The sequence below is a fragment of the Mesorhizobium sp. M1406 genome, assembly GCF_040317555.1.
GTDB lineage: Bacteria > Pseudomonadota > Alphaproteobacteria > Rhizobiales > Rhizobiaceae > Mesorhizobium.
On the sequence record NZ_JAMYKW010000027.1, the window covers coordinates 1 to 55,125 of the forward strand.

General features: G+C 63.8%; 57 protein-coding genes and 1 tRNA gene (1 of these 58 only partly in view). 28 read left to right on the top strand and 30 right to left on the bottom strand.

The window, feature by feature from the left end:
* Window positions 1–136: 136 nt before the first annotated feature.
* Together NKH03_RS21040 and NKH03_RS21045 are read right to left on the bottom strand one after the other, a co-directional pair.
* Window positions 137–213 (bottom strand) — tRNA-Arg (locus tag NKH03_RS21040).
* A 285-nt stretch (window positions 214–498) separates the two neighbouring features.
* Entirely contained in the window at window positions 499–1,992 is a 1,494-nt protein-coding gene (locus tag NKH03_RS21045; protein ID WP_352878195.1) for an ATP-binding protein, read from the bottom strand.
* 279 nt (window positions 1,993–2,271) lie between these two features.
* Between NKH03_RS21045 and rpmH the strand changes: the two genes are divergently transcribed.
* From rpmH to yihA, 5 genes are all read left to right on the top strand, one after another.
* On the top strand, window positions 2,272–2,406 hold the full coding sequence (gene rpmH / locus NKH03_RS21050; RefSeq protein ID WP_008833937.1) for a 50S ribosomal protein L34: 135 nt from the start codon (window positions 2,272–2,274) through the stop codon (window positions 2,404–2,406).
* A 16-nt stretch (window positions 2,407–2,422) separates the two neighbouring features.
* Window positions 2,423–2,776 carry a ribonuclease P protein component gene (gene rnpA / locus NKH03_RS21055; RefSeq protein ID WP_352870129.1) on the top strand — a complete coding sequence of 118 codons (354 nt, stop codon included), beginning with the start codon at window positions 2,423–2,425 and terminating at the stop codon, window positions 2,774–2,776.
* 14 nt (window positions 2,777–2,790) lie between these two features.
* Window positions 2,791–4,605: a membrane protein insertase YidC gene (gene yidC / locus NKH03_RS21060; protein WP_352970275.1), complete on the top strand. Its 1,815-nt coding sequence runs from the start codon at window positions 2,791–2,793 to the stop codon at window positions 4,603–4,605.
* Window positions 4,606–4,977: 372 nt separating this feature from the next.
* On the top strand, window positions 4,978–5,616 hold the full coding sequence (locus NKH03_RS21065; RefSeq protein WP_352870127.1) for a CatB-related O-acetyltransferase: 639 nt from the start codon (window positions 4,978–4,980) through the stop codon (window positions 5,614–5,616).
* On the top strand, window positions 5,613–6,272 hold the full coding sequence (gene yihA / locus NKH03_RS21070) for a ribosome biogenesis GTP-binding protein YihA/YsxC (RefSeq protein ID WP_352970277.1): 660 nt from the start codon (window positions 5,613–5,615) through the stop codon (window positions 6,270–6,272). The genes NKH03_RS21065 and yihA overlap by 4 nt, the downstream gene beginning before the upstream one ends.
* Before the next feature lie 62 nt (window positions 6,273–6,334).
* Here yihA and NKH03_RS21075 read toward each other — a convergent pair whose 3' ends face one another.
* Window positions 6,335–7,069, bottom strand: a complete 735-nt coding sequence (locus NKH03_RS21075) for a TetR/AcrR family transcriptional regulator (RefSeq protein WP_352970279.1) — start codon at window positions 7,067–7,069, stop codon at window positions 6,335–6,337.
* 127 nt (window positions 7,070–7,196) lie between these two features.
* On the opposite strand from NKH03_RS21075, the gene NKH03_RS21080 reads away from it, so the two are divergent.
* Together NKH03_RS21080 and NKH03_RS21085 are read left to right on the top strand one after the other, a co-directional pair.
* Entirely contained in the window at window positions 7,197–8,399 is a 1,203-nt protein-coding gene (locus NKH03_RS21080; RefSeq protein WP_352970281.1) for an HlyD family secretion protein, read from the top strand.
* Window positions 8,400–8,421: 22 nt separating this feature from the next.
* Entirely contained in the window at window positions 8,422–10,011 is a 1,590-nt protein-coding gene (locus NKH03_RS21085) for a DHA2 family efflux MFS transporter permease subunit (RefSeq protein ID WP_352970283.1), read from the top strand.
* Between the two features lie 113 nt (window positions 10,012–10,124).
* Here NKH03_RS21085 and msrB read toward each other — a convergent pair whose 3' ends face one another.
* From msrB to NKH03_RS21105, 4 genes are all read right to left on the bottom strand, one after another.
* Window positions 10,125–10,628, bottom strand: a complete 504-nt coding sequence (msrB, locus tag NKH03_RS21090) for a peptide-methionine (R)-S-oxide reductase MsrB (RefSeq protein ID WP_352970285.1) — start codon at window positions 10,626–10,628, stop codon at window positions 10,125–10,127.
* Window positions 10,629–10,837: 209 nt separating this feature from the next.
* Window positions 10,838–11,395 (bottom strand): fasciclin domain-containing protein, encoded by a 558-nt coding sequence (locus NKH03_RS21095; protein ID WP_352970287.1) that lies wholly within the window; start codon window positions 11,393–11,395, stop codon window positions 10,838–10,840.
* Between the two features lie 221 nt (window positions 11,396–11,616).
* Window positions 11,617–12,333 (bottom strand): anti-sigma factor, encoded by a 717-nt coding sequence (locus NKH03_RS21100; RefSeq protein ID WP_352970289.1) that lies wholly within the window; start codon window positions 12,331–12,333, stop codon window positions 11,617–11,619.
* The gene (locus NKH03_RS21105) at window positions 12,330–12,869 is read right to left on the bottom strand and encodes a sigma-70 family RNA polymerase sigma factor (RefSeq protein ID WP_352970292.1); all 540 of its coding nucleotides are present in this window, start codon (window positions 12,867–12,869) and stop codon (window positions 12,330–12,332) included. The genes NKH03_RS21100 and NKH03_RS21105 overlap by 4 nt, the downstream gene beginning before the upstream one ends.
* Window positions 12,870–13,016: 147 nt before the next feature.
* Between NKH03_RS21105 and NKH03_RS21110 the strand changes: the two genes are divergently transcribed.
* Window positions 13,017–14,513 (top strand): amidase, encoded by a 1,497-nt coding sequence (locus NKH03_RS21110; protein WP_352970294.1) that lies wholly within the window; start codon window positions 13,017–13,019, stop codon window positions 14,511–14,513.
* Between the two features lie 106 nt (window positions 14,514–14,619).
* On the top strand, window positions 14,620–15,513 hold the full coding sequence (argB, locus tag NKH03_RS21115) for an acetylglutamate kinase (RefSeq protein ID WP_352878183.1): 894 nt from the start codon (window positions 14,620–14,622) through the stop codon (window positions 15,511–15,513).
* An 18-nt stretch (window positions 15,514–15,531) separates the two neighbouring features.
* Here the strand turns inward: argB and bchE are convergent, their stop codons facing one another.
* A complete protein-coding gene (bchE, locus tag NKH03_RS21120) occupies window positions 15,532–17,094 on the bottom strand; it encodes a magnesium-protoporphyrin IX monomethyl ester anaerobic oxidative cyclase (protein WP_352970297.1) in 1,563 nt (520 codons plus the stop codon).
* Between the two features lie 116 nt (window positions 17,095–17,210).
* Complete coding sequence (locus NKH03_RS21125; protein WP_023810775.1) at window positions 17,211–17,687, bottom strand: Lrp/AsnC family transcriptional regulator; 477 nt, start codon at window positions 17,685–17,687, stop codon at window positions 17,211–17,213.
* A 138-nt stretch (window positions 17,688–17,825) separates the two neighbouring features.
* Between NKH03_RS21125 and phhA the strand changes: the two genes are divergently transcribed.
* Window positions 17,826–18,662, top strand: coding sequence for a phenylalanine 4-monooxygenase (gene phhA, locus NKH03_RS21130; protein ID WP_352870117.1), 837 nt, complete (start codon window positions 17,826–17,828; stop codon window positions 18,660–18,662).
* Window positions 18,663–18,807: 145 nt separating this feature from the next.
* On the opposite strand, the gene NKH03_RS21135 is transcribed toward phhA, so the two are convergent.
* From NKH03_RS21135 to NKH03_RS21145, 3 genes are all read right to left on the bottom strand, one after another.
* A complete protein-coding gene (locus NKH03_RS21135; RefSeq protein ID WP_352970299.1) occupies window positions 18,808–20,247 on the bottom strand; it encodes a GMC oxidoreductase in 1,440 nt (479 codons plus the stop codon).
* On the bottom strand, window positions 20,244–20,444 hold the full coding sequence (locus tag NKH03_RS21140) for a hypothetical protein (protein ID WP_352970301.1): 201 nt from the start codon (window positions 20,442–20,444) through the stop codon (window positions 20,244–20,246). Before NKH03_RS21140 ends, NKH03_RS21135 begins: the two co-directional genes overlap by 4 nt.
* A gap of 215 nt (window positions 20,445–20,659) precedes the next feature.
* The gene (locus tag NKH03_RS21145) at window positions 20,660–21,421 is read right to left on the bottom strand and encodes a GGDEF domain-containing protein (protein ID WP_352970303.1); all 762 of its coding nucleotides are present in this window, start codon (window positions 21,419–21,421) and stop codon (window positions 20,660–20,662) included.
* Between the two features lie 160 nt (window positions 21,422–21,581).
* On the opposite strand from NKH03_RS21145, the gene NKH03_RS21150 reads away from it, so the two are divergent.
* Window positions 21,582–22,295 carry a pyrimidine 5'-nucleotidase gene (locus NKH03_RS21150; RefSeq protein ID WP_352870113.1) on the top strand — a complete coding sequence of 238 codons (714 nt, stop codon included), beginning with the start codon at window positions 21,582–21,584 and terminating at the stop codon, window positions 22,293–22,295.
* Window positions 22,296–22,395: 100 nt separating this feature from the next.
* Here NKH03_RS21150 and NKH03_RS21155 read toward each other — a convergent pair whose 3' ends face one another.
* Window positions 22,396–23,241 (bottom strand): LOG family protein, encoded by an 846-nt coding sequence (locus NKH03_RS21155; protein ID WP_352870112.1) that lies wholly within the window; start codon window positions 23,239–23,241, stop codon window positions 22,396–22,398.
* Between the two features lie 226 nt (window positions 23,242–23,467).
* Here NKH03_RS21155 and dapD point away from each other — a divergent pair, with 226 nt between their 5' ends.
* The 4 genes from dapD to NKH03_RS21175 all read left to right on the top strand — a co-directional run bounded on the left by dapD (window position 23,468) and on the right by NKH03_RS21175 (window position 25,914).
* Complete coding sequence (dapD, locus tag NKH03_RS21160; RefSeq protein ID WP_352970305.1) at window positions 23,468–24,322, top strand: 2,3,4,5-tetrahydropyridine-2,6-dicarboxylate N-succinyltransferase; 855 nt, start codon at window positions 23,468–23,470, stop codon at window positions 24,320–24,322.
* A gap of 72 nt (window positions 24,323–24,394) precedes the next feature.
* A complete protein-coding gene (locus tag NKH03_RS21165) occupies window positions 24,395–24,757 on the top strand; it encodes a DUF805 domain-containing protein (protein ID WP_352970307.1) in 363 nt (120 codons plus the stop codon).
* Window positions 24,750–25,124 (top strand): DUF805 domain-containing protein, encoded by a 375-nt coding sequence (locus NKH03_RS21170; protein ID WP_352870109.1) that lies wholly within the window; start codon window positions 24,750–24,752, stop codon window positions 25,122–25,124. The genes NKH03_RS21165 and NKH03_RS21170 overlap by 8 nt, the downstream gene beginning before the upstream one ends.
* A 13-nt stretch (window positions 25,125–25,137) precedes the next feature.
* Window positions 25,138–25,914, top strand: coding sequence for a hypothetical protein (locus NKH03_RS21175; protein ID WP_352870108.1), 777 nt, complete (start codon window positions 25,138–25,140; stop codon window positions 25,912–25,914).
* On the opposite strand, the gene NKH03_RS21180 is transcribed toward NKH03_RS21175, so the two are convergent.
* Window positions 25,814–26,857 (bottom strand): 2-dehydropantoate 2-reductase, encoded by a 1,044-nt coding sequence (locus NKH03_RS21180; protein ID WP_352970309.1) that lies wholly within the window; start codon window positions 26,855–26,857, stop codon window positions 25,814–25,816. The genes NKH03_RS21175 and NKH03_RS21180 overlap by 101 nt on opposite strands.
* Window positions 26,858–26,984: 127 nt before the next feature.
* On the opposite strand from NKH03_RS21180, the gene dapE reads away from it, so the two are divergent.
* Together dapE and NKH03_RS21190 are read left to right on the top strand one after the other, a co-directional pair.
* Window positions 26,985–28,178, top strand: a complete 1,194-nt coding sequence (gene dapE, locus NKH03_RS21185) for a succinyl-diaminopimelate desuccinylase (protein ID WP_352970311.1) — start codon at window positions 26,985–26,987, stop codon at window positions 28,176–28,178.
* 5 nt (window positions 28,179–28,183) lie between these two features.
* Window positions 28,184–28,816, top strand: a complete 633-nt coding sequence (locus tag NKH03_RS21190) for a transporter (protein ID WP_352970313.1) — start codon at window positions 28,184–28,186, stop codon at window positions 28,814–28,816.
* Here the strand turns inward: NKH03_RS21190 and truA are convergent.
* The 5 genes from truA to def all read right to left on the bottom strand — a co-directional run bounded on the left by truA (window position 28,786) and on the right by def (window position 32,009).
* Window positions 28,786–29,583 (bottom strand): tRNA pseudouridine(38-40) synthase TruA, encoded by a 798-nt coding sequence (gene truA / locus NKH03_RS21195; protein ID WP_352870104.1) that lies wholly within the window; start codon window positions 29,581–29,583, stop codon window positions 28,786–28,788. The genes NKH03_RS21190 and truA overlap by 31 nt on opposite strands.
* A gap of 11 nt (window positions 29,584–29,594) precedes the next feature.
* Window positions 29,595–30,104, bottom strand: coding sequence for a GNAT family N-acetyltransferase (locus NKH03_RS21200; RefSeq protein ID WP_352878174.1), 510 nt, complete (start codon window positions 30,102–30,104; stop codon window positions 29,595–29,597).
* Window positions 30,101–31,054, bottom strand: a complete 954-nt coding sequence (gene fmt, locus NKH03_RS21205) for a methionyl-tRNA formyltransferase (RefSeq protein ID WP_352970315.1) — start codon at window positions 31,052–31,054, stop codon at window positions 30,101–30,103. The genes NKH03_RS21200 and fmt overlap by 4 nt, the downstream gene beginning before the upstream one ends.
* 203 nt (window positions 31,055–31,257) lie before the next feature.
* Window positions 31,258–31,422 (bottom strand): hypothetical protein, encoded by a 165-nt coding sequence (locus tag NKH03_RS21210; protein WP_352970317.1) that lies wholly within the window; start codon window positions 31,420–31,422, stop codon window positions 31,258–31,260.
* 56 nt (window positions 31,423–31,478) lie between these two features.
* A complete protein-coding gene (gene def / locus NKH03_RS21215) occupies window positions 31,479–32,009 on the bottom strand; it encodes a peptide deformylase (RefSeq protein ID WP_352970319.1) in 531 nt (176 codons plus the stop codon).
* A 103-nt stretch (window positions 32,010–32,112) separates the two neighbouring features.
* On the opposite strand from def, the gene NKH03_RS21220 reads away from it, so the two are divergent.
* Window positions 32,113–33,384: a DNA recombination protein RmuC gene (locus tag NKH03_RS21220; RefSeq protein ID WP_352970321.1), complete on the top strand. Its 1,272-nt coding sequence runs from the start codon at window positions 32,113–32,115 to the stop codon at window positions 33,382–33,384.
* A gap of 21 nt (window positions 33,385–33,405) precedes the next feature.
* On the opposite strand, the gene NKH03_RS21225 is transcribed toward NKH03_RS21220, so the two are convergent.
* The 3 genes from NKH03_RS21225 to NKH03_RS21235 form a co-directional block, all read right to left on the bottom strand.
* Complete coding sequence (locus NKH03_RS21225) at window positions 33,406–33,810, bottom strand: GFA family protein (protein ID WP_352970323.1); 405 nt, start codon at window positions 33,808–33,810, stop codon at window positions 33,406–33,408.
* A 62-nt stretch (window positions 33,811–33,872) separates the two neighbouring features.
* Window positions 33,873–34,838, bottom strand: coding sequence for a cation diffusion facilitator family transporter (locus NKH03_RS21230; RefSeq protein ID WP_352970325.1), 966 nt, complete (start codon window positions 34,836–34,838; stop codon window positions 33,873–33,875).
* Between the two features lie 148 nt (window positions 34,839–34,986).
* Window positions 34,987–35,796: a transglutaminase-like domain-containing protein gene (locus NKH03_RS21235; protein WP_352878166.1), complete on the bottom strand. Its 810-nt coding sequence runs from the start codon at window positions 35,794–35,796 to the stop codon at window positions 34,987–34,989.
* Between the two features lie 336 nt (window positions 35,797–36,132).
* On the opposite strand from NKH03_RS21235, the gene NKH03_RS21240 reads away from it, so the two are divergent.
* Window positions 36,133–36,258, top strand: a complete 126-nt coding sequence (locus NKH03_RS21240) for a hypothetical protein (protein WP_013528464.1) — start codon at window positions 36,133–36,135, stop codon at window positions 36,256–36,258.
* 207 nt (window positions 36,259–36,465) lie between these two features.
* Window positions 36,466–36,780: a quaternary ammonium compound efflux SMR transporter SugE gene (sugE, locus tag NKH03_RS21245; protein ID WP_352970328.1), complete on the top strand. Its 315-nt coding sequence runs from the start codon at window positions 36,466–36,468 to the stop codon at window positions 36,778–36,780.
* A gap of 74 nt (window positions 36,781–36,854) precedes the next feature.
* Here sugE and NKH03_RS21250 read toward each other — a convergent pair whose 3' ends face one another.
* Window positions 36,855–37,283, bottom strand: coding sequence for a DUF6481 family protein (locus NKH03_RS21250; RefSeq protein ID WP_109667244.1), 429 nt, complete (start codon window positions 37,281–37,283; stop codon window positions 36,855–36,857).
* Between the two features lie 220 nt (window positions 37,284–37,503).
* Here NKH03_RS21250 and NKH03_RS21255 point away from each other — a divergent pair, with 220 nt between their 5' ends.
* The 3 genes from NKH03_RS21255 (at window position 37,504) to NKH03_RS21265 (ending at window position 40,925) form a co-directional block, all read left to right on the top strand.
* The gene (locus tag NKH03_RS21255) at window positions 37,504–38,565 is read left to right on the top strand and encodes an LLM class flavin-dependent oxidoreductase (protein ID WP_352878160.1); all 1,062 of its coding nucleotides are present in this window, start codon (window positions 37,504–37,506) and stop codon (window positions 38,563–38,565) included.
* A 121-nt stretch (window positions 38,566–38,686) separates the two neighbouring features.
* Window positions 38,687–39,856 carry an AI-2E family transporter gene (locus NKH03_RS21260; protein WP_352970330.1) on the top strand — a complete coding sequence of 390 codons (1,170 nt, stop codon included), beginning with the start codon at window positions 38,687–38,689 and terminating at the stop codon, window positions 39,854–39,856.
* 67 nt (window positions 39,857–39,923) lie between these two features.
* Window positions 39,924–40,925, top strand: coding sequence for an LLM class flavin-dependent oxidoreductase (locus tag NKH03_RS21265; RefSeq protein ID WP_352970332.1), 1,002 nt, complete (start codon window positions 39,924–39,926; stop codon window positions 40,923–40,925).
* A 95-nt stretch (window positions 40,926–41,020) separates the two neighbouring features.
* Here NKH03_RS21265 and NKH03_RS21270 read toward each other — a convergent pair whose 3' ends face one another.
* Window positions 41,021–42,040 carry a LacI family DNA-binding transcriptional regulator gene (locus NKH03_RS21270; protein ID WP_352635564.1) on the bottom strand — a complete coding sequence of 340 codons (1,020 nt, stop codon included), beginning with the start codon at window positions 42,038–42,040 and terminating at the stop codon, window positions 41,021–41,023.
* 221 nt (window positions 42,041–42,261) lie between these two features.
* Between NKH03_RS21270 and NKH03_RS21275 the strand changes: the two genes are divergently transcribed.
* Genes NKH03_RS21275 through NKH03_RS21285 form a run of 3 tightly spaced genes read left to right on the top strand, consistent with a single transcriptional unit; the run spans window position 42,262 to window position 46,122 of the window.
* Entirely contained in the window at window positions 42,262–43,845 is a 1,584-nt protein-coding gene (locus tag NKH03_RS21275; protein ID WP_352970334.1) for a sugar ABC transporter ATP-binding protein, read from the top strand.
* Window positions 43,842–45,167, top strand: a complete 1,326-nt coding sequence (locus NKH03_RS21280) for an ABC transporter permease (RefSeq protein ID WP_352970336.1) — start codon at window positions 43,842–43,844, stop codon at window positions 45,165–45,167. The genes NKH03_RS21275 and NKH03_RS21280 overlap by 4 nt, the downstream gene beginning before the upstream one ends.
* Window positions 45,154–46,122, top strand: a complete 969-nt coding sequence (locus NKH03_RS21285; protein ID WP_352970338.1) for a substrate-binding domain-containing protein — start codon at window positions 45,154–45,156, stop codon at window positions 46,120–46,122. The genes NKH03_RS21280 and NKH03_RS21285 overlap by 14 nt, the downstream gene beginning before the upstream one ends.
* Window positions 46,123–46,398: 276 nt before the next feature.
* On the opposite strand, the gene NKH03_RS21290 is transcribed toward NKH03_RS21285, so the two are convergent.
* From NKH03_RS21290 to NKH03_RS21315, 6 genes are read right to left on the bottom strand one after another with little or no spacing between them, the layout of a single operon-like run.
* Entirely contained in the window at window positions 46,399–46,860 is a 462-nt protein-coding gene (locus tag NKH03_RS21290; RefSeq protein WP_352878141.1) for a MarR family winged helix-turn-helix transcriptional regulator, read from the bottom strand.
* Complete coding sequence (locus NKH03_RS21295) at window positions 46,857–47,441, bottom strand: amino acid synthesis family protein (RefSeq protein ID WP_352970340.1); 585 nt, start codon at window positions 47,439–47,441, stop codon at window positions 46,857–46,859. The genes NKH03_RS21290 and NKH03_RS21295 overlap by 4 nt, the downstream gene beginning before the upstream one ends.
* A complete protein-coding gene (locus NKH03_RS21300; RefSeq protein WP_352970342.1) occupies window positions 47,434–48,315 on the bottom strand; it encodes a UPF0280 family protein in 882 nt (293 codons plus the stop codon). Before NKH03_RS21300 ends, NKH03_RS21295 begins: the two co-directional genes overlap by 8 nt.
* Window positions 48,315–49,856 carry a 6-hydroxynicotinate reductase gene (locus tag NKH03_RS21305; RefSeq protein ID WP_352970344.1) on the bottom strand — a complete coding sequence of 514 codons (1,542 nt, stop codon included), beginning with the start codon at window positions 49,854–49,856 and terminating at the stop codon, window positions 48,315–48,317. The genes NKH03_RS21300 and NKH03_RS21305 overlap by 1 nt, the downstream gene beginning before the upstream one ends.
* Window positions 49,853–52,648, bottom strand: coding sequence for a molybdopterin-dependent oxidoreductase (locus tag NKH03_RS21310; protein WP_502913540.1), 2,796 nt, complete (start codon window positions 52,646–52,648; stop codon window positions 49,853–49,855). The genes NKH03_RS21305 and NKH03_RS21310 overlap by 4 nt, the downstream gene beginning before the upstream one ends.
* Before the next feature lie 17 nt (window positions 52,649–52,665).
* On the bottom strand, window positions 52,666–53,526 hold the full coding sequence (locus NKH03_RS21315) for an FAD binding domain-containing protein (RefSeq protein ID WP_352970349.1): 861 nt from the start codon (window positions 53,524–53,526) through the stop codon (window positions 52,666–52,668).
* A 248-nt stretch (window positions 53,527–53,774) separates the two neighbouring features.
* On the opposite strand from NKH03_RS21315, the gene pncA reads away from it, so the two are divergent.
* Together pncA and NKH03_RS21325 are read left to right on the top strand one after the other, a co-directional pair.
* Window positions 53,775–54,389, top strand: a complete 615-nt coding sequence (pncA, locus tag NKH03_RS21320; protein WP_352870082.1) for a bifunctional nicotinamidase/pyrazinamidase — start codon at window positions 53,775–53,777, stop codon at window positions 54,387–54,389.
* 49 nt (window positions 54,390–54,438) lie between these two features.
* On the top strand, window positions 54,439–55,125 hold the 5' portion of the coding sequence (locus NKH03_RS21325) for a sodium:proton antiporter (protein ID WP_352970351.1). 723 nt of this gene lie beyond the right edge of the window; the window shows 687 of its 1,410 coding nt (coding positions 1–687); the start codon lies at window positions 54,439–54,441; its stop codon lies beyond the right edge, outside the window.

A 55,125-nucleotide genomic window follows, 5' to 3' on the forward strand; every position in this document is an offset into this window, starting at 1 on the left:
GCTCTACCCGCTCAAGGCCTATGAATACCGCGCCATCTCAGAATCAGGCGACCCTCCCGCGAAGCGGGTTCGTGCATGGGGCGCAAAGCTGCCGCCATCTCTGCGGTGCCCACTTTTGTTCTGCAATGGCGGAAATTGGCGCGCCCGAAGAGATTCGAACTCCTGACCCCCAGATTCGTAGTCTGGTGCTCTATCCAGCTGAGCTACGGGCGCGCAACGGGCCATGCTTTCCATGACCCCGCGATCCGATCGTGAACGACCGGTCGCGACGAGACGTGTTCCCTAGCGACTGAATTTCGGAAAAGCAAGCCGATCCGGCAAAAGTTTTGCACAACTGCTTTCGCGAGTGCAGATTGAGGTGTGTTGAGATTCAGGTCAGGCCGAGTCGAAAAAACGGTGGGGTCCGAGAACCGGAGCGGAGCGTACTTTTGGTACGTGAGCACCGGAAGCGCAGGAAACGCCGTTTGCAGGCCGGCCTGAGCTGAATATCAATACATCTCATGCCGGGCGGCGCAGGCCGTTGCTGCGGGCCTGGTCGAGCCGTACCGGCTGGTCGGGGATGGTGACCGCGAATGTGGTGCGCCCGCCAATGCTCTCGACCAGCTCCACCGTACCGCCATGAGCCCGGATCAGTTCGTGCGCGATCGCCAGTCCAAGGCCGGTGCCGCCGCTGCGGGCCGAGCCGCGGAACGCCGCGAACAGGTTCTCCCGCGCCTTGGGCGGTAGGCCCGGTCCGGTGTCGCTGACGGCAATGCGGCTGACACTGCCCAGGCGCACGGCCGACACCGCCAGGCGGCGCACCAGGGCGCTTTCACTGTCTGCCGCCATCGCCTGCACTGAATTCCGGCACAGATTGGTGAGCACGCGGAACAGCTGATCGGAATCGGCGTCCACCTCGAAGGTCGGCTCGACGGAATTGACGAACTCGATGCCCTGCCCGATGTCGAGCAGGCCGTGCACGTCCTCGACCAGCTGGCGCAGCCTCAAGCGCCGGCGCGCCGGTGGCGGCTCCTGCGTGCGGCCATAGGCGAGCACGCCTTCTGAATAGGAGACCGCTCGGTCGAGCGCGCGCAGCAGCTTCGGCGCAAAGGCCTGCACGGTCGGGTCCTTGACCTGGCGCAGGCGGTCCGACATCAGCTGCGCCGAAGCCAGGATGTTGCGCATGTCATGGTTGATCTTGGAGACGGCAAGGCCGAGGTCGGCAAGGTGCTTCTGCTCGGAGAGCATCTTTTGCAGGCGTTCCTGCATCTGCGACAGTTCGCGCTCGGCAACGCCGATCTCGTCGGCGCGGGCGGCCGGGTGGATGATGCGCCCGGGATCGTCGGGGGCTTCCGAGAAGGACAGCATCGAGCGCGTCATCGTCCGGATCGGCCCGATCATGATCAGGTCGATCGCGGCATAGACCAGCATTGCGGTGAACAGGGAGATCAGCAGCGAGACGAAGGCGACGTTGCGCGAATATCGCAGCATCGCATTGCGCAGGCTGTTGTCGGGCATGATCAGCTCGAACTCCTTGTCCGAGTCGCCGACAGGCCCGAAAACGCGCAGCATCCGGTCACCGCCGAAAAACAGGGTGTCGAGCGCGCCGGTCATGCCCTTGATCATGCCGATGCCGGCGATATCGATGTGTTCGTCGACCTTCGGCGGCATTTCGGCAACCACCAGCAGCCGCGAAACGCCGCCGTCGCGCACCGCGATCGCCTTGGCGCCGATCGCCATCAGCACGTCGTTCTGGGCGGCGCGTGACAAAGAGGTGGATTCGCCCTGCACCAGCACGATCGACACAGCCGCCGCCGTGCTCAGCCGCTCCTTCAGCCAGTTCAGCCGGTAGCTGGCGATCCAGGGCAGGAAGATCAGCACTTCCGCCAGCAGCACGAAGATGATGGTGAGCAGCAGCAGCTTGGTCGACAGACCGCGCGACAGCGGCACCGTGCGCACGATGGTTGGCGCCGCCGTGCCGATCCCTTCCTGCGCTTGTGTGGTTTCGCTCATGCGGTCCATGTCTTCACAATCACTTGATCAACGCAGATTAGGCGATTACGGCTTTTTTGCCAATTTCATCCTTGCCGGAAACATAAACCGACTTGGATGACGCCGGGGTTTCGGTCCGACGACGCCGGATTGACTTCCAAAAGCCTTCTTTCTATAAGCCCGCACACGCTCGGGCCATTCGTCCCGGCGCGGTTTCGATCGCGCCAAAAACGGCCCGGCAAAGCTCCTGTTACACAGTGACAGAATCAAGAAGGGCCGCACCCCGCGGTATTAAAACAAATGAAGCGTACCTACCAACCGTCCAAACTCGTCCGCAAACGTCGGCACGGCTTTCGTGCCCGCATGGCCACCAAGGGTGGTCGCGGCGTCGTCGCAGCTCGCCGCAATCGCGGCCGCAAGCGGCTCAGCGCCTGAACGGAAGACGAGATCGTTGCCCGCAACCGGCAAGCCAGTGGGACCAAATCCCAAGCGGCTTCTGAAGCGCGCGGAATTCCTGGCCGTCCGTCGCGGTGAAAAGCGACGTGGGCGGCTTTTTCTCGTTGAGGTTCTCGACCGCGGTGACGGCCAGTCGCCGCGCGTCGGCTACACCGTCACCAAGAAGGTGGGCAATGCGGTTGTCCGCAACCGCGTCCGCCGGCGGCTGCGAGAAGCCGTCCGTACACACGCGGTATGTGACATGGCGCCTGGCAATGACTATGTCATCGTCGGGCGCGAAGACGTGCTTACCATTCCGTTCGGCCAGTTGAAGGCCGAACTCTCCCGCCGACTGCGCGGAACACGATAGGCCAAGGGCTTTCGATGGAAAACAACCGGAACTTCTTCATCACCATCGCGCTGTCGGTGCTGATCCTGGCCGTATGGCAATATTTTTATGTGTTGCCGCGCGGCGAAGCCCAGCGCGAGGCGGCCCGCATCGAACAGCAGCGCGTCGAGGAGCAGAAGAAGGCGGCCCAGGGCACCAATCCCGGCACTGATACCGGAACACCCGCTGCTCCTGGCGCCATTCCGAACGCACCCGGCACAGATGCCGTGACGCCGGCCGGCCGCGAACAGGCGCTGGCCACGACGACCCGCGCCAAGATCGATACGCCGAGCCTCGAGGGTTCGATCAACCTCACCGGCGCCCGTCTCGACGACCTCAAGCTCAAGCACTACACCGAGACGGTCGACAAGAACTCGCCCGAGATCAGCCTGCTCAACCCGGCGGCACTGCCCAATGGCTATTATGCCGAGATCGGCTTCGTCGGTAACGACAAGACCGGCGCGGTGCCCGGTCCCGAGACTGTATGGGCCGTCGACGGCAATGCGACGCTGACGCCGACAACGCCGGTCACGCTGACCTATTCGAACGACAAGGGCCTGACCTTCAAGCGCACCTTTTCCGTCGACACCAACTACATGTTCACGGTTTCCGACACGGTGCGGAATTCGGGCACGGCCGCCGTCTCGCTGTCCAACTACGGCCGCGTCACCCGTTTCGACAAGCCACTAGTCGCCAGCACCTATGTGCTGCACGAGGGCTTGATAGGCTTCACCGGCACCGAAGGCCTGCAGGAACACAAATACGCGTCCATCGAGAAGGACAAGCAGGCCACGCCGGGCAAGTCGACCGACGGCTGGCTCGGCATCACCGATAAATACTGGGCGGTGACGCTGGTGCCGACGGAGAAGCAGCCGTTCCAGCCGCGCTACGCCTATTTCGAGGACGGCCGCCACCGCTACCAGTCCGACTTCCTGACCGACCCGATCACCGTCGATGCCGGTCAGTCGGCGACGGTGGAGAGCGAAATCTTTGCCGGCGCCAAGGAGGTCGGCAAGATCAACGCCTATGCGGAAGACCGCCACATCAAGCGGTTCGACCTGTTGATCGACTGGGGCTGGTTCCACTTCATCACCAAGCCGATGTTCTGGCTGATCGACACCCTCTACAAATTCTTCGGCAATTTCGGCTTGGCGATCCTCGCCACCACCGTCATCGTCAAGGCCATCTTCTTCCCGCTCGCCAACAAGTCCTATGCGTCGATGGCGAACATGAAAAAGGTGCAGCCCAAGATGCTCGAGATCCGCGAGAAATACGCGGACGACAAGATGAAGCAGCAGCAGGCGATGATGGAGCTGTACAAGACCGAGAAGATCAACCCGCTCGCCGGCTGCTGGCCGGTGGCGCTGCAGATCCCGGTCTTCTTCTCGCTCTACAAGGTGCTCTACATCACCATCGAGATGCGGCACGCGCCGTTCTTCGGCTGGATCCAGGATCTGGCGGCACCCGATCCGACCTCGATCTTCAACCTGTTCGGCCTCGTTCCGCTCACGCTGCCGCACATGCTGATGATCGGCGTCTGGCCGCTGATCATGGGCGTCACCATGTTCCTGCAGATGCGCATGAACCCGACGCCGCCGGACCCGACGCAGGCGGCCATCTTCACCTGGATGCCGGTCATCTTCACCTTCATGATGGCGGGTTTCCCGGCCGGCCTCGTCATCTACTGGGCCTGGAACAACACGCTGTCGATCCTCCAGCAAGGCGTGATCATGAAGCGCCAGGGCGCCAAGATCGAGCTGTGGGACAATCTGGTCGCGCTGTTCCGGAAGAAACCGTCACCGGCGGAATAGCGGGGGTGCCTTTGCGGGCTCAAGAAGCCTCGGGTTCACGCGCCCGGGGCTTTTTCATTGGTGGGACATCCCATTCCGACCGATTTCCAATATCCGGCGAAACTTTGGCGGCCGCGCCTCGAAACTGCGCATCGCCATTCCCCGCGGCATGCGCTTGGGCACGCCTTTGGGCAGGTGCCGACTGCTCGAGGAGATCGCTCCTTGATGGCGCTGTCATCGACCTTGGCCTGCGTGCCGCAGCAAATGAGCAGAGCCGCCATGGAAAGCTCGCTCGTCAGCCGATTGGTGCTATAGGGCGGATCACGCTATTTTGAATAGGCGCGTGCGAACTTCGCTCGGCGCCAAGCGGCCAATTCTTTGACGGACTTCGACATGGACGGACCCAACCCAGACATCAAGCACCCGATCCCGATGCATACCCGCGTCGGCTTCCTCAAGGCACTGGTGAACGCGCCGAACATCGAGATCGGCGATTACACCTATTACGACGACCCCGACGGGCCGGACAAATTCGCTGAAAAATGCGTCCTGCATCATTACCCGTTCATTGGCGACAAGCTCATCATCGGCAGGTTCTGCGCGATCGCCGAGGGTGCGCGCTTCATCATGAATGGCGCCAACCACGCAATGTCCGGCTTTTCGACCTACCCGTTCAACATTTTCGGCCATGGCTGGGAAAAGGGTTTTGACCCGGCGACCTGGTCGAAGGAGGTTCGTGGCGACACGATCGTCGGCAACGACGTCTGGATCGGCATGGAGGCGGTGATCCTGCCCGGGGTGGACCTCGGTCATGGCGCCATCATTGCCGCGAAATCGGTGGTCACGCACGACGCCCCGCCCTATGCAATCGTCGCCGGCAACCCGGCCAAGGTGGTGAAGATGCGTTTCGACGACCGCACGATCAGGCGGCTGCTGGCAGTGGCGTGGTGGGACTGGCCGGTGGATAAGATCAGCCGCAACCTCGACGCTATCCGGGGTGCCAATATTTCTCTTCTGGAGGCAGCAGCTTGAACGCTCTGAACAGCAGCACGATCGGCACCGAACTGTTTACACGGGGATGGATATTCATTCGCGGCGTGCCGGCAATGAAATTCCTGCCGCCGGAAGGACCGCCGGAAATCGCTTTTGCCGGCCGCTCGAATGTCGGCAAGTCGTCGCTGATCAACGCGCTGGTCAACCAGAAGGGGCTGGCCCGGACCTCCAACACCCCGGGGCGCACGCAGGAGCTCAACTATTTCGTGCCGGATGGGTTTTCGGGCGAGGGTGCCGACCTGCCGCCCTTGGCGCTGGTCGACATGCCGGGCTACGGCTACGCCACCGCGCCGAAGGAGAAGGTAGACGAGTGGACCAAGCTGGTCTTCGACTATCTCAAGGGCCGCGTCACGCTGAAGCGGGTCTATGTGCTGATCGACGCCAGACACGGCATCAAGGCCAAGGACGATGAAGTGCTGTCGCTGCTCGACAAGGCGGCGGTGTCCTATCAGATCGTGCTGACCAAGACCGACAAGATCAAGGCTGCGGGCGTGCCGCGGCTGATCGAGGAGACGCTGGCAAAAATCAAGAAGCGGCCGGCGGCGTTTCCGTTCGTTCTGGCGACGTCCTCTGAAAAGGCCGAGGGCCTCGAGGAATTGCAGGCCGCCATCGTGCTTGCGGCCAATGGCGGATAGAAACGGCTTTCCCGGGAAAGCCGCATAGCGCCTTCCCTTGGGAATTGCGCAGCAACAAAAAGCTAAGGCTTGGCCTCGATGGCAATCGTCTGATGGCCTTCTTCCGCCACGAGCCTTTCGGTGCCGTAAGCCTTCAGGAACATGCTGACGCCTGACGTGACGATGTGGTCGATCTCGTCCTGCGACGGGGCCTTGGTGCGGTAGGCGAAGATGCACTGGCGGAACAGACTGGCCAAGCAGAGTTCGGTGAACTGATAGGCGGCGAGATCGACATCGTCGATCCGCAGCAGGCCGCGCTCGATGGCGGCATTGAGAAAGGCCGCGACCTTGTCGTGACCGCGCTTGGGCCCGCGTTCGTAAAAACGCGCGCCCATGTCGGGAATGCGGTCGGATGCGCCGATCACCGTACGCTGTGCCTGGATGACCTTGGCCGAGGTGATCTTGAGGGCCAGCACTTTGCCGAACTTCACCAATGTCTGGCGAAGGTCGTCGGATTTGTCCAGCACGTCGTACATGTTCTTGAAGATGGTGCCGCGCTCTTCCTCGATCAGCGCTTCGAACAGCTCTTCCTTGTTGGCGAAGTAGACGTAGATCGTGCCCTTGGAGACTCCGGCCTCGCGGGTGATGTCGTTCATCGACGCCGCTTCGAAGCCCTTGTCGATGAAGACGCGCCGGGCGCCATCGATGATCTGGCTACGCTTGACCGGGTCCTGTCCCGCCGCCGGGCGACCACGGCGCAAGCTGTCCAGCAGATCGCCACACTGGTCGGTTTCGACGTTGGGCGGAGTCTCGGCCATTAAGGTCACACCTCGAAAATAATTCGAACCGTCCGGTTCGATTGCACTTGATATGGTCTTCTTTACGCGCTATGTCAACGTCCTGATCGAACCGAACGGTTCAGTCCTATTACATTAGAGAGATGTCATGTCCTCGAACGCGTCAACATCAGCCGAAGTCCGTCCCTTCCCCAACGCCAAGGTCGCGCCAGCGACGGAGGCACCTGAAATACCTGTCCAGCCCGCGGTATCGCCGCCACCGGTAGAGGCTCCGGCCAAGAAGAAGCGCTCGGTGCGTTCCGTCCTGCTGCCCATCATCGGCGTCGCTTTGCTGGGCGCCGGCGCCTGGTACGGTTACGACTACTGGACCACGGGCCGCTTCATGATCTCGACGGACGACGCCTATGTCCAGGCCGACATGGCGTTCATCTCGCCCAAGATTTCCGGCTATGTCGATCAGGTCAAGGTCAGCGAGAACCAGCTGGTCAAGGCCGGCGAACCGCTGCTCGTCGTCGACGACGGCGACTACAAGATCGCCGTCGCCCAGGCCGAGGCGCAGATCGCCACCTTGAGCAAGACGCTCGACCGTATCGACGCCCAGACCGACGCGGCGCGCGCCTCGCTGCAGCAGGCGCAGGCGCAGAAGGTCGCCGACCAGGCCTCCGCCGACAATGCGGCCAAGGTCGCGGCGCGCGCCTCGCAGCTGCTCAAGACGCATGTCGGCACGCAGGCGCAGCTGGACGACGCCCAGACGGCGGTTCAGCAGGCCGACGCAGCCCTTGTCGGCGCCGACGCGCAGATCGCCGCGGCGCAGGCCAATATCGGCGTGCTGCAGGCGCAGCGCGCCGAATCGGCAAGCACGCTCGCGTCCTTGCAGCTCAGCCACGACAAGGCCTTGCGGGATCTTTCCTTCACCGTGCTCAGGGCGCCTTATGATGGCGTCGTCGGCAACCGTTCCGTGGAGCAGGGCGATCTCGTCAGCCCCGGCCAGAAGCTTGCCGTCATCGTGCCGATGGACAAGCTCTATATCGTCGCCAACTTCAAGGAGACGCAGCTTGCCCGGCTGGTGCCCGGTGAGAAGGTCAAGATCTCGGTCGATGCGACCGACGGCGAGGATTTCGAGGGAACCGTCTCGTCGCTGGCGCCGGCTTCCGGTGCCGTGTTCTCGCTGCTGCCGCCCGAAAACGCCACCGGCAACTTCACCAAGGTCGTGCAGCGCGTTCCGGTCCGCATCGACGTACCCGCCGACGCACTGAAGAGTGGCAAGCTGCGCGCCGGCCTCAGCGTCGTCGTCGCCGTCGACAGCCGCACCGTCCCATCCGCGTCGGCGTCAGCGGCCGCGTCGAACTGAGCCGCCGCCGGGGAGCAATGCCATGGCAACCGCAACCCTGACAGCAGGAGCACCGCCGGCAAGGCCGGCTGTGCCCGATACCATCTCGACACGGCGCGTCATTGCCTTCCTGGCGATGGTGTTCGGCATGTTCATGGCCATCCTGGACATCCAGATCGTCTCCGCCTCGCTGGCCGAGATCCAGGCCGGCCTGAGCGCCAGTTCCGATGAAATCCCGTGGGTGCAGACCGCCTATCTGATCGCCGAGGTGGTGATGATCCCACTATCGGGCTTCCTCAGCCGGATGCTGTCGACGCGCGTGCTGTTCACGATTTCGGCGGCGGGCTTCACCGCTGCCAGCGCCCTTGCCGCGACCGCCACCAACATCGACCAGATGATCGTCTACCGCGCCGTCCAGGGCTTCATCGGCGGCGGCATGATCCCGAGCGTCTTCGCTGCCGCCTTCACCATCTTCCCGCCGTCGCGCCGCGCCGTCGTGTCGCCGATGATCGGCCTGGTGGCGACGCTGGCACCGACCATCGGCCCGACCGTCGGCGGCTATATCAGCCATGCCATGTCCTGGCATTGGCTGTTCCTGGTCAATGTCGTGCCCGGCATCCTGGTGACCACGGCGGCCTGGACGCTGATCGACTTCGACAAGCCCAATCTCAAGCTGTTCAGCAAGTTCGACTGGTGGGGCCTCGCCGGCATGGCGGCCTTCCTCGGCTGCATGGAATATGTGCTCGAGGAAGGCCCGAACAACGACTGGCTGCAGGACAAGGGCGTCTTCATCTGCGCCATCGTCATGACCATTGGCGGGGTGCTGTTCTTCTGGCGCGTGTTCACCGCCGAGGAGCCGATCGTCGATCTGAAGGCCTTCACCAATATCAACTTCGCGTTCGGCTCGCTGTTTTCCTTCGTCATCGGCATCGGCCTCTACGGCCTGACCTATTTGTACCCGGTGTTCCTCGGGCGCATCCGCGGCTACGATTCGATGATGATCGGCGAGGCGCTGTTCGTCAGCGGACTGGCCATGTTCTTCACTGCGCCGATCTCGGGCATCCTGTCGAACAAGATCGACCCGCGGCTGATGATGATGATCGGCTTCTTCGGCTTCGCCACCGGCACCTGGTGGATGACCCACCTGACCGCCGACTGGGATTTCTACGAGCTGCTCATCCCGCAGATCCTGCGTGGTTGTTCGATGATGCTGTGCATGGTGCCGATCAACAACATCGCGCTCGGCACGCTGCCGCCGGAGCGGTTGAAGAATGCGTCCGGCCTGTTCAACCTCACCCGCAATCTCGGTGGCGCCGTCGGCCTTGCCCTGATCAACACGGTGCTGATCGACCGCAATGCCTTCCACTACGCAAGGCTCTCCGAGCATGTGCAATGGGGCAGTGAGGCCGCGCAGACCAAGCTGCAGAACATGACGCTCAATTTCGAGCAGACCGCCGGCCTTGACGCGGCGAGTGCCGCCATCTCCAAGCTGTCGGGCATGGTCCATCAGCAGGCGGCGTTGCTGTCCTTCATGGACGTGTTCTTCATGCTGACAATGCTGTTTGCGACGCTTGGCCTGTTCACCATGCTCATCCGCAAGCCGGTCGCCGCCGGTGGCGGTGGCGGCCACTGAACCAGGAATTGCGGTTTTCGGGAAGCTCCTCCAGTCCACGCCCGAAAAGCTCCGACCGCGCAAAAAACTCCGGGCCGCAAGCCCGGAGTTTTTTTGTATTCCAGCGGATGGTCTCAGGCCGTGGCCGGCTTGAAGGTCAGCGCCACGCCGTTGATGCAGTGGCGCAGGCCGGTCGGCGCCGGGCCGTCGTCGAAGACGTGGCCGAGATGGCCGCCGCAGCGGCGGCAATGCACTTCGGTGCGGGTCATGCCCAGCGACCTGTCCACAGTCTTGCCGATTCCGTTGGCGATCTCCTGCCAGAAGCTCGGCCAGCCGGTACCGGAATCGAACTTCGTCTCCGACGGATAGACCGGCAGGTCGCAGCCGGCGCAGGCGAAGATGCCCTTGCGGTGTTCGTTGAGCAGCGGGCTGGTGCCGGGATATTCCGTGCCTTCCTTGCGCAGCACGTCGAAGGCGGCCGGCGACAGGATGGCTTTCCACTCGGCTTCGGTCTTGGTGATCTCGAACTTTTCGGCGGCCTGCGCGGCCTGCGGATTGCTCATGCGCAGCACCGTTGCCGCGGCCCCGACGACGCCGATGGCGGCGATACCGCTCAAAAGAAAGTCGCGACGGTTCATGACCAATTCCTCCTGTTGTCTCTTTGCCAAACTATACCGCCACGCGGAAATCAAAAGCCGGTGACGGTGACCCTCGAACGAACACTCCGCGCCGCCCACATCTGACGTGGATGGCACGGAGCGCGCGGGTCAATTGCGGATCCCGGGAGCGAGAACCATGCAATCGACGGAGGGCCCTTGCTGCAAATTCGCCGGCAGCAAGCCCCTTGTTACATCTTGGGCAAAAGAACCTTGTCGATGACGTGGATGACGCCATTGGACTGTTCGACATCGGCGATCGTCACATTGGCCACATTGCCGTTCTCGTCGGTGACGGTGACCTTGCCGCCATCGGCCTTGAGCGACAGTTCGCAGCCGCCGACAGTCTTGACCTTGTGGGCGCCGCCGTCAGCCTTGGCCATCGAGGCGACGTCCGTCCCCATCGCCTTGGCGCCGATGACATGGCAGGTCAGGATTTTGGTGAGCTTGTCCTTGTTCTCGGGCTTGAGCAGCGTCTCGACCGTGCCGGCCGGAAGTGCCGCGAAGGCTTCGTTGGTCGGCGCGAACACCGTGAACGGACCGGCGCCCTGCAGCGTCTCGACCAGGCCGGCGGCCTTCACGGCGGCGACGAGCGTCGTGTGGTCCTTCGAGTTCACGGCGTTTTCGACGATGTTCTTGTTGGCATACATTGCGGCGCCGCCGACCGTCTGGTTTTTGGCATAGGCGACGGTTGCAAGGGTGGTGACGGCGATCGTACCTGCGAGCAAAAGGGTGGCGAATCTGCGCATGATGTAATACTCCTCGGGTTTTTCTCTTCCCATCTTTGGGACGAGAGGAGATACGGAACAGGAATGCGCAAGTTTCAGGAATATTGTGATTTTTTTATTTATCTAGCTGCGATGTACATTTCCGAATGCAGCCGGTTGCCGACGAATATGCTCACTAAGGCATGCGCAGCAAAATGATAGACTTCAGGTAAGCTATTTGAGTTGGCAGACGCAAGAGCCGGTCAGATGCTCTTCAGATCGCCCGCGGCGACCACCGGTCCGGTCGGCTGACCGGTCGGCGAACCGCCAGGCGGCTCGACGCTGACCGCAAGCACCGCGCCCTGGGCGAGCTTCTGCTGGCTTGCCGCCGGGACGATGATGCGCGCCGTAGCACCTGCCGGAATGACGCCCATCGACACCGGCGGGTTCTTGCCTTCGATCACCCACAGCTCGAAGTCCTTGCCGGCGGCGCGCTCACCGGAGACGTGCGACAGGCCGACCTCGCGATGCGCGGCGTCGTAGACGGCGAGATATCTGACATCGCTGCCTTCGGCGGCCAGTGAGGCGACGAGGCGCGGTTGCTCGAGCGGCGGGTTCAGGATGGGCACGGCAATGTAGATCGCGAGCGCTGCGACCGCCGCCGCGGCGAGGCCGCGCCAGAAGGCCAGGCTGGACCACAATCCGCTGCGCGGCTCGACGGATGTCGCAGCGCTGGACGCAAACAGCCTGCGGTCGATCGCCAGCTTGACCGAAGCCGGCGGCTCGATGTCCTGATAGGCGGCAGCAAGCGGCGAAAAATTGACCTCCCAGCCGTCGACAAGACGGGCGAAGTCGGCCTCGGCTTCAACGCGGCGGGACGCGATCTGGCGTTCGTTGGCAGCCAGCACGCCGAGAACGTATTCGGCGGCGAGCAGGTCGTCGCCTCCACGTTCCGGTCCTGTGTCTTCTGCCAGCGTCATCTTTCCAGACATTCTCTGAGTTTCAGCAGGCTGCGGCGCAGCCATGTACGCATGGTGTTCAGCGGCACGCCGTGGCGCTCCGCCAGTTCGGCATAGCTTTCGCCCTTGAGATAAGCACCCCGGACGGCCGCCGCCCGGTCCTTCTCCAATTCATCGAGACAATGGTGGATGCGTTCGGATTCGTCGCCCGCCATCGCCATCGCTTCAGGCCCCGGCGCCGGATCGGCCACGTCGAGTGCGGCATCGATGTCGGCGGCAGGCTTGCGCCGCGCTCTGATGCGATCGATCGCATGATTGCGCGCGATCGCCACCAGCCAGGAGATCGGGCTCAGGTCGGAGACGGCAAAACGATCCGCCTTCGTCCATATCTTGACGAAGACTTCCTGTAGAGCTTCTTCCGCATCTCCCCGGTCGTTCAATACACGAAGGCAGACGCCGAAAAGTTTCGCGCTGGTCTGCCGGTAGAGCAGATCGAACGCGGCCCGATCCTTCATCGAAGTCCGGACGATCAGCTTGGTGATGTCCTGCGGCGTCATCACGGGCAAATTAGGCAATTGCGATATATTTGCAACGGCGGAAATAACCTTGTGCACGCCTAAGCTTTGCGTGTCGCCAGCCCGATCCGCCTGTCGATTGCCAATAAAGTCGCCACTGGCTAGCTTGCAGTAGTGACGGGGGGGCGCATGTCGGTTGAACAGATACTATGGTCGCAAGACGCAACCGGCCTCGCCGATCTGGTTCGCAAGGGCGAGGTCTCGCCCATCGAGCTGACCGAGGCCGCGATCGCCCGCGCCGAGGCCACCCGTCCCGACATCAACGCCACGGCCGAGCCGCTCTATGATGCCGCTCGCGCCCGCGCAAGGACCGTCGACCGCTCGCTGCCGCTGGCCGGCGTCCCGTTCGCCATCAAGGACCTCGGCATCGCCATCAAGGGCGTATCGACGCATGGCGGCAGCCGCATTCCGGCATGGCTGGCCGACATCGATTCGGCGCTCACCGACCGCTATCTCGCCGCCGGGCTCATTCCGATCGTCACCTCGACGTCGCCGGAACACGGGCTGCGGCTGATGACCGAGTCCAAGGCCTTTGGCATCACCTGCAATCCGTGGAACACCGGCCATACCAGCGGTGGCTCGTCGGGTGGTGCGGCGGCACTGGTCGCCGCGGGTGTCGTGCCGGTGGCGCACGCCTCGGATGGCGGCGGCTCGATCAGGGTGCCCGCCGCCTGCACCGGGCTTGTCGGCCTGAAGGCGTCGCGCGGCCGCATACCGCTGACGCCCCTGGTGAGCGAAAGCTGGTACGGCATGGTGGTCGACCATGCGCTCACCCGTTCGGTGCGCGATAGCGCGTTGCTGCTCGACCTCACCCACGGTCCCGACCTTTTGTCGCCCTATGCCGCGCCGCCGCCGAAAGGCACGTTCACGGCGGCCGCGGCGCGCGATCCCGGCAAGCTCAGGCTGGCCGTGTACCGCAAATCGCCACTTGGCCTGCCGATTTCGGATGAGACGCTCAAGGCACTCGACACGGCGGTCGCGCTCGCCCGCGAGGGCGGCCATACGGTCGAGGAGATCGACCTGCCCTTCATAGGGCGCGATTTCCTCGCCGGCTTCTGCAGGACGGTTGCCTCGGCCGTCGCCGGCACGATGCGTGCGGAAGCGCTGCGTGTCGGCCGTTCCGTTACGGGTGACATCGAGCGGGCGACGCGCGTGCTCGGTAGGTTGGGCGAGATGGTGTCTGCCGGCGAGACCTATGCCGACCTGCAGCGGCTGCATGCCGCTTCACGGCGGCTGATCTCGGAGACCGCGCTGTATGATGCCGTGCTGATGCCGATCATTGCCCACCCGCCGCTCGCCTGCGGCGCCATGGATCCGAAAGGCGCCGACGAGCTCATCGAGAACCTGCTCGACAAGCTTCATCTGACGCTCTTGCTGAAGCTGAAGCCCTTCTTCGGCCAGCTGATGGACAAGAGCCTCTGGTTCACCCATTGGCCGGCGATCCAGAATGTCAGCGGCCAGCCGTCGATCGCACTGCCGGTCCATGTCACCGATGCCGGCCTGCCGCTCGGCATCCAGGCGGCGGGCCGCCCGGGCGACGAGGAGACGCTGCTGTCGCTCGCCGCGCAGATGGAGAAGATCTCGGGTTGGCTGGGCCGCAGGGCGCCGCTGAAGGTGCCGTCATGATGACGAGGTCGTGAGGCGCTCGAATATGACAGCAAAGCCATTTGCGGGCGGCGCCAATTCCCGCTAAGACGCCGCCGTCTTTACCGCTTTCCAGGGAACCAAGCCGATGACGGAAATAACCGCCACCGCCGAAATGCAGGCTGCCCTGCTGTCGCGGGCGCTGCCCTACATGCAGCGCTACGAGAACAAGACGGTCGTGGTGAAATATGGCGGCCATGCCATGGGCAATATCGAACTCGGCAAGGCGTTCGCCCGCGACATCGCGCTTCTGAAGCAATCCGGCGTCAACCCGATCGTCGTCCATGGCGGCGGCCCGCAGATCGGCGCCATGCTGGCCAAGATGGGCATCGAATCCAAGTTCGAGGGCGGCCTGCGCGTCACCGACCAGAAGACGGTCGAGATCGTCGAGATGGTGCTGGCCGGTTCGATCAACAAGGAGATCGTCGCCCTGATCAACGCCGAGGGCGAATGGGCGATCGGCCTGTGCGGCAAGGACGGCAACATGGTCTTTGCCGAAAAGGCCCGCAAGACGATGATCGACCCGGACTCCAATATCGAGCGCGTGCTCGATCTCGGCTTTGTCGGCGAGCCGGTCGAGGTCGACCGCACCTTGCTCGATCTTCTGGCGCGCTCCGAAATGATCCCGGTGCTGGCGCCGGTGGCACCCGGCCGCGACGGCCACACATACAACATCAATGCCGATACCTTCGCCGGCGCCATTGCCGGAGCCTGCCAGGCGACACGCCTGCTGTTCCTCACCGATGTGCCGGGCGTGCTCGACAAGAACAAGAAGCTGATCGACGAGTTGACCGTGGCCGAGGCCAAGGCGCTGATCAAGGACGGCACGGTCTCGGGCGGCATGATCCCCAAGGTCGAAACCTGCATCGAAGCGATCGAGCGCGGCGTCGAAGGCGTCGTCATCCTCAACGGCAAGACGCCGCATTCGGTGCTGCTCGAACTGTTCACCGAACACGGCGCCGGCACGCTGATCGTGCCCTGAGCGGCGCGGACTGGAGACTCATTCGGCAGGAAGTTGCATGCCGGTACCGCGCTGCGGCGCGGGTTCAGCCGGCTTGCGCGCCGGGCGTCGAACGGTCATGGACTCCTCTTCGGCGTCCTGCGGCGCGCCCCAGAATTCAGCAAGCGTCGGACCGTCCTTCACCCTGATGTCGCGGACCAGAAAACCCCCGACCTCACGGAACCAGACGCGGCGGCCCATCTGCGTGTACCAGCGCATCGAGTGGCGCTGCTCGGGATCCTTGTGGAACAGGATGCGCGCCAGCGCCTTCGGCCGCGACTGCACCGCCAGCTCGATCAGCTTGACGCCGAAGAACAGCATCCAAGGTTTCAGCCGCGTCATCAGCAGCACCTGATGCTTGTAGTCCCACAGCCGGGCGTCCCTTTGGATCACCTTGCGGTCCCGCGCGATCCTGAAGAACGGCGTCCAGCGATGCGGCGTCACATAGAGCGCCTGGATCTGGTCCGGGTCGTAGGCGATCAGCTGGCGAAAGCCACGCCACAGGTCGCGAAACCCCTCATCCTCGAAGCCGGCTACCCAGGTCGCCATCGACAGTATACCGCTGAGGCGCAGCAGCCTTATCGCCTCGCGGTCGGATGAGGTGCTGCCGCCCTTGCGGATCAATTGAAGCGTCTGCTCGTCGGTGTTTTCCATGCCGAGCAGCCAGCGGATAACGCCGGCCTTGCGGTAGAGATGCAGGATGTCGGCGTCGCGCACGATGTCGTCGGCGCGGGTCGAACCGACGATCAGCACCGGTACGTTCTCGGCGATCAGAGCGTCGAGAAAGGCGCGCCAGGCCTTCTTCGAAACCGTCGGATTTTCGTCGGCGAGGTTGATCAGCTCGACGCCGTGCTGGCGGTGCAGCCAGGCGATCTCTTGCGCGAATTTGACGGGGTCGCGATGCCGCCAGCGGGTCCAGAAGCCGCGCTGGCCGCAATAGTTGCACAGATGCGGACAGCCGCGCGAGAACTGCATGACCACGGCACGCTTGCCGCCCCAATAGCTGTAGCGCCCGTGATCGATCAGCTCCCAGCCGACACGGTAGGCATCGAGCTCGGCAATGGTCATGGCCGGCTGCGTCGCGAAGGGACGGCGCAGATCGTCGCGATAGGCGATGCCGGCCACGCTCGCCGGCGGCCGGTGCATTTCCAGCGCCTCGACCAGCGCCACGACGGTCGCCTCGCCCTCGCCGCGCACGATGAAGTCGAAGACGTCCGTTTCAGCCAGGATGTCACGCCAGTGATAGGTCGGAAAGACGCCGCCATAGATGATGATGGTCGCCGGCTCGCGCTCCTTGATCATCTTGGCGATCAGCAAAACGGTCGGGTGCGCCGAGGTCGAGCCGGAATGGCCGATCAGGACGAAGTCGGGATGGTCTTCCAGTGCATCGCGAACGACCCTATCGAGCGGCATCGGCCCGAACTCGGCGTCGACGAGCCGCACCTGACGGCCGGCATCGATCAGCGGGCCGCCGAGCGCCAGCAGGCCGAGCGGCGGCAGGTGGTCGTCGGGCACGCGGCTGCCGATGGCGGTGTGCGGCGGATTGATCAGGACGATTTTCATGGCGGACCTCCTGGGCAGTTGGTCCGCGCAAGCTGGCCGGCGATATGGACAAGCGCTTGGCCCGCTTCAGCAGTTTGCGTGCAGCTTTCCCGCAGGAATACGGAAGGCAGGCATCGTCATCGCCTGAGGTGGGCGAGCGGCACGTGGCCGGGGCCCTTGATGTTTTGCAGCACCAGTTGCGTGTGAACGTCGCGCACGCCGTCGAGCCGCATCAGCCGGTGCATGACAAAGGCGTTGAGTTCGTCGACGGACGGCACCATGACATGCAGCAGGAAATCGTGGTCGCCGGTCATCGTCCAGCACGAGGACACCTCATCCATGCGCTGGACGGCGGCGATGAAGCTTTCGGGCGAGCCGTCGCTGTGGCTGACAAGGCGCACCTGGATGAACACCTCGACCATCAGCCCGACCGCGCGGCGGCTGATCACCGCGGCAAAGCCCTTGATGATGCCCGCATCCTGCAGCGCCTCGAAACGCCGCGCGCACGGCGTCGTAGACAGGCCGATCTCTTGCGCCAGCTCGGACACCGGCTTGCGTCCGTCGCGTTGCAGGACGTCGAGCATCTTGATCTCGAAATCATCGAATTGAGGCATTTTCACTCCGCATTGGTTTCTTGTGAGGGAATATTATCCAGAATATCACGCTTAAACGACCATCAAAACCGATTTGCCTCGGCAAATCCGGTTAATCTTTCAGACCATTCGCCATTCATGATTGCGAGGAGAAAAACCATGACGACGATGAGCGTTGCCGAATACGCCCGCGATTGCGCTGCCCAAGGCCTTCGCGGCGACTATTCGGTCTGCCGTGCCGATTTCACCGTGGCGCAGGGTTACGATTACAGCGCCGAGGAGCAGGCGGTGTGGCGCACGCTGTGCGACCGCCAGACCAAACTGACGCGCAAGCTCGCGCACCACTCCTATCTCGACGGCGTCGAGAAGCTCGGCCTGCTCGACCGCATCCCCGATTTCGAGGAGGTCAGCGCCAAGCTGCGCAAGCTGACCGGCTGGGAGATCGTTGCCGTGCCGGGTCTCATTCCCGCGGCCCCTTTCTTCGACCATCTCGCCAATCGCCGCTTCCCGGTCACCAACTGGCTGCGGACCAGGCAGGAACTCGACTACATCGTCGAGCCGGATATGTTCCACGACTTCTTCGGCCACGTGCCGGTGCTGTCGCAGCCGGTGTTTGCCGACTTCATGCAGATGTATGGCCGCAAGGCCGGCGACATCATTGCGCTGGGCGGCGACGAGATGATCACCCGGCTCTACTGGTACACGGCCGAATACGGCCTGATGCAGGAGGCCGGTCAGCCGCTGAAAGCCTTTGGCGCCGGCCTGATGTCGTCGTTCACCGAATTGCAATTCGCGGTCGACGGCAAGGACGCCCACCACGTGCCCTTCGACCTGGAAACGGTGATGCGCACCGGCTACGAGATCGACAAGTTCCAGCGCGCCTATTTCGTGCTGCCGTCGTTCGACGCCTTGCGCGATGCCTTCCAGACCGCCGACTTCGAGGCGATCGTCGCCCGCCGGAAGGGCCAGCCGGCGCTCGATCCGGCGACGGTCTGATGCCTCAGCCGGCCTCGGCCTTCAGCCGCGCAAGCTGGGCGCGCTGCAGGCCGAGGGCGGCGTTGACGAAGCGCGATATCATCCGCCGGGACCATCACGGGCGCCGGCATTGTCCCTCAAATCCCAAAAAATTGCCGTAAAACCGTCAGGCGGTGACCACCTTGCTCAGATGGTCGCCCAGCCGGCAGGCCAGCGCGGTGATCGTCGTCGTCGGATTGCATTGGCCCGATGTGCAGAACACCGAGGAGCCGCCGACATAGAGATTGTCCATGCCGCGTACCTTGCAGTTGGCGTCGACGACACTCTTGATGACGTCCGTGCCCATACGTGTGCCGCCCATGTGGTGATGGCCCGCCGTCTCGTCATTGGTTGGGTAGTCCTGACCGTTGGCGATCCAGTCGGCGATGCGCACTCGGCCGAGATTCTTCTCGATCAACGTCGTGCCGAACAGTCTGAGCCCTTCGAGCAGGGTGCGGCGTTCCATCTCCGATTTCTTCCAGTGCAGCTCGATGCGCGGCACGCCGGCGTGGTCGACATCGGTCTTCGACAGCTCGACCTGGTTGGAGGCGAGCGGAGCCTGTTCCCAGGCGACATAGAGCTGCGCCGCGCAGCGCAGCCTCTGGCTGAGCTTGGAGGACATCCATTCGGCCATGTTGGGCGCCGTGCAGGCGAGATCGGCGATGAGGTTCTTGACGCCGGGATACGGCGTTTCGATCAGCCTGATGCCGAAGTTCATGATCTGCAGGCGCTCCACAGCGGCAAGCGTCGGCGAGAAGAAGGCCTCGTTGACGGCATCGACCTCGAACTCGGCATAGTTGGCCAGGATGGCGTTGCCGCCCTCGAAGGTCGGGTGCTCCATCCAGTAACGGCCAAGCGCTGTCGCATTCGGCACGACGCCGCCGTTCGAGCGCTGGTTCGACCACAAAAGCAGCCGCGAATTCTCCAGTCCGCCCGTGCAGACAATGAAATAATCGGCGCTGAAGAAGCCGGCATCCTGTCCGTTCGACCACAGCCTGGTGCCGGTCACGCGTCTGCCGTTGCCGGCAAGTTCAGTGGCACCGGTGTTGAGCACCACGGCGATGTTGCTGGCTTTGTCGAGTTCGTCGCCGAATTTCTCGGCGAAGCGCACAGCCGGGCTCTTGATCAACTGCACCCAGCGAATGTCGTCGGAGATCGGCATGTCCGGCCGGAAGGCTGGAAGGTCGAGAATATCGCGCACTTCCGGCAGATAGGGCTCGATGTCGGCGCGGCGGATCGGCCAGCCCGTATCGGGCACCCAGGCCTTCGGCTCGAAATCCTGTTTGTCGAGCACGCGGCACCAGCCGGCCCAGTGGTTGGAACTGCCACCCATGAACCGCAGCCGGGTGATGTCGAGATCGAAATAGAAATCGCCGACCGTGGTGCCACGGTAGAAATCCTGCGACTCGTCGCTGAACTCACGCGAGCCGGCCTCCATCACCACCACCGGAACGCCGGCGGCGCCGAGCTTGCGGGCAATGGTTGTGCCGGCCGGGCCGGAACCGAGGATGCAGACCTTGGGGGTGAAGTTCGCGGCGCGATACGCTGCGTAGCTGTCGAAGATCATGCCAGGTCGCTCCGCTTCAGGATCCAGCCATTGACCTCGACGATCTCGTTCGGGTCGGCCCGGGATGGATCGGCGCGGGATGGATCGGCATGCGAAGCATCGGCGTCAGGCAGCTTGCGGAACAGTGACAACGCGGGCAGCGCGATCAGCGCCTGCACGAGCGTGCGGCGTGATATTCTTTTGATGAAGAAACTCATGACTGGTCTCTCGGGTGGGGCCTCGGCTACGCATGGGGCGTTCCCGGAACGAAAGTTCCCGGAACGACAGTTTCCCTGAGCGACACATGCATCGCTGCGGAAGCCAGTATCGTGCCAAGCTTCACTACAAAGCAGCGGAAACCCCGGGCAGACGGTGCAACCGAGTACAAACAGGGTTAGAATTTCCTTAACGGTCCAGCGTATCGGCCGCCTGATTAGGCCGCTTCGGAAATGTCCGTGTCGAGGATCGTCAGGTTGCGGCCCTGATGCTTGGCCTGGTAGAGGCGCCGGTCGGCGGCGCGCATCAGGTCCGATACGCTGACATCCTCGCCACAGACGGTGCCGCCGATGCTGACGGTGAGCGGAATGGTCCGCTCATCGACGGGCCGGAAGCGGATCAGCTCGACTTCACGGCGAATGCGCTCGGCGACGCGCTTGGCCTCCTGCTCGGTGGCGCCGATCAGGAAGGCGCCGAACTCCTCGCCGCCGACGCGGCCGAGCACATCGCCGCTGCGCACGCCGCGCTGGATCGCGCTGGCGATCAAAAGCAGCGCGTCATCGCCGGTCAGGTGGCCAAAATTATCGTTGATCTTCTTGAAGTGGTCGGCGTCGATGATCAGCAGCGCGCCGCGATCGGACTTGCGGCGCGAACCGTCGAGCGCGGCAAAGAAGCTTTCCCGGTTGAGCATGCCGGTCATGTCGTCGCGGCTCGCCTTTTCGGCGAGGCGGCGATGCGCGGCGGCGAGCTGGGCATGCGCGCGAGCGAGCTCGCGATGCGCGTTTTTCAGCCTGTCGCTTTGCCAGAAAGTGCTTGCGCTGGCGGCCCATGTCAGCACCAGCGGACAGATCGTGGAGGTCAGCCAGATCGTGCGGTTGACCGGAAATCCCATCGCCGGAACGATGATCAGCGTCAAAAGGAGAGAGGCCGCCACAGAGGCGAAAGCAACGGCGGCGGATCTCAGAATTATGCTGTTCATCGCTTGCTCCCACAAGACCGTCTCTGTGCCAGCAAGCCCTGAAGGCCACCTTTCCCGGATGCATAAAATTTGAATCGTGAGGCAATTTACGCAACCTCAGCGAGCAGAAGTTGTGGATAAAGTCTCTTTCAGGCTGCCCGTTTCATGCCATAAGGAGCGCATGACCACGCTCCCCGACCCCGCCCGCTTCGCCCATGTCACCGATTGGGTGTTCGACCTCGACAACACGCTCTATCCGCATCATTCGAACCTGTTCTCGCAGATCGACGTCAAGATGACCGCCTATGTCGGCGAACTCCTGGCGCTGCCGCGCGACGACGCGCGCAAATTGCAGAAGGAACTCTACCGCGAATATGGCACGACGCTGAACGGGCTGATGACGCGCCACGGCATCGACCCCGACGATTTCCTCGAGAAGGTCCATGACATCGATTACTCATGGCTGGTGCCCGATCCCGTCCTCGGCACCGCCATCCGCCAGCTTCCGGGCCGCAAGTTCATCTTCACCAATGGCGACCGCAGGCATGCCGAACGCACCGCGCGCCAGCTCGGCATTCTCGACCATTTCGACGCCATCTTCGATATCGTCGCCGCGGGGCTCAATCCCAAGCCGGCACGCCAGACCTACGAGAAGTTCGCCGAACTTCATTCCGTCATCGGCCACAATGCGGTGATGTTCGAAGACCTTGCCCGCAATCTTGCGGTGCCGAAGTCGCTGGGCATGACCACGGTGCTTGTCGTGCCACGCAATTTCGAGCCGACCTTTTCGGAAATCTGGGAGCGCGACCCGGCCAACGAGGATGATGTCGATTTCGTCACCGACGATCTCGCGACGTTTCTCACGGCGATTGTGGAGGAGGGGGTAGGGAATTGAAGAACTGACGAATTGGGGAATCGATCCAGAACGCAGAGACCGCAATCCTCATTCTTCAATTCTTCAATTCCTCGATTCCCCAGTTCTCCGATTCCCAGCCCTATTCCCCTAACTTATAGAAGCGGCTGATGATCCCCCAGGCCTCGTCGGCGGTGTCGACGAAATCGATGATATCCTGGTCGCCGGGGCTGATCGTGCCCTGCTCGGCGAGGAAGTCGAGATCGATCGCCCGTTTCCAGAAGGATTTGCCGAACAGGATCACCGGCACGCGCTCCATGCGTCCGGTCTGGATCAGGGTCAGCGTCTCGAAGAACTCGTCCATCGTGCCGAAGCCGCCGGGGAATACCGCGACAGCCTTGGCGCGCATGACGAAATGCATCTTGCGGATGGCGAAATAGTGGAAGTTGAAGCAGAGCTCCGGCGTCACATAGATGTTCGGCGCCTGCTCGTGCGGCAGGACAATGTTGAGGCCGATCGACGGCGCGCCGACATCGTCGGCGCCGCGGTTTCCCGCTTCCATCACGCCGGGCCCGCCGCCGGTCACCACGACATATTCGCGGTAGTGTGATGTAGCCGAATGCTGCGAGCAGAGGCGGGCGAATTTGCGCGCCTCCTCGTAGTATTTGCTGTTTTCCTCGAGGTTCTTTCTCTGCGTTTCGTTCTTGGCCGCCCAGGCCTCGCCGCCGGGCTCGGGCAGGCGTGCGCCCCCAAACAGGATCACCGTCGAACGGATACCGCGCTCGGCCAGGATCATCTCAGGCTTCAAGAGTTCCAGCTGCAACCTGACCGCGCGCAATTCGCGCCGCGTCATGAAGTCGGGATCGTTCCAGGCGAGCCGGTATGTTTCGGCACGCGTCTGCGGCGTATCCGGCACGCTCTTCGACCGCTCCAGATCCTCGTCCGAATGCGGCAGCGGGGTCCACCCCGCCTTTTCCATAGGAGTCATAATTGCCTTACCCGTCCAAATTTTTCAGTTGCGCCGTCCCATGGCGCAGCCGCGATTGACCCTCATTGAGCCTTAACATAAGCAGGTTCCGCAAAAGTGTCCGACGGTTTGCGACAAGAACCTGCTACAGCAAAGACCCAGGCAGGCAAAGCCTGCCAGCGGTCCGCGCGCCTTTCAAAACAGGTTAAGGCGCAGCCCCTTAACAGCTTGGTAATGGAGCGAATTCATGTCGAAGCCCGATCTTGCGAGCCTCGAAAAGACCATTGAGACGGCCTTCGAGGAACGCGACACGATTTCGACGACGACGCGCGGCGAAGCGCGCGATGCCATCCGGTCGGCGCTCGACCTGCTCGACCGCGGCACCGTCCGCGTCGCCGAGCGGCAGGCCGACGGCAAATGGCATGTCAACCAGTGGCTGAAGAAGGCCGTGCTGTTGTCGTTCCGGCTCAACCCGATGGAAATCATCAAGGGCGGCCCGGGCGAGGCCGTGTGGTGGGACAAGGTGCCGTCGAAGTTCGATGGCTGGGGCGCCGTCGACTTCGAGAAGGCGGGCTTCCGTGCCGTGCCGTCGTCGATCGTGCGCCGTTCGGCCTATGTCGCGCCGGGCGCCGTGCTGATGCCGTCCTTCGTCAATGTCGGCGCCTATGTCGATACCGGCACCATGGTTGACACCTGGGCCTCGGTCGGCTCCTGCGCCCAGATCGGCAAGAACGTGCATCTGTCCGGCGGCGTCGGCATTGGCGGCGTGCTGGAGCCGATGCAGGCCGGCCCGACCATCATCGAGGACAATTGCTTCATCGGCGCGCGCTCTGAAGTGGTCGAGGGCTGCATCGTGCGCGAAGGCTCGGTGCTCGGCATGGGCGTCTTCATCGGCCAGTCGACCAAGATCGTCGACCGCGCCACCGGCGAGATTTTCTATGGCGAAGTGCCGCCGAATTCCGTCGTCGTCGCCGGCTCGCTGCCTGGCAAGCCGTTTCCGAACGGCGAGCCGGGTCCAAGCCTCTACTGCGCCGTCATCGTCAAGCGGGTCGACGCCAGGACCCGTTCCAAGACCTCGATCAACGAATTACTGCGCGATTGATCTTTGCGCAAAGCGGGCGCACCTTCCGCCGGCGCGACAATCGGTCGCGCTGGTTCAACGTGGAGGGGTGACATGGACTGGAAGTATCTGCTGACGAGCTTCGACGGCCGCATCAACCGTGCCAAATTCTGGGCCGCGATTGGAGTTTTCATGGTCATCGGCATCGTTGCCTTTATTCTCGATGCGATACTTGGCACACGCATCACCACGGCCAGCGGCGCCCAGATCGGCATCGTCGGCATTCTCGTCGCTCTGGCCTCGATCTATTTCGCACTCGCAGTCTACGCCAAGCGCTGGCATGATCGCAGCAAGTCGGGCTGGTGGAGCCTGATCATGCTGGTGCCTTTCATCGGCCCGATCTGGTTTCTGGTGGAATGCGGCATTCTCGAAGGCGCCAGGGGCGCCAATCAATATGGACCGGATCCGCTTGCCTGACAGATCACTCACCTGGCTTTTCTTCAAAATATCGGGCCGCGTCAGCCGCGCGGCCTATTTTCTTGGCGGGTTGCTCGTCGCCATCATCCAGGCCTTCCCGCTCTATCGCTTCACGCTGGTGCCGGAGGGCTCGCCCGAGAGCAACATGTGGTCGTTCATCTTCTTTGTCGCCTTCATCGCCTCGCTGTGGTCGAACATCGCGCTGGCGGTTAAACGGCTGCACGACCTGGACAAGCCGGGAATTGCCGCGCTGATCCTGTTCGTGCCGGTGGTCTCGATCGTCGCCTTCCTTGTGTTGTGCCTGTTTCCAGGGCAGCCTGGGCCCAACCGCTATGGCCGGCGCACCAACGAGCCGGCGCAACACTGAGGGCCGATCGGACATGCGCTACCGCACGCTTGATCCGAAACTGATCGTCGGGACCGCCGAGCGGCTGGAAGAGCGGATCGCCGACCGTTTCCCCGATGCGGGATTGCGTGGCGTCGCCGCCGAACTGGTCTCGCTGTCACGCGATCTGGCCAAGGCGGCCAAGGTGCTCGAAGCACCGATCTGGTGGCTGCGCGGGCTCATTGGCGCCGCCTTCGTCGCGGGTGTGCTGGTGTTCCTGTTCGTCGGTACCATCTTGCCGATCGACCGCATTTCGGGAACCCACGATGCCCTGCAGTCGGTGCAAGGCATAGAGGCTTCGATCAACACCGTCATACTCGCTGTGTTGGGCTTACTTGCCCTGATCCGCACCGAGGAGCGTATCAAGCGCAAAAGAGTCTTTCGCCAGCTGCACGGCCTGCGTTCGCTGATCCATGTCATCGACATGCACCAGTTGACCAAGGATCCGGCGGCCCTTTCGGCCGATTTCAGGCCGACGGTGCATTCGCCGGCGCGCATCACCAATGCCGCCGACCTGGCGCGCTATCTCGACTATTGCTCCGAAATGCTGTCGATCACCGGCAAGATCGCCGCGCTGTTCGCGCAGTCGGTCAATGACGACATCGTCATCGACGGCGTCAACGACATCGAGAACCTGGCGTCCAACCTGTCGCGTAAAATCTGGCAGAAGATCACGTTGATCGACGGCCGGCCGGCGGTACAACAATCTGTTCCGGCGCCAGGCCCGGCGAGCCAAGCCGCTCCGATTCCGCCGCGCGCACCAGCGCGGTGATCCGCTTGACCATCGGCGCCGGCGTGCCGGCTTTATCCGCCAGCCGCAGGATCGCGCCCTGCAAGTCGTCGATCTCCGTCGGCCGGCCGCGCTGCAAATCGTCCCACATCGACGAGCGCGCCCGCGGGTCGATCGCCAGCATGCGCCGGGCCAGCAGTTTGAACAGCCAGTCCGGCAGCCTGAGCACCTTCGGCAGCAGGGATGGCCGCAAGCCGGCAATCCGCGCCGGCTCGATGCCGGATGCTTTCATCGCCGTGAGCGCCTCGTCGATCTGACGGGCCAGGATCAGCCGCCAGCCCCGATCGGCCAATTCGGTTGCCAGCGGCAGGTCCGACAGCGCCACCAGCGCGTTGTTCAAATTCATCAGCAGCTTGCCCCACAGCACGGCCTTCATGTCGCCATGGGCTTCGACCGCAAACCCTTCGACACCGAGCAGGTCGACCAGGCTGGCGTCGCCGTCTTCGACCATCACCTTGCCGTCGCTGGCGCGGTGAACGCGCAGCGGCAGTTCGCCATCCGGGGACTGCACGACATTGAACGGCACCATGCCGGCCAGCACTGTTCGCCCGGCAAGCCCGGCGCGCAGTTTTTCGGCATTGTCGATGCCGTTCTGCAGACTGACCACCACGGCATCGGGGCGGGCATGGACCTTGATGAGGGTTGCCATATCCTGCGTCGCGCCGCTCTTGACCGTGACCAGGATCACGTCGGCCTGCGGCAGGGCAGCGGCCGGATCGGCGGTGACGGCAAGCGCCTCCGGCTTGATAGAGCGATCGCGGCCCTGGAGGTCGCTGACCCGCAACCCGCCCTGCCGCAACGCCGCATCGACACGCGGCCGGGCCAGCAGAATCACCCGGCGCCCGGAGAGCGCCAGGCAGCCGCCGGCATAGCAGCCGATGCTGCCGGCGCCGGCAATGACGATTCTTTTGTCCTGGTCTGCCATCCTGTCACCCGCACCGGGTCGCAGCTATACGACATGAAAACCATAATATCGGCGGTATCGCCAGCCATGAGGCTGGCCCCTATGTCTGGCCGTGACAGGCCCTCCGCTTTCGACTATCGCTTTTGCCATGACGCTGCCGACCGATCCCGCCGAAAACCTCGCCGCCCTTATCCGTTGTGCTTCGGTAACGCCCAACGAGGGCGGCGCGCTGACCGCGCTGGAGACGATGCTGAAGCCGCTCGGCTTCCTGGTCGACCGGCCGGTGTTTTCCGAAGACGGCACGCCCGACATCGAGAACCTCTATGCGCGACGGTCCGGCAACGGCCCGCATCTGATGTTCGCAGGCCATACCGACGTGGTGCCGGTCGGCGACGAAGCCGCCTGGACGCATCCGCCCTTCGCCGCCGAGATCGCCAATGGCGAGATGTATGGCCGTGGCGCGGTCGACATGAAGGGCGGCATTGCCTGTTTCATCGCCGCCGTGGCACGCCATGTCGAGACCAATGGCGGCCCGAAAGGATCGGTCTCGCTGCTGATCACCGGCGACGAGGAAGGCCCCGCCATCAACGGCACGGTCAAGCTACTCGAATGGGCGGCTTCCAGGGGCGAGAAATGGGATGCCTCCCTTGTCGGCGAGCCGACCAACCCCGATACGCTCGGCGACACGATCAAGATCGGCCGGCGCGGCTCGATGTCCGGGGCCATATCAGTCAATGGCCGCCAGGGCCATGTCGCCTATCCGCAGCTTGCCGACAATCCGGTGCGCGGGCTGATGAGCCTGGTCGACGCCTTGCTGCATCCTGTTTTCGACAAGGGAACCAGGGATTTCCAGCCGACCAATCTGGAGATAACCTCCATCGATGTCGGCAACCCGGCCACCAATGTCATTGCGGCCAAGGCGACCGCGACCTTCAACATCCGCTTCAACGACACCTGGACGGCCGAGACCCTGCAGGCCGAGATCCACAACCGGCTCGACCAGGCGGCCAGGCGCAAGAAGTACCGGCAGGCCAAGAAGACTCCGGTCGACTATGAGCTCGTCTGGCGCGACAGGCCGAGCCATGTCTTCCTGACCCGCGACGACAAACTGATCGAAACGCTTCGCGGCTCCATCAAGTCGACGGTCGGCAAGGAGCCGACGCTGTCGACCTCCGGCGGCACGTCCGACGCGCGTTTCATCAAGGACTACTGCCCGGTGGTCGAGTTCGGGCTGGTCGGCAAGACCATGCACATGGTCGACGAGCGCGTCGCCATTGCCGATCTCGAAACGCTGACGCAAATCTACCAGCGCTTCATCGAAGACTGGTTCGGACAGGGCTGAGCAACATGCTTTCGGCGGACGAAACCCAAGCTTCGCTGACGGGCGCCTGGCGGCTGATGCTCGGCAAGACCGACGGATTGCGCCTGCTCGACCTGTCGGCCGATGGTTTCTGGAATTCGTTTTTCGCCATTGTCGTTGCGGCACCAGCGCTGATCGTCGGCTGGGTCGGCGTCGCCAATGAGATCGGCGATCCCGACGCTTTCGCGGGGCGCTTCAGCATGCTGGTGCGTCTGGCGACGGTCGACATCGGCTCCTGGGTGCTGCCGCTGATCGTTCTGGCCCTGGTTGCGCCGCGCGCCGGCATTGGCGGCCGCTTCGTCCACTATGTCGTCGCCAGCAACTGGGCTTCGGCCATCACCGCCTGGCTGATGCTGCCCTCGGCGCTGATCAGACTCTTCCTGTCGTCTGCGAGCCAGGTTTCGAGCCTTGTGTCGCTGCTTCTGTTTGCCCTGTCGATGGTGCTGACCTGGCGCATGACCAACGCCACAATCGGCAGGGGCGCAGCGACCGGCACCGCCGTTTTCGTCGGCATGTTCATCGCCTCGCTGTTGGTGCTGTTCGGCCTGCAGACGCTGCTCGGCATCACCGTGCCGGACGATGTCGGGGCTCAGAGCCTTTCCGGGTTCGTCTCCGGGTAGTCGACCTCAGGATAATCGACGCCCCGATAATCGACGCCGATGAGAAACAGCCCGTCGGGTGGTGCCACCTGGCCGCAGGCGGCGCGGTCACGCGCCTCGAGCGCCGCTTTCATGTCGGCCGCGGTCCAGCCGCCGTCGCCGACGCGCTTGAGGGAACCGACCATCGAGCGCACCTGATTGTGCAGGAAGGAGCGCGCCGAGGCCCTTACCTCGATCACGTCATCTTGCCGGCTCACATCGAGCCGCTCCAGCGTCCTGATCGGGCTGTTCGCCTGGCACTGGGTGGAGCGGAAGGTGGTGAAGTCATGTCGTCCGAGCAGGACCTTTGCCGCTTCGTGCATGGCGACGGCGTCGAGCCGCTTCGGCACCCACCACACCTTGCCCTTGTCGAGCGCGGCCGGCGCGCGGCGGTTGAGGATGCGGTAGAGATAGTGGCGGCCGGTGGCCGAGAAGCGCGCGTCGAAACCGTCGGAGACGACCGTCGCCTTGAGGACGGCGATGCGCGCGCCGGCCGCCTGCAGATGGGCGTTGACGGCATCGCGCACCTTGTCGGTGGGCCACGCCTTGGCGAGGTCTACATGCGCCACCTGGGCGGTCGCATGCACGCCGGCATCGGTGCGGCCGGCAGCGCGCAGCCTGACCGCTTCGCCGCAGAATTTTTCGATCGCCTGCTCGATCGCCTGCTGCACTGAAGGCTGATCCGCCTGGTGCTGCCAGCCGGCAAACAGGCTGCCGTCATATTCGATGTCGAGGCGAAAACGCGGCAATTTGCACTCGCCTAGGCGGCGAGTGCCGAGCCGAAGGCCGAGGCGTAGACCAGTCTGCCGGCTTCCGGGGCATCGCCCCAGGCCAGTGCCTGCAGTGCCTCGCCTTGATACTCGCTCTCGAACTTTTCGGCGCGTGCATGGCTGTAGCCGAAACGGCTGTAATAGGCCGGATCGCCCAGCACCACGGCCAGCGTCTCGCCGCCATCCCGGAGACGGATATGTGCCTCGCGGATCAGCGCGCCGCCGATGCCGCTGCCATGGAACGAGGGCTCCACCGCCAGCGGTGCCAGCGCCACGGCCGCGAAGTTCTTGCCGCCGCTCTGGACGAACAGCCGGGAAAACAGGATATGGCCGACCACCTGGCCGTCTTCTTCCGCCACCAGTTCGGCAACGGCGTCGCCGCCGGTCACCAGCGCGTCGACCAGCCCGGCCTCCGCCTGCTGGCCGAAAGCGTGCTCCTCGACGAGGCGAATGGCCTCGCGATCTCGCGGCGTCGCCGCGCGTATCGACATCATGCTCATGAGAATTTCATTCCTTTTTCGATCTTGGCCCCGCGCAGGAATTCCGACGCGGCGGCGGGCCTTCCGCCCGCCCGTTGAACTTCGACCAGCCTGATCGCGCCTGTCCCGCAGGCGACAGTCAGCCGGTCATCGAGAATTCCTCCCGACTCGCCCAAATCTTCCGAAAGCGACAGGCCTTGCGGTAGCGTCGAGCGAAGCAGTTTCAGCCGTTCCGGGCGGCCGCCAATTCCTATCTCCGACCAGGCGCCGGGAAAGGGCGACAGGCCACGAATATGATTGTGGACCTCGCTCGCCGAGCGAGTCCAGTCCACGCGCGTCTCGGATTTATCGATTTTCTTGGCGTAGGTCACCCCATCCACAGCTTGTGGGGTAAATGTCAGGGTGTTCCTTTCCAGTCGCGCCAGCGCTTCCACCATCAGGGCTGCGCCGACACTCATCAACCGATCATGCAGATCGCCGGCAGTCATATCGGGTTCGATGGTACATTTTTCAACCATTCCGACCGGGCCAGTGTCCAGGCCCTCTTCCATGCGCATCACCATCATGCCGCTTTCCAAGTCACCGGCCATGATGGCGCGCTGGATCGGCGCGGCGCCGCGCCAGCGCGGCAGAAGCGAGGCATGGCCGTTGATGCAGCCAAGCCGGGTTGCGTCCAGAACCGCCTTCGGCAGCAGCAAGCCATAGGCGACGACCACGGCGACATCGGCGTGCAAGGCACGGAAGGCGGCCTGCTCGGCCTCGCTCTTGAGCGATGTGGGCGTGCGCGTCTCGATGCCCAGCCGCTCCGCCTCGCGCTGCACCGGCGACGGCGTCAGTTCCAGTCCGCGCCGTCCGGCGGCGCGCGGCGGTTGCGTATAGACGGCGGCGACATCGTGACCGGCCTCGGCAATGGCGTGCAGCGTCGGCACCGAAAACTCGGGCGTGCCCATGAAGATGACGCGAAGGGGCATTTTTCTTTCGATATCCTATCTTCTGCTCGCGCCGTGAGCCGGCTCAGGCACCCGCTTCAAACGGGTTTATGATCTTCAGGTCAAGGCCGTCAAAGTCGCGGGCGACCACGGTCGCTTTTCCTTTCCGCTTCGATTGTGTCCATGATCTCGGCGTATTCATCGCCAATTGCGCTTTCAGCGACGAAAGCCGAGCGAATCGCGTCCTATGCCGAGAGGCTCAGCTCCTGCTGAGATCGCCGTTCCGCAGCCATGCCTTTGCGCAAAAGATCGATGGCCCTGTCCGACAGGCTCTGGCCGACCTTGTGTGCCGCCAGTTCGATTTCGCGTTTCAAAGGCTCGGGAATGTCTCTGATCAGGATGTCGGCCATCGGCATCTCCATTTGGTGCTGTGCCGCCGACATCAGGCCTGGAGTGGACTCCAGCCCTATCCCATCAGCTTGCCCGGCGCCTTGTCCTTGGCGAGCTTCTTGAATTTCTTCACCACCATGTCGCGCTTCAGCTTCGAGATGTGGTCGATGAACAAGACACCGTTGAGGTGGTCGATCTCGTGCTGCAGGCAGGTCGCCATCAGGCCCTCTGCCTCCAACTCCTGCAATTTGCCGTCGCGGTCGAGATATTTGACCCGCACGGAGGCCGGGCGTTCGACCTCGGCGTAGTAGTCCGGGATCGACAGGCAGCCCTCCTCGTAGACGGAGCGCGCATCGGCGCTCTCCAGGATTTCCGGGTTGATGAAGACGTGCGGCGCCGGCTCTTCGTCTTCCTTGGCGAGATCGATCACCAGCATGCGCAGCGGCTCGCCGATCTGGATTGCGGCCAGCCCGATGCCGGGGGCGTCATACATGGTCGCCAACATGTCGTCGGCCAATTTGCGCAAAGGCGCGTCGACGCGCTCCACCGGCTTGGAAACCTGGCGCAGGATGGGGTCGGGAAGGATGATGAGCGGCTTGATCGGCATGGCGTTCCACCTAAGACCTCCAGCGAAAAGCGTCAACCGCCGGGCTTGAGGCTCGTTCACGTTTTGATCTGTGTCAGCCGTGCGAATCATCTATGCTGTCCACATGAATGATCTGACCACCATCCTTTCCGAACCTGTCGCCCGGCTTGGCGCCACCACGATCACGCTCGGCCATGCGCTGGCCTTCGGCGTCTTGCTGTTCCTCGGCCTGTTCGTGGCGCTCGTCATCGCGCTGTGGCGATCGGCCAAGGCGCGCGCCGTCGCCGCGGCCGAAGCCGCCGACCATGCCCGCGACGCCGAGGCGCGGATGGCCGGCATTTTGCAATCGCAAGCGGAGATGCAGGGCCGCATGGGCGCCATCGCCGAGGTGTTCGGGGCACGGCAGGCGGAATTGACGCAGTCGATCGGCCTGCGCCTCGACGCCATGACCGGCCGCCTCGGCCAGACCATGACCGAGCAGACCAAATCGACGCATGAAAGCCTGGCCAAATTGCAGGAGCGACTGGCGATCATCGATGTCGCGCAGGGCAATATCCAGTCGCTCGCCGGCCAGGTCGTGCAGTTGCAGGCGATCCTCTCCAACAAGCAGACGCGCGGCGCCTTCGGCCAGTCGCGCATGGAGGCTATCGTCGCCGACGGCCTGCCGCACGGCGCCTATGAATTCCAGGCGACGCTGTCGAACGGCAGCCGGCCCGATTGCCTGGTGAAGATGCCGAACGGCGCCCCGTCGCTTGCCATCGACGCGAAGTTTCCGCTGGAAGCCTGGAATGCCATCCGCGCCGCCGACGGCCCCGACTTGCAGAAGGTCGCCTCGCAGGCCTTCCGCCGCGACATCGAGATCCATGTCCGCGATATATCGGAAAAATACCTCATCCAGGGCGAGACGCAGGACACCGCCTTCATGTTCGTGCCGTCGGAATCGGTGTTCGCCGAGATCCACGAGAATTTCGAGGCGATCGTCCACAAGGCGCATCGCGCCCGTGTCGTCATCGTCTCGCCGTCGCTGCTGATGCTGTCGATCCAGGTCATCCAGGCGATCCTCAAGGACGCCCGCATGCGCGAACAGGCGCATCTGATCCAGGGCGAGGTCATCCGGCTGATGGAGGACGTTGCGCGTGTCGACGAGCGTGTGCGCAAGCTGCAGGTCCATTTCGGCCAGTCCGCCAAGGACATCGACGACATCCTGGTTTCGACGTCGAAGGTCACCAAGCGCGGCCAGAAGATCGAGGCGCTGGAATTCGGCGCGCAGCCCGACGGCGATGCCGCCGCGGACGCGGCGTCACGGGCTCCCGCTGCGAAGGTCGACGCGAGCCCCCGCGTCGCCGATTCGAAAACCGGACAGCTCAGGCTGAGGGTCGTCGAAGGCGACGACTGAGCGACGGCGCCGGATCCGCCCCTACTGCTCTTCCTTGGTCGCCATACCCGGGAATTCCGGCAGCCATGGCAGCGCCGAGCGATGCCAGCTCTGCCTTCTCGGGACCAGTTGTTCACGTTGCCGCGCCGTGCCGACCCGGATGCCATAAACCTTCGGCCCGTCGCCAACCGATGTGGCGTAGAGATGCGAGCCGCACTCGCCGCAAAAGCCCTGCGCGCGCTTGGCGCCGCTCGATCCTGTCTTGATATAGACCTTTGGCGCACCCTTGGTGATCCGGTACTGGCCTTCCGGCGCGCCCACGGTCACGCGAAAAGCCGTTCCGGTCAGTTGCTGGCAATCGATGCAGTGGCAGATTCCGGTGTTCTCCGGGTCGACCTCCGCCTCGTAGGTGATGGCGCCACAATGGCAGCCGCCGTCGATTTTCATCCTCGTTCCTCCAAAGTCTCTTTGATCTTAGCAAGGCAAGACCGTGAGGCAATGGCGCAACGCTAGTCCAGCGCCGGATCGGACGCGGTCTCGATCAGCTTGCTCCGCTTTTCCCATGTGCCGGTGGTCTGCGGCTTGACGAATAGCCGCGTGATCTCCGGCATCTCCTTTTTCAGCCGCGCCTCCAGGCGCTCGACGCAAGCTTCGATCTCCGGCGCCGTCAGATGATCCTCGAACTCGATACTCAGGCCGGCGACGATCTCCGCCGGCCCCATATGGACGGTCAGGACGCCGTTCGCCTGCCGCACCGCCGGATCCTGCTGGGCGATCGCCAGCACCTGTCTCTGCACTTCGGGCGACGCCGGCTCGCCGATCAGCAGGCCCTTGCTTTCGCGGGCCAGGAAAATCGCCGTCGCGCCAAGGATCAGCCCAATACCGATCGAGGCGGCGCCGTCGAGTTCCGGCTTCTTCAGCAGTTCCGCCGCCAGGATGCCGGCAAAGGCGACGATCAGGCCGAGCAGGGCCGCAGTGTCTTCGAACAGCACGGTATAGACGCTCGGATCCTTGCTCGATTGCACTGCCCGCAGCCAGCCCTGCTTGCCCTTCTGCTTGCGGAACTCCTTCAGCGCCACCAGCCATGAGCTGCCCTCGAACAGGAAAGAGAGGCCCAGGACGATATAGTTCACCTTGACGTTGGCGACCGGTTCCGGCGCCATGATGTGGATCACGCCCTCGTAGAACGAGACCCCGGCGCCCACGGCAAAGACGAGAAGTGCGACGATGAAGCTCCAGAAATACAGTTCGCGCCCGTGACCGAGCGGATGCGTGCGGTCAGCCGGACGGGCGGCGCGATGCATGCCGTAGAGCAGCAGGCCGCCATTGCCGGTATCGACCAGCGAATGCACGCCTTCCGACAGCATCGCCGAGCTGCCGGTGAAGAAGGCGGCGGCGAACTTGGTCAACGCGATGGCGAGATTGCCGGCCAGCGCCGCGTAGATCACCCTTTTTGAGCCGCCATGCCCAGCCATGGTGTGTGTCCCCGTTTAGATGAGCACCCAGCCTAACGGCCAGACGGCAGAAGCTCCACAGGCATCACAACGCACGAACCGCGGGCTCGTTCAAGGCTGGCGTCCGTCAAAGACATTGCTGGTTAGAGATTGGCTGGCGGAAGGCGGGCTAGTCGACGATCTCTTCGGTCCACACCTTGAAGGCGGCGAGCGTGCCCGGCCCGAAAATATGGGTCAGCGGCACGTCGGCGGCGTCACGGCCGGAGGCGATCAGGATGCGGCCGATGCGCGGCGCATTGTTGCGCGGGTCGAAGACATGCCAGCGGCCGCCGAGATAAACCTCCATCCAGGCGCAAAAATCCATGCTCGCCCATGGCTTCGGCATGCCGATGTCGCTGATGTAGCCGGTGCAATAGCGCGTCGGGATGTTGAGTGCCCGGCAGAAGGTGACGGCAAGATGCGCGTAGTCGCGGCACACGCCGCTCTGTTCGCGATAGGCCTCCGCGGCGGTGCGTGTCGGCCGCGCGTTGCCGTAGTTGAAGACGATATGATTGTGGACGAAGTCGCAGACCGCCTGGACGCGTGGAATGCCAAGCGGCGTATGCCCAAACAGTCGCCATGCCTCGCTCGCCAGTAGGTCGCTCTCGCAAAACCGGCTGGGCAGCAGAAACAGCAGTGTGTCCGCCGGCAGGTCGCGCACCTCGTGCTGCCAGGCCATCAGGTCGCCCATCTCGAAGGTGCCGGGATCGCGGATCACGGCATCGGTGCCGAAGGTGAAACGCCCGGGCGGCGCGACGAACCGGTTGCACCAATTGCCGAAACTGTCGCGGTAGCTCTCTATCGGTACCGGCGGGTTGGAGATCAGGAAATCCGGCCGCTCGAGATCGGAGGCACGCGAATAGTGGACATTCAGCATTGCGATGAGCGGCGTTTCCTGAGGAAAGTCGAAGCTCATCTCGCAGCCGATGTGGATTCGCATTGTCGTCCTGACGGCCTGCCTGACGATCACCCGGCGACGGCACGGGTTGATGCTGCAGTGCGAAAATGACCATGGCACGGACCGCCATGGTTTACGAGCAAATTAGAGCAATTCCAGGAAAAGTGTGAAGCGGTTTTCCCGGGAAAACGCATAGCGTTTTCCCTTGGGAATTGCGTCAAAACAAAGAGTTAGAGCTATTCACCGTTTCCAGGAAACGGTGAATAGTTCTAGAAACCGGTTGAAAGCGATCCGCTGACGGTGACGGCAGTCGCTAACCCCTTGCAGTCGGGCGGTTCTCTTGTTTCACTTCGCTTCCCGCAATCGGAGGAACGAATCATGGCTAAAGGTGCGATGAAGGCAGGCAAGGAAGCCCGCAAGCCGAAGAAGGACGCCAAGAAGCCCGCCCCGGCTCCGGCCCTCAAGGCGCCGCCGGTGAAAGCGATGAAGCTCAAGGACAAGTAGGTCCGGCCAATTCGCTTCGGAATGGGATTGCGACCGGCAACGGTGTGCCGGTCGTTGTCGATCGAGCGCCCGAAATTCTTATATTGGCATGGCGGGGACGACCTCGCGCCTTCCCCGAAATCCGGTCGGGACGACCCGTCATTGTTTGATTGGTCATCGGACTCCGAAAAATACTTTTCGGTCCGATGCCATGATGGAGCGTTGCCGATGTCTTGGATTTTTCTCTTTCTTGCCGGCCTGTTCGAGATCGGCTGGGCAATCGGCCTCAAATACACTGATGGCTTCTCGAAGCTGGTGCAGACCGTGCTGACCGTTGCCTCGATGATCGTCAGCCTCACGCTGCTCGGCCTGGCGCTGAAGGCACTGCCCGTCGGCACCGCCTATGCGGTATGGACCGGCATCGGCACCGTCGGCACGGCACTGCTCGGCATCTGGCTGCTCGGCGAGCCGGCCACCGCGATCAGGCTAGCCTGCATCGCGCTCATTGTCGGCGGCATCATGGGATTGAAGTTCGCCGCCTGACCATAGCGGCGGACAAGCACGTTCAGGGCCGCTGCGAGGCGACCCTGACCTTGAATTTGATGCTTGCCGCGAGGCTAGCGGGCGGAGAAGCCCGGAGGCGTCCTGCCGGTGCGCTGCTTGCGCGCCGCGTAGCGTGCGTCGCGCTTGGCCTTGCGTTCGGCTTCGTCGGCCAGAAAACGCGCGATGCGCTCGTTCTCTTCGGATTCCCGAATCTTGGCCTCGGCCTGCGCAGCTTCCTCGGCGGCGATACGTGCCGCCTCGGCAGCTGCCTCGCGCTCGGCCTTCTCGACCGCTTCGCGTGCCAGCTTTTCCTGCTTCAGCCGTGCCTTTTCAGCCTCGCGGATTTCGCGGGCCTCAAGGATCGCCTTGCGTTCGGCCTGCCGCGCCAGCACCGCGGGATCATCCGCCGCCGGCTTTGCCTTGAAGCGCTCGAGGAGCGCCTTCTTTGCCTCGTTTGCGGCGTTACGCCGCTCGAAAACGTCTTTTTCCCTGTAGATAGCCAAGTCCACTTCCCTGAAGTCAATTCGCGACGCTTACATACGCGCGAAAACCGAGAGTTCAAGCGCCAAAACGGCATGGCAGCCATGAAATTGTTGGCTGTTGCAGCCGGGAGACGCCTTTTCGGCCGAAACCGACATGCACTGTTCACCGTCCGCCCCTCTGGCGGCGAGGCCGGTCGGTCGCTACGTCTAGCGCCAAAACCCAACATCAGGATGACATTTAATGGAACTCGGTCTCTACACCTTCGCCGACGTCAGCCCGCACCCGGGCCCTGGCGCCATCGGTCCGCATGAGCGGCTGCGCAACCTGATCGAGGAGGTCGAACTGGCCGATCAGGTCGGTCTCGACGTCTTTGGCCTTGGCGAGCATCACCGGCCCGATTATGCCGCTTCCGCGCCGGTCGTGGCCCTGGCCGCGGCCGCCGAGCGCTCGAAGCGCATCAAGCTGACCAGCGCCGTCACCGTCCTGTCTTCCGATGATCCGGTGCGCGTCTTCCAACAATTCGCCACGCTCGACCTTCTGTCGGGCGGCCGCGCCGAGATCATGGCCGGGCGCGGCTCGTTCATCGAATCCTTCCCGTTGTTCGGCTACAACCTCGAGGACTATGACGAGCTGTTCGCCGAAAAGCTCGACCTCCTGCTTGCCATCCGCGATAGCGTGAAGGTGACCTGGTCCGGCAATCTGCGCGCACCGATCAACGATCGCGGCGTTTATCCGAGGCCTTTCCAGGACAGGCTGCCAGTCTGGATCGCCATTGGTGGGACGCCACAGTCTGCCGCCCGCGCCGGCGCGCTCGGGCTGCCGCTGGCGCTCGCCATCATTGGCGGTGAGCCGGCGCGTTTCGCGCCGCTGTTCGATCTCTACCGCGAGGCCGCCAAGCGCGCCGGCAGCGATCCGGCGGGCCTTGCCACCAGCATCAACGTGCACGGCTTCATCGCCGAAACGACCGAGCAGGCGGCCGACGATTTTTACGGCCCGCAGGCGGAGGTGATGAACCGCATCGGCCGCGAGCGCGGCTGGGGCCCGACATCGCGGGCGCATTTCGACCAGTCGCGCGGCCCGGACGGCGCCCTGTTCGTCGGCAGCCCCGAGCAGGTGGCCGAGAAGATCGTCGCCCAGCACAAGATCTTCGGCAATGACCGCTTCCTGCTGCAGATGGCGATCGGCACCATGCCGCATGCCAAGATCATGAAGGCGATCGAACTCTACGGCACCAGGGTGGCGCCGATCGTGCGCAAGGAAACGGCCAAGGCCGCACCGGCGCTGGCAGCGCCCGTCGCCTAAAGCCAATCGCAAGGCCCAATCACGGGCCTTGCCTGCAATGCCGGCTAACGGAACCTTGAGCCTGCGGAGGCGTTTTCGTCAGCGGAATGCACCAATTGCGGTGCGCCGCTGAGGGATCGTGATGAAAGCCGAACCCGCTGCGTTGGGCGCAGGCGTTGCCGATGAGCCGGATTCGCGCGTCGCGGCTCGCGCCGACACCCGTCTGACGCGCTCGCTGCTCGTCGGCATCTTCCTGTTCATGGCCATCTACGCGCTCTACTTCGCCCGCGCCTTCTTCATGCCGGTCATCCTGGCTTTCCTGCTGACGCTGACGCTGACGCCGATCGTCCGGCTGCTGCGCAAGCGCGGCATCCCTGAAGTGATTTCGGCAACCGTGCTGGTGCTGCTGTCGCTCTTCGTTTTCGCCAGTGCCGGCTATTTGCTCAGCGGTCCGGTCATCGATCTCATCAACAACACCTCGTCGATCGGCCAGCGGCTCACCGAACGGCTGGCGCAATTGCGGCGTCCGCTCGAGAAGATCATGCAGATTTCGCATCAGGTCGAACAGCTGACCGAGACCTCGCAGGAGCCGGGCATCCAGAAGGTGGCGGTGGCGCAGTCCGGCATTCTGTCGGCGGCGGCCAGTAACATCCTGTCGGCGGGAACAAGCCTCACCATAATCTTCGTGCTGTCGCTGTTCCTGCTCGCCTCTGGCACGATGTTCTACGAGAAGATCATCCAGTCCTTCGCTCGTCTCAGCGAAAAGAAGCGGGCCCTGCGCGTCGTCTATGACGTGGAACGGGAAATCTCGCACTATCTGCTCACCGTCACCATCATCAATGCCGGTCTCGGCACCGTCATCGGTCTTGGCTTGTGGGCACTCGGCGTGCCCAACCCGCAAGTCTGGGGCATCGCTGCCGCGATGCTCAACTTCCTGCCCTATGTCGGCGCCCTGTTGACCATCATACTTGTTACGATCATGTCGCTGATCAGCTTCGACACCATCTCCTACGCGCTACTTGCGCCGGCCTTCGTGCTGTTGTGCGATATCGTCGAAGGCCAATTCGTGACGCCGACAGTGGTCGGCCGCCGCCTCGAGATCAATGCCGTGGCGATCCTCATCGCCATCGCCTTCTGGTCGTGGCTGTGGGGCTTCGTCGGTGCCCTGATGGCGGTGCCGCTGCTGGTCGTCATCAAGGTGTTTTGCGATCATTTCGACGGGCTGAGCCACGTCGGCAATTTTCTCGCCGCACAGCACACGGCTGTCATCGAGGACGAGGACGTCGCCGACATCGAAGCTGCAAAAGGCTGATCAATATTTTTGAATTTGCAGGTCGCGATGCGCGTCCTACATGCGGTCGTGACACAGGATACCGTTCATGACCGACCTTTCCGTTCTCGACCTGTCGCCGATCATCGAAGGCGGCGATGCCTCGCAGTCGCTGGCCAATTCGCTTGATCTTGCCCGTCATGCCGAGCGGCTGGGCTACAAGCGCTTCTGGCTGGCCGAGCATCACAACATGCCGGGCATTGCCAGTGCGGCAACGGCGGTCGTCATCGCCCATGTCGCCGGCGGCACCAAGACCATTCGTGTCGGCGCCGGCGGCATCATGCTGCCCAACCATGCACCGCTGGTCATTGCCGAGCAGTTCGGCACGCTGGCCGCGCTGCATCCGGGCCGTATCGATCTCGGCATCGGCCGGGCGCCCGGCACCGACATGGGCACGGCCCGCGCCTTGCGCCGCAATCTCGAGGCCGGGGTCGACAATTTCCCTCAGGATGTCATCGAGCTGATGGGCTATTTCCGGCCGGCCGAGGAAGGCCAGCGCATCCGCGCCGTGCCTGGCGAGGGCCAGAACGTGCCGGTCTGGATCCTCGGTTCCAGCCTCTATGGTGCGCAGCTCGCCGCCATGCTCGGCCTGCCCTATGCCTTCGCCTCGCATTTCGCGCCGGCGGAACTCGATCACGCGCTGGATGTCTACCGCTCGCGCTTCCAGCCGTCGGAGCAACTCGACAAGCCGCATGTCATGCTTGGCATCAACGTCTTTGCCGCGCCCACCGACGCCGAGGCACGGTTGCTGTTCACGTCGTTGCAGCAGGCCTTCGTCAACCTGCGCACCGGTCGGGCCGGCCGACTGCCGCCACCCGTCGAGAACTATGACCGCGATCTCGAGCCAATGGCTAGGACCATGCTCGGCCAGGCCTTGTCCTGCGCCGTCGTCGGCTCTCCGGAAACGGTCCGGCAAGGCATCGACGCCTTCGTGCGCCGCACCGGTGCCGACGAACTGATGGTCACCGCGCAGATCTTCGACCATGCGGCGCGGGTGCGGTCGTTCGAGATCCTGGCCGAGGCGCACAAATCGCTGTCGCAAGCGGCCTGACAGTCCTGGTACGAGATACCCTTGGAAAGTGGGGTCCGCCTCGGTTAAAGGCGGTACACCTTTCGCAACATCGAGCGCCCGCCAACGCGCGAAAACTACGCGCTCACGCTCTGCGCCATCGCTCCCAGCGGGCGGCATGAATTGCGGATCATCAGCCGGCCCTTGAGCACCAGCTTGCGCGGCGGCGCGTCCCTGTTGCCGGCGAGACGGTCGAGCAAGAGATTGGCGGCCTGCTCGCCGATCGCCTGCACCGGCTGGGCGACCGTGGTCAATTGCGGCTGGAACACATCGGACCACGGAAAATCGTCGAAACAGGCGACCGAAATGTCCTCCGGGCAGGACAGGCCGATGTCGCGGATCGCCTTCATGGTGCCGATCACCATCGGGTTGTTGGCCGAGAAGATCGCGCTTGGCCGATCGTGCGAGGAAAGCATCTGCATGGTGGCATTGTAGCCGTCGATCTCGTGGAAATTGCCGAAGCGGATCAACTCCTCGGCGATCGGCAGGCCGGCGGCGTGAAGCGCCTCGCGATATCCCGTCATGCGGTCATGCATCGGCGAAATGTCCGACGTGCCGGTGATGTAACCGATGCGCCGATGGCCGAGATTGATCAGATAGGTGATGGCGTCGAACACCGCGCGCTGGTTGTCGAGTACCACGGCATCGGTATCGACACCTTCGCAGAGACGGTCGAGCAGCACGACCGGCACATTGGCGTCGTCGACGATCCGCTTGAGGATCGCGCCGTCGCCGACGCGCGCCACGATCAGCCCGTCGACCATGCGGTCGAGCAGCAGCCTGATCTGGTCGTCCTGGGTGTTCAGGTCCTCGTCCGTGCAGCAAAGCATGACGGCGTAGCCGGCCCGGTCGAAGGCCTGCTGGATGACCGAGACGACATCCGTGAAGAACGGGTTGGTGATGTGCGGCACGGTCAAGCCGATAGTGCGGGTGGTGCCCATCTTCAGGCTGCGGGCGATCGCGTTGCGCTTGTAGCCGATATCGCGGATCGCCTGTTCGATGCGCTGGCTGAGCTCCGGGCTGACCGTTGCCGTGCCGTTGATCAGCGCCGACACCGTGGCGACCGATACACGCGCCGCTTCGGCGACGTGGAGCATGGTCGGCGCCGTGGATTTTCGCTTCCTAGTCCGCTTGGATGCTGCCATTTCGAAACGTTTCGCCGCCCCTCTATGTGCTATACCTACGGAATCTTGCAGTTTTTCGCAAGAATTGAAATAGGTCGGTTCAACATTATCAGATAGCGGCTTGACATGATCGAAACGTTTAGATTAGCGTTTGGATGAGATTTGACGAGGACGGAAGGGAGGCCGCCATTGTCATGGAGCACGCGAGTTCCCTTTCCCTGGAGCACGACGCGGCGGATCGGTCAGACACCGTTCTGAGCGCCGAGCGCATCTCCAAGAGCTTCGGCGGCATCGCCGCCTTGGTCGACGTCGGCTTCGAGCTGCGGCGCGGCGAGGTTCATGCCCTGATGGGCGAGAATGGCGCCGGCAAGTCGACGCTGATGAAGATCCTCTCCGGCGTCTACACCGGCTATGAAGGCACGGTCAGCGTCGATGGCCGTCCCGTCAGCTTCGCCGGCGTGCGCGACGCCGAGGATGCCGGCATCGCCATCATTCACCAGGAACTCAATCTCGTTCCCGAACTCAGCGTCGCCGACAACATCTTCCTCGGCCGCGAGAAGCTGATCGCCGGGCTGATCGTCGACCGCAAGGCGAGCGGCCGCGCGGCGGGTGCTTTGTTGCAGCGGCTTGGCATCGAACTCGATCCGCAAGCCCGCGTCGGCGCCTTGCGCGTCGGCGAGCAGCAACTGGTCGAGATCGCCAAGGCACTGTCGATGTCGGCACGCATCCTGATCATGGATGAGCCGACCTCGGCGCTGTCTCCGGCCGAATGCCAGCGGTTGTTCCGCATCGTCCGCCAGCTTGCCGACGGCGGTGTCGCCATCGTCTACATCTCGCACCGCATCGACGAGGTCATGCATCTGGCCAGCCGCGTCACCGTGTTTCGCGACGGGCGCCACGTCCTGACCAAGCCGATGGCCAGGCTCGACGAGGATGCGATCATTTCGGCGATGGTCGGCCGCAACCTGCTCGCGTCCTCCCAGGAAGAGCGCAACCCCAGTGGCAAGATCGTGCTTTCGGTCGAGAACCTGTCGCTGTCGAAGCCCGATGCCCATGGCTGGCGCACGGTGATCGACGGCGTCGGCTTCGATCTTGCCGCCGGAGAAATCCTCGGCATTGGCGGGCTGCTCGGCTCGGGCCGCACCGAGATCATGGAAGCGATCTTCGGCTCGAGCGATGGCCGCACCGGTGGCGAAATCCAGGTCGATGGCCTGCCCGTGGATATCCGTTCGCCCCGCGATGCAAGGCGGCTGGGCATCGCGCTGGTGACAGAAGACCGCAAGACGCAAGGCCTGCATCTGCAAGCATCGATATCGGACAATGTCGCGCTGCCGCTGGTCGGTTCGCTGGCGCGCTTCGGCATCCGCTCGTTGGCCGGCGAACAGGGGCTGGCGCGGCAGGCGGTCAAGGCTCTCGGCATCCGCTGCCAGGACATCGACCAGGCCGCCGGCACGCTGTCGGGCGGCAACCAGCAGAAGGTCGTCATCGGCAAGTGGCTGGCGACGAAGCCAAGGGTGCTGTTGCTGGACGAGCCGACGCGCGGCATCGATGTCGGCGCCAAGCGCGAGATCTACGACCTCATCTTCAAGCTGGCGCGCGACGGCCTCGCCATCGCCGTCATCAGCTCCGAACTGCCGGAGCTTTTGCATCTCTCCGACCGCATCCTGGTAATGGCCGATGGCCGCCAGACAGGCATTCTTTCCCGCGCCGCGGCAAGCGAGGAGGCCATCATGCGCCTTGCCGCACCGCGCCGGAGCATATCGAGACCAGCCGCATGACTGCCCTGAAACTCCTGTCCCAAACCAAGCTCTATTGGGGCCTGATCGCCATCTTCCTGATCGGCGTGCTGGCCTCGCCGATGAGCTCGAAGGGCAACAACATCTTCCTCTCGTACGGCAACCTGCTCGACGTGCTGCGTCAGGTCTCGACCACCGGCCTGATCGCCACCGGCATGACGGCGGTCATCATCACCGGCGGCATCGATCTCTCCGTCGGCTCGCTGATGGCCATCTGTTCGGTGGTCTGCGCCATGCTGCTGACGGTTCCAGGCGTGACGCCGGGCGTCGCGCTGGGCGTGCCGACTGTCGCCTTGGTGGCGCTTTGCCTCGGCTTCGTCGTCACCCGCTTTATCTTCCAGAACCTCGCAAAATCCCGTGCCGGCGCCGATGTTGCCCGAGAGGTCAGGCTTGACGGCATTCGTGGCCTTGTCACGCCCGCTGTCGTCGGCGTGGTCCTGTGCTGCCTGTCCCTGTGGTACCTGCTGCCGCAGATCGACTCGAAATTCGGCGTGCTCGGCGTGCTGCTGGTGGCGCCGTGTGTCGGGTTGCTGTTCGGCACACTCAACGGCTTCATCATCGTTGCCGGACGCTTGCAGCCCTTCATCGTCACACTGGCGATGATGGTGACGGCGCTCGGCATCGCCCGGCTGACCGCCGGCCAGAACAATGCGGTGCTGCCGGTCTATACAGGCTCGAACGCCACCGCCGATTTCGAAATCCTGCGCTCGCTGGTGTTCGGCATCATCCCGATGCCCGGCCTGTTCTTCCTCGGCGCCATCCTGATCTATGGCGCGGTGCTGCGCTTCACGCCGTTCGGCCGCTATGTCTATGCCATCGGTGGCAATGAGGAAGCGGCGCGCCTCTCCGGCATCGCCGCCGGCCGCGTCAAGATCGCCACCTATGCCATTTCCGGCCTGCTCGCCGGCATCGCCGCCGTGCTCTATGTCGCGCAGTACCGGCAAGGCAAGCCGGATGCCGGCGCCGGGCTGGAACTGGACGCCATCGCTGCAGTCGTCATCGGCGGCACCAGCCTGATGGGCGGGCGCGGCAGCCTCACCGGCACGTTTTGCGGTGTGCTGATCTTCGGGCTGCTCTCCAACATCCTGCAGCTCCACAACATCAATTCGAACCTTCAGCTGGTGCTGAAGGGGATGATCATCATCGGCACCGTGCTCGTCCAGGAGCGCAATGCTGGTGATCTCCTGGCCTATCTGCGCCTGCCAGGCGGGCAAACGGCGCGCAAGGAAACGGCCGCGGCAAAGCGGCCGTCGCAAGAGACACCGTCTCTCAATCTCGGAGGAAACAAAAATGAAACGACGTGACATGCTGAAGCTTGCCGCCATGACCGCGGCACTGCTGACCACCACCGCGCTGCTGACCACCGGCAATGCATATGCCCAGGACAAGAAGTGGAAGATCGGCTTCTCCCAGGTGACGACCATCGAGCCCTGGCGCGCGCAGTTCAACAAGGACATCCTGGCCGAAGCCGCCAAGCATCCCGAGGTCGAGCTGATCATCACCGACGGCGAGGACAAGACCGAAAAGCAGGTCGCCGATGTCGAGAACCTGATCCGTCAGGAGGTCGACGCGCTGCTGGTGTCACCGAAGGAATCCGCCGGCCTGACCGGCGTCGTGCAGCAGGCGATCGATGCCAAGATCCCGGTCTTCGTGCTTGATCGCAATGTCGACACCAAGGACTATACCCAGTTCGTCGGCGGCGACAACGCGCTGATCGGCCGCGCGGCCGGCGAATATGCCGTCGAACTGCTTGGCGGCAAGGGCAAGGCATCAGGCAATGTCGTCGAGATCTGGGGCGGCATGGGCACCCAGCCGGCGCATGATCGCCATGACGGCTTCCATGAATTCACCGACAAGGAGCCTGGCATCAAATATCTGCTCGACCAGCAATCGGGCGACTGGAAGCAGGACCAGGCCTACAATCTGATGGCCAACGCGCTGAAGAGCAACGAGAAGATCGATCTCGTCTACGGCCACAACGACCCGATGGCCTATGGTGCCTATCTCGCCGCCAAGGACGTCGGCCGCGAGAAGGACATCAAGTTCATCGGCATCGACGGTCTGCCCAACGAAGGCGTGCAGATGGTGAACAAGGGCGAGCTGACGGCGACCTTCACCTATGTCACCCCCGGCGCCGAAGGCCTGCGCCAGGCGATCAAGTTCCTCAACGGCGAGAAGGTCGAAAAGACCATCACTCTGCCGACCGAGAAGATCACCAAGGAAAACGCCGCCCAGGTGCTGAAGGACAACGGCCTCTGAGCAACAGAACGTGAGGGCATAACTCAGCGCTGCCCCTCATCCGCCTGCCGGCACCTTCTCCCCGTATAAGTGACGGGGAGAAGGGAACTGTCGCAAACGCCAGCTCCTTTTTGCAACGCTGGTGATTGGTGAAATCATCTGTGACGGCGTCTCCCCGTCACTATACAGTCACTATACGGGGAGAAGTGCCCGGCAGGGCGATGAGGGCAGCGCAGACCGACAAAGTTTGCCAACCCAGTCTCGAAAATGCCAGCCCCTACATCAATGGGGCAGCGCTTACGCCAGCTTGGCCAGCAGTTTCATGAAGGTGGCGATCTCCTTGGCCGAGAGCGGCGCCAGCGTTTCCCTTGTGATCTCGCGGGCCAGGGGAATCAGGCGCTCGATCGCATCGCGACCTTCCGCGGTCAGGTTAACCAGCAGCCGTCGCTTGTCAATCTCGTGCTTGGAGAGCTCGACAAGGCCGCGCGCCTTCAGCCGGTCGATGACACCCTTCACCGTCGCCGCGTCCATGGCGATCAGCGTGCCGAGCTGGTTCTGCGAGGTCTCGCCGACATCGCGCAGCTTGGCGAGTGCGGCGAATTGCGGCGGCGTCAGGTCGCCGATATGCGCGGCGAAGATCGAGACATGGCGCTGGTGCGCCTTGCGCAGGATGAAGCCGACCTGCTCCTGCAGGTGGTAATCCTGGTCGTCGGGCTCTTCGACCTCGACCAGCTTGAGCAGATTGTCCTCGGCGCTCACCGCAGCCCATCCCAGGCCTTGATGTCCTCGGCTGCCAGCCCGCCCATGCGGTCGTGCACGCGCGGGCCGCAGGTCATGGCGAGGCAAAACAGGATCTCGTCAGCGCGTGGCCCGTCATTGATGCCGACTTCCATGGCGTCGAAATGGCTGCGCACATAGGCGGCGTTGATGTGGCCGAGCGGCACGTCGAGCCTTGAACCGAAAGCGCCGACCTTCTTCGCCGACGGCACGATCGCCTTGGCGTCGCCGAGCCGCTCGCGCATGGCGTAGCCGCCGGGCACATGCCAGAGCGCGCCATGTTCCAGCTCACCCGCCGTGCCGACAATGGCGCCCTTGCCATAGCCGTCGATTTGCTTGACGTCGCCGCCGAGCGCGGCGATCAGCCGGTCGGCGAGCAGCAGGCCGAGCGGCTTCAGATCGTCCATGGCGCTTTGCAAGTCCTCGACATAGCGCCCGGCGAACGGGTTCTTCACCAGCGCCATGGCAGCGGCGCGGCGGCGCGGCACTTGGGCCACCGGCCCGCCCTCGTGAAAGATCTCCTCGGTCAGAACCGCGACCTTGCGGATCGGAAACTCAGGCATGCGCAACTTCCTTCCCTGGACTTTTGTTGGGCGCGGCAAGCGCCATGGAACCATCGATGCGGGTCTGGCCGGCAAGGAAGAGCGCCGATGCGGCGATCAATCCCCTGCGGCGGAAATCTTCGGCGACGGCAAGCCCGCTGTCCAGCGCCATGGCGATCTCCGCTGGAGAAAGCCGGCCGACTTCTTGCGTGACAAGCCTGTCGCCAAGGTCGCTGTCCGGCGCCAGATCGCGCGCCGGCACACGCCGGATGGCTGGATGGCCGCGAAGATCGACGGCGTTGGCGATCAGCGTCGCGGCGGCATCGGCTTCGGCTCCGGTCTTCGCGAGCACGTTGACGGCGTCGGCAATGCCCAGCGAGAACGAGCGCCCGCGCCACCCGCTGGTGGCAACGCCGTGCACGCCATCCTCGGCGCGGATGACGATGCGGTCGGCCAGACCGTGTCCGGTGCCGGCAATCGCAAGCGTCATCGACTCCCCGGCGCCAAGATGGATCGCGCTGTCGCCGCCATTGTTGACATAGGCTCGGTCGAGCCTGCGTCCGACAATCAGCGCATCAAGTATTTCGTCGGCTACTGAACCGGCAACGGCCGCCATCGGAGTGATGAAGCTTTCGGCCAACGGCACCACAGCCGCTTCCATACGCCGCGCTGTCGGACCGACGAAGGCGCGCGGCCGCAACGCGGCTGGGCGGCGCAGTTCGGGCAATTCCTCTACCAGCTCGGTCAGGATCGTCTGGAACCGCGCTACGGCCTGGTCATAGGCTAGACGGCATTCGCCCGCCTCGCCAAAGACTTCGACGATCAGGTCGATCGGCCCGTGGTTGAGATGCAGCCGCTTGCCGTCCTGCAGCCAATGCGCTTGTGGACCGTCCATCACCCGGCCCCGTTCGAGCCCGCGCGGCGCAATTGTGCCAGCGGTGGCCATGGATTGCTGGCCGCGGCACCGGTGCCACGTCGCGGATTGAGGTATTCGCCACCCCTAGCGACGATGTCCTCGACGCTGCGTATCTCGGCCTCGTAGCCGCCCAACCTGATGTAATCGTCGCGGCGCAGGGTGAATTCGATCGGCGCCACAAGTGCGGGGGTCGGCACATAGCCAAAGGCGCCCTCCGGCACCCTTGTGACATCGACCATCAGCGTGATGCCGCCGCCTGGCCAGACATAGACCGGCGCGCCGCCGACCGTGACATAGGTGGTCAGGCCTTGCACGGAACGGGTCAGGTTGACCGGGTTTTCGGTGACGCCGGCGCGCAGCGAGCCACCGGCGCCGCCGATGAACAGCACCGTGCACAGCGCCGGCTCGCAATTATCCTCGATCAACTCGACGGACTTTTGCAGCCGTTCGGGAAACGGCTTTTGCACCGGCTTCAGCTCGTCGTCGAGCTCGTAATAGGCAAACTGTTCGCCGGTGGTCGAAACCATCAGCAGCGACAGGCCCGGCCGCGCGCCCTTCTTGGCATTCCATTCGCCGAGAATCGACAGCGGGTCGGAAATGCTGGTGCCACCCCAGCCGAGGCCGGGCTCGGAGACCTTGAAATAACGGCCCGGCGTCGACCGCCGCCCGATGATCTTGATCCCGGTATCCTGCCAGCCCAGTACCTTGCCGGCCTGATGCTCGGAAACGACGCCGGTGATGTGGTCGTCGACCACCACCACCTCGTCGACCAGACCGCGCCATTGCGTGGCGAACATGCCTATCGTGGCAGAGCCGCACCCGACCCGCATGCGGTGTTCCTGCTTGCCGTCGATGACCGGTGGTTTGCCGGCCTCGACGATGATGGTGGCGCCGCCGTCGATGGTCAGTTCCACCGGCTTGCGGTTGCACAGATTGAGCAGCGCGTCACAGGTGGCGCGGCCCTCGGCCTTGGAGCCCCCCGTCAGATGATGAACGCCGCCCAGCGACAGCATCTGCGAGCCATATTCGCCCGTGGTGACATGGCCGATCGCTTCGCCTGCCGCGCGGACAATGGCGGTCTCCGGGCCTAGGTGGCGGTCGGTGTCGATCTTCACTTTGACGCCACAGTAGGAGAAGATGCCCTCGGTGACGACGGTGACAAGATCGACGCCCTCGACTTCCTGGCTGACGATGAAGGGGGCAGGCTTGTAGTCGGGGTAGGTGGTGCCGGCACCGATGGCGGTGACGAAGCGGCGGCCGGTGTTGACGAGTTCGCCGTCCCATGCCTCGCCCTCGGCAACGAACGGCACGATTGCCGCGCCGGTCTCCGCCGCATGGTCGAGGATGGTCAGCGGATCCATTCGCACGATCCTGCCGCCGACATTGCCGTAGCGGTCGCAGGCGCCGGTGCGGCCATCGGCGATGTAGCACATCACCGGACAGGCATCGCAGCGGATCTTTTCCGCCACCAGCTTTTCGCCGGGATCGTGGGTTTCGAAGCGCTCGGCAAGCTCGCTCATCGGCGTGCCTCCTTTTCGCGAATGGCGGCGCGGATACGCGTCGGCGTCGCCGGAACCTTGGTGACCAGCACGCCGGTTGCGTGGCGGATGGCATTGAGGATCGCCGGGGCCGTCGGGATCAGCACATGCTCGCCCAACCCCTTGGCGCCAAACGGTCCTTCCGGATCCGAAACTTCTATCAGGATGGACTCGATCGGTGGCACATCACCGATCGTCGGAATGAGATAGTCGTGCAGATTCTCGGTGCGGCCGGGGATATACTCCTCCATCAGCGCCATGCCGATGCCTTGCGCGATGCCACCTTCGATCTGGCCCTCGACCAGCAGCGGGTTGATCGCCCTGCCGACATCGTGCGCGGCGGTGATCTTGATCAGCTTCACCGTGCCGAGCTTGAGGTCAACCTCGAGTTCGGCGATCTGCGCGCCATAGCCATAGACCGCATAGGGCTTGCCCTGTCCCTTGGCATCGAGCGGCAGCGTCGGCGGGTCGTAGGTCTCCTCGGCGCGGAAGACGAAGCCTTCAGCATCCACGTCGAGCGAGGCGAGGTCGATACGGCGAGTGGCTTCACCTTCGCGGATGGCGATCGCCGGGCCGTCGAGTTGCAGCGACGCCTTTTCGGACACATTGGCGAAACGCAGGATCTTTTCGCGCAAGGCGCGGCCGGCCTTTTCGGCTGCCTTACCGGTGACGAAGGTCTGGCGCGAGGCCGATGTCTTGCCGGCGTCGGGGCTGATGGCCGTATCGGCGCTCCTCAGCTGGAATTTCTCCAACGGCAGGCCAAGCGCATCGGCGCAGATCTGGGTGATGACCGTGTTCGAACCCTGGCCGATATCGACGGCGCCCTGGTGCAGGATGACCGCGCCGTTCGCCGCGATGCCGACCCGGATGGTCGACGGATTGGGCAGCGAAGTGTTGCCGCAGCCGTACCAGCAGGACGCGATGCCAACGCCGCGCTTTCTATCCCGGTTGGCACTGTTGAACGCATCCGCATCGGCCGTCGCGCGCGCCCAATGCGGCCGCAGCGATTCGAGGCATTCGGCGATGCCGACGCCTGAGTCCAGCCGCTGCCCGGTAACCGTTTCGGAGCCGTTCCGAAGACAGTTCTTCAAGCGAAAATCGAGCCGGTCCATGCCGAGCTTGCCGGCCAGCTCGTCGTAGAGCGTCTCCTGCATGATCGTCGCCTGCGGCACGCCGAAGCCGCGGAAGGCGCCGGAAATCGGCCCATGCGTATGGATGGCGCGGCCCTCGGCGCGGTAGTTCGGCGTCGCATAGGGTCCGGAGGCATGCACCGGCACGCGGTTGGCGACCGTCGGCCCCCAGCTGGCATAGGCGCCGGTGTTGAAATCGCCTTCGAAGATCATGCCGGTGACAAGGCCATCGGCATCGGCGCCGATCGTCGCCTTCATCTCGGCTGGATGGCGCTTGGTGGTCGACATCATCGATTCGTTGCGGGTGTAGGCAAGGGCCGCCGGTCGGCCGGTCTTCAGCGCCACGAGGCCGATCAGCGGCTGCAGCGATACGTCGAGCTTGGAGCCGAAGCCGCCGCCGGTCGCCGTCGGCACGATGCGCACCTTGTCGACGGGGAGGCCAAGCACCTTCGCCGTGTCGTCACGGTCCATGTACGGCGCCTGGGTGCAGGCGACGACGACCAGCGTGTCGCCGTCCATATAGGCGTGGCCGGCTTCCGGCTCGATATAGGCATGCTCGACATAGGAGGTGTCGATGGCACCGGAAACCGTGACGGCGGCACTGGCAAGAGCAGCCTCCGGATCGCCGCGCTCGACGAAGCCGGAGGTCAGCAGGTTGGAAGGGCGGTTCTGATGGATCGGCGCGGCACCCTCGGCCTGGGCCTCGCAAGGCTGCAGGGCATGCGGCAGTTCGGTCCAGCGGACAGGGAAATCCGACAAATCGAGATCGAGCATCGCCTCGCGCTCGCCGGCGACCAGCGCCACCGCCTCGCCGCGCAGCCGGGCAAACCCTTCGGCCAGCGCCGGCTGGTCGGCGAACGGCCCGATGACGCCGAAACAGTTCTTGCCGGGAATGTCGGCGGCGGTGAAAACACCGGCGATGCCGGGATGTGCCTTCGCCCAGCCGTCGAGGTCACCGAAGGCGAAGCCGGCGTGATAATGCGGCGAGCGGACCACCAGCACGGCCAGCGCGTCGGCAGGGAAAGAATCGCCGCCGAATTTTTCACCGCCGGTGACTTTTGGCACGCCGTCGAGCCTGACAGGGGAGGAGCCAATCGCTTGGCCGGATCGAGGCAAGCGGAAATCGAGGCTTGCTGCCTGCAGCGACGCATCCATCACCGCCGCGATGATCTTCCGGTAACCGGTGCAGCGGCACAGAATTCCGCCCAGCGCATCCTGCACCTCGGCCTCGGTCGGGCTGGGCTGCTTGTCGAGCAATGCGGTTGCCGCGACCAGCAGCGCCGGCGTGCAGATGCCGCACTGCGCCGCGCCATGGGCAAGGAACGAGGCTTGCAGCGCCGACAGCCGACCATTGGCGAGGCCTTCGACGGTTGTAACCGACGTTCCGGCAGCGGAGGCAGCCGACATCAGGCAGGCGCAGACGGGATCGCCGTCGACCAGCACCGTGCAGGCGCCGCAGTCGCCGGCGTCGCAGCCGACCTTGGTGCCGGTCAGCAGCAGTTCGTCGCGCAATACCGAGGACAGCCGGCGCAGCGGCGGTACGTTGACCGAAATGGAGTCGCCATTGACCTCGAATGCGATATCGGACCGTGCAGCGCCGAAGCCAGGCAGGATGTTGCCTGGAACGGGCAGGGCTTCATTCATTTCAGGTCGAATCTGGCTCATGCCGCCACCTCGTCGCCAGTCGTCCGCCCCACGGCCGCAAGCACGGCGCGGGCAACGATCTCGCGCACCGCATCGAGCCGATACTCGGCACTGCCGCGCACATCGGCTATCGGCGACAGTTCGCCCATCGGCGCGGACAGGACCGCATCGGCGAGCGCTTGGCCGGCGGGCAGCCCGCGCAGAGCAGCCTCGACACCGGCAAGCCGCTCGGCCACCACCGAGCAGGAGCCGGCGGCGACCACCGCTTCTGCGACAATGCCATTCTCGACAACCAGACGCGCCGCCACCATGGCAATGGAGATCACAAGGTAGCGCCGCGCGCCGAGCTTGACGAAAGCCGATGTGCCAGTGGCGGATCGTTTCGGCACGCGGATGGCCGTCACCATCTCGCCGGGCAGCAGAGCCGTGCGGCGGTTGCCGAGAATGAAGTCCTGTAGTGGCAGATGACGTGTCGCCGCCACGGACCGCAGCTCGACCTCGGCATCAAGGACGAGCAAGGCAGGCACGCCGTCAGCGGCAGGCGAGGCGTTGCAGAGGTTGCCGGCGACCGAGGCGACGTTCTGGATCTGCGCCGAGCCGACCTCGCGCGCCGCCTGCTTCAGCGCGTCGAAGGATGGCGGCAAGGAATGGCGGACGATGTCGGTCCAGGTCGTGCGCGCGCCGATGACGAAGTGGCCGCCCGTCTCGGCAATGCCGCGCAGCGCCGCCAGGCCGTTGATGTCGAGAACATTGTCGCGGAAGGGTTTGCTGCCCTGTGCCGGATAGAAATCGGTGCCGCCGGCAAGGATGCGCCAGGCGCCCTCGCCAAGCAAAGCGAGCGCTTCGTCGACCGAGGTGGGTTTCGCGTAACGGATCACGCTTTGCCTTCCAGAAAAGAGGTCTTCCAGAAACCGGTATTTCGAAAGACCCTGCCGGCATCGGCGGCCGGGTAAATTCATTCGTATGCAAATGATATCAAGCCGGCAGGATTTGTCAAAGCCGGAGTTTGCGGCGGCTCGCCCGGCACGCATTTGTTATGCGGCCAGAGGTTGACGCGGCCGGCCATCTGGTCAAGTTTCTGCCTCGGGTCGCGACAGCGGCATCGAGGCAGAGAGAAGGAAGCCGCATGGCCGACGAAGCGCTTGTCGTCATCGACCTGCAGAACGACTTTTGCCCGGGCGGCGCGCTGGCGGTCGCTGGCGGCGACGAGATCGTGCCGCTGGTCAACGACCTGATTCGGCACGCCGATCACGTCGTGCTGACGCAGGACTGGCACCCCGCCGGCCATTCCAGCTTTGCTTCCAGCCATCCCGGCGCGCAGCCTTTCACAATGATCGAAATGCCCTATGGCCAGCAGACGCTGTGGCCGGACCATTGCATCCAGGGCAGCCTGGGCTCTGACTTCCATTCCGGCCTTGCCTGGACCAAGGCCGAACTCGTCATCCGCAAGGGATTTCGGCCCGATATCGACAGCTATTCGGCCTTTTTCGAGAATGATCGCAAGACGCAGACCGGCCTTGCCGGCTATCTCCGGGAACGCGGCATCGACACGCTGACCCTGGTCGGGCTGGCGACCGATTTCTGCGTTGCGTTCTCGGCGCTGGACGCCGTCAGCCAGGGCTTCAAGACCACCGTCAGGCTTGATGCCTGCCGTGGCATCGATCTCAACGGTTCGCTCGATACAATGCTGCACCGCATGCGCGACGCCGGAGTGACGCTCGAAGATCCCTTGTCGGATTGATCGGACCGTGGGGCGCAAGAGGGGCTTTTTACCGACCGCGGCGGGTGTGATGGCGGGTGCCGCAATCGCTGTCGCAATGCTCTTCCCGGCGCAGGCCTTGGCGGCGGAGGAACACGGTCTGCCCGGCGCCGTGATGTCGCTGTGGTGGGCGCTGCCCTTTGCCGGGCTGCTGTTGTCGATCGCCACTGGTCCCCTGCTCTTCCACCATGTCTGGGAGCATCACTACGGCAAGATCGCAGCCCTGTGGGCCGCTCTGGTGATTGTGCCGCTGGCGCTTGCCTTCGGCGTCCCCTCGGCGACCGAGGCGGTGTTGCATGCGCTGCTCACCGAATACATGTCGTTCATCATCCTGCTGTTTGCGCTGTTCACCATTTCGGGCGGCATTCTCGTCGCCGGCAACATTCACGGCACACCGCTGGTCAATGCCGGGCTGTTGCTGGTCGGCGCACTACTCGCCTCGGTCATCGGCACGACCGGCGCCTCGATGATCCTGATCCGGCCGATCCTGCGCGCCAACGACAACCGCCCGTTCAACGCCCATGTCGTGATCTTCTTCATCTTCCTGGTCTCCAACATCGGCGGCTCGCTGACCCCTTTGGGCGATCCGCCACTGTTCGTCGGTTTTCTCAGAGGCATCGACTTCTTCTGGACGACCGCCAATCTCTGGCGCGAAACGCTGTTCGTCGGCGGTGTCGTGCTGGCCGTCTTCCTAGGCATCGACATCGTCCTGCACCGG

Bases quoted from the DNA above. Each gene is read 5' to 3' on its own strand.
- NKH03_RS21045 (WP_352878195.1), bottom strand. From the start codon at position 1,992: ATGAGCGAAACCACACAAGCGCAGGAAGGGATCGGCACGGCGGCGCCA.
- rpmH (WP_008833937.1), top strand. From the start codon at position 2,272: ATGAAGCGTACCTACCAACCGTCCAAACTCGTCCGCAAACGTCGGCAC.
- yidC (WP_352970275.1), top strand. From the start codon at position 2,791: ATGGAAAACAACCGGAACTTCTTCATCACCATCGCGCTGTCGGTGCTG.
- NKH03_RS21065 (WP_352870127.1), top strand. From the start codon at position 4,978: ATGGACGGACCCAACCCAGACATCAAGCACCCGATCCCGATGCATACC.
- NKH03_RS21075 (WP_352970279.1), bottom strand. From the start codon at position 7,069: ATGGCCGAGACTCCGCCCAACGTCGAAACCGACCAGTGTGGCGATCTG.
- NKH03_RS21080 (WP_352970281.1), top strand. From the start codon at position 7,197: ATGTCCTCGAACGCGTCAACATCAGCCGAAGTCCGTCCCTTCCCCAAC.
- NKH03_RS21085 (WP_352970283.1), top strand. From the start codon at position 8,422: ATGGCAACCGCAACCCTGACAGCAGGAGCACCGCCGGCAAGGCCGGCT.
- msrB (WP_352970285.1), bottom strand. From the start codon at position 10,628: ATGAACCGTCGCGACTTTCTTTTGAGCGGTATCGCCGCCATCGGCGTC.
- NKH03_RS21095 (WP_352970287.1), bottom strand. From the start codon at position 11,395: ATGCGCAGATTCGCCACCCTTTTGCTCGCAGGTACGATCGCCGTCACC.
- NKH03_RS21100 (WP_352970289.1), bottom strand. From the start codon at position 12,333: ATGACGCTGGCAGAAGACACAGGACCGGAACGTGGAGGCGACGACCTG.
- NKH03_RS21105 (WP_352970292.1), bottom strand. From the start codon at position 12,869: ATGACGCCGCAGGACATCACCAAGCTGATCGTCCGGACTTCGATGAAG.
- NKH03_RS21110 (WP_352970294.1), top strand. From the start codon at position 13,017: ATGTCGGTTGAACAGATACTATGGTCGCAAGACGCAACCGGCCTCGCC.
- argB (WP_352878183.1), top strand. From the start codon at position 14,620: ATGACGGAAATAACCGCCACCGCCGAAATGCAGGCTGCCCTGCTGTCG.
- bchE (WP_352970297.1), bottom strand. From the start codon at position 17,094: ATGAAAATCGTCCTGATCAATCCGCCGCACACCGCCATCGGCAGCCGC.
- NKH03_RS21125 (WP_023810775.1), bottom strand. From the start codon at position 17,687: ATGCCTCAATTCGATGATTTCGAGATCAAGATGCTCGACGTCCTGCAA.
- phhA (WP_352870117.1), top strand. From the start codon at position 17,826: ATGACGACGATGAGCGTTGCCGAATACGCCCGCGATTGCGCTGCCCAA.
- NKH03_RS21135 (WP_352970299.1), bottom strand. From the start codon at position 20,247: ATGATCTTCGACAGCTACGCAGCGTATCGCGCCGCGAACTTCACCCCC.
- NKH03_RS21140 (WP_352970301.1), bottom strand. From the start codon at position 20,444: ATGAGTTTCTTCATCAAAAGAATATCACGCCGCACGCTCGTGCAGGCG.
- NKH03_RS21145 (WP_352970303.1), bottom strand. From the start codon at position 21,421: ATGAACAGCATAATTCTGAGATCCGCCGCCGTTGCTTTCGCCTCTGTG.
- NKH03_RS21150 (WP_352870113.1), top strand. From the start codon at position 21,582: ATGACCACGCTCCCCGACCCCGCCCGCTTCGCCCATGTCACCGATTGG.
- NKH03_RS21155 (WP_352870112.1), bottom strand. From the start codon at position 23,241: ATGACTCCTATGGAAAAGGCGGGGTGGACCCCGCTGCCGCATTCGGAC.
- dapD (WP_352970305.1), top strand. From the start codon at position 23,468: ATGTCGAAGCCCGATCTTGCGAGCCTCGAAAAGACCATTGAGACGGCC.
- NKH03_RS21165 (WP_352970307.1), top strand. From the start codon at position 24,395: ATGGACTGGAAGTATCTGCTGACGAGCTTCGACGGCCGCATCAACCGT.
- NKH03_RS21175 (WP_352870108.1), top strand. From the start codon at position 25,138: ATGCGCTACCGCACGCTTGATCCGAAACTGATCGTCGGGACCGCCGAG.
- NKH03_RS21180 (WP_352970309.1), bottom strand. From the start codon at position 26,857: ATGGCAGACCAGGACAAAAGAATCGTCATTGCCGGCGCCGGCAGCATC.
- dapE (WP_352970311.1), top strand. From the start codon at position 26,985: ATGACGCTGCCGACCGATCCCGCCGAAAACCTCGCCGCCCTTATCCGT.
- NKH03_RS21190 (WP_352970313.1), top strand. From the start codon at position 28,184: ATGCTTTCGGCGGACGAAACCCAAGCTTCGCTGACGGGCGCCTGGCGG.
- NKH03_RS21200 (WP_352878174.1), bottom strand. From the start codon at position 30,104: ATGAGCATGATGTCGATACGCGCGGCGACGCCGCGAGATCGCGAGGCC.
- fmt (WP_352970315.1), bottom strand. From the start codon at position 31,054: ATGCCCCTTCGCGTCATCTTCATGGGCACGCCCGAGTTTTCGGTGCCG.
- NKH03_RS21210 (WP_352970317.1), bottom strand. From the start codon at position 31,422: ATGGCCGACATCCTGATCAGAGACATTCCCGAGCCTTTGAAACGCGAA.
- def (WP_352970319.1), bottom strand. From the start codon at position 32,009: ATGCCGATCAAGCCGCTCATCATCCTTCCCGACCCCATCCTGCGCCAG.
- NKH03_RS21220 (WP_352970321.1), top strand. From the start codon at position 32,113: ATGAATGATCTGACCACCATCCTTTCCGAACCTGTCGCCCGGCTTGGC.
- NKH03_RS21225 (WP_352970323.1), bottom strand. From the start codon at position 33,810: ATGAAAATCGACGGCGGCTGCCATTGTGGCGCCATCACCTACGAGGCG.
- NKH03_RS21230 (WP_352970325.1), bottom strand. From the start codon at position 34,838: ATGGCTGGGCATGGCGGCTCAAAAAGGGTGATCTACGCGGCGCTGGCC.
- NKH03_RS21235 (WP_352878166.1), bottom strand. From the start codon at position 35,796: ATGCGAATCCACATCGGCTGCGAGATGAGCTTCGACTTTCCTCAGGAA.
- NKH03_RS21240 (WP_013528464.1), top strand. From the start codon at position 36,133: ATGGCTAAAGGTGCGATGAAGGCAGGCAAGGAAGCCCGCAAGCCGAAG.
- sugE (WP_352970328.1), top strand. From the start codon at position 36,466: ATGTCTTGGATTTTTCTCTTTCTTGCCGGCCTGTTCGAGATCGGCTGG.
- NKH03_RS21255 (WP_352878160.1), top strand. From the start codon at position 37,504: ATGGAACTCGGTCTCTACACCTTCGCCGACGTCAGCCCGCACCCGGGC.
- NKH03_RS21260 (WP_352970330.1), top strand. From the start codon at position 38,687: ATGAAAGCCGAACCCGCTGCGTTGGGCGCAGGCGTTGCCGATGAGCCG.
- NKH03_RS21265 (WP_352970332.1), top strand. From the start codon at position 39,924: ATGACCGACCTTTCCGTTCTCGACCTGTCGCCGATCATCGAAGGCGGC.
- NKH03_RS21270 (WP_352635564.1), bottom strand. From the start codon at position 42,040: ATGCTCCACGTCGCCGAAGCGGCGCGTGTATCGGTCGCCACGGTGTCG.
- NKH03_RS21275 (WP_352970334.1), top strand. From the start codon at position 42,262: ATGGAGCACGCGAGTTCCCTTTCCCTGGAGCACGACGCGGCGGATCGG.
- NKH03_RS21280 (WP_352970336.1), top strand. From the start codon at position 43,842: ATGACTGCCCTGAAACTCCTGTCCCAAACCAAGCTCTATTGGGGCCTG.
- NKH03_RS21285 (WP_352970338.1), top strand. From the start codon at position 45,154: ATGAAACGACGTGACATGCTGAAGCTTGCCGCCATGACCGCGGCACTG.
- NKH03_RS21295 (WP_352970340.1), bottom strand. From the start codon at position 47,441: ATGCCTGAGTTTCCGATCCGCAAGGTCGCGGTTCTGACCGAGGAGATC.
- NKH03_RS21300 (WP_352970342.1), bottom strand. From the start codon at position 48,315: ATGGACGGTCCACAAGCGCATTGGCTGCAGGACGGCAAGCGGCTGCAT.
- NKH03_RS21305 (WP_352970344.1), bottom strand. From the start codon at position 49,856: ATGAGCGAGCTTGCCGAGCGCTTCGAAACCCACGATCCCGGCGAAAAG.
- NKH03_RS21310 (WP_502913540.1), bottom strand. From the start codon at position 52,648: ATGAATGAAGCCCTGCCCGTTCCAGGCAACATCCTGCCTGGCTTCGGC.
- pncA (WP_352870082.1), top strand. From the start codon at position 53,775: ATGGCCGACGAAGCGCTTGTCGTCATCGACCTGCAGAACGACTTTTGC.